Here is a 57,671-nt window from a genome sequence, read left to right on the forward strand (position 1 = left end):
CGGCGAGTTGTTCGATCCAGCCAAGGCTTTCGCGATTCCCGTCCGTTTCACGCCAGAACCGGTCGCCGCTTGACTCTTAGCGATATCGGAGGTCTCTTTGCTCGCACCGACGCACCATCGACCACGACGCGCGACCAGTCGAGCAACCCCTCACTGCCGAGCTCGTCGAGCACGGCGCACTGTAGGCGCCGCCATAAACCTGCCTCGGTCCACGCAGTGAACCGCCGATGCGCGGTCGGGACGGTCACCCCGAATCCCGGTGGCAACATCCGCCAAGCACATCCGCTGGTCAACACGTACACGACGGCGGTGAACACGGCCCGCTCATCGGTGGGAGCGGTCCCGCCGCCCTGGCGGCGCGGCGAGAACGCCGACAACAACGGCTCGACGAGCTCCCACAGCTCATCGGGCACCAAACGCAACGAAAGTTGGTCGGTCACGACCGAAGATCATGCACCACAACAGAACACGCTGGGCCAGCGGCCACGGCCTGCGACATGAGACATCCTCTTACCGCACTGACCGAACCGGCCAGTGCCGCGTGTGGTCGAGTGGCCGTCAGGCCCGCCTTCTCACAGACAAATCGCATAGTCTGCCGCGGTGCCCAAGCTAACGCTGTCGAACCTTTCGCAGAGAAAATACTCACGGTCTGGCTCGAACCGTGGGGCCGGGATTACTGGATGCGACCGGGAGATGTCTTCATCATCGAATCCGACGACCGCGCCTCCTTCGCGCAGGCGAATAATGATCCGCCATTCGAGGTCTCGTGGCTCAAGGGCGGCATCATGGTCGGTGTGATGGTGGACAGCACCATGCGGGATCGGGACGGAATTGAGCGTGAGTGCGGCCATCAACGGCCTGTTGACCTCGACGGGCGGTAGCCCCGTAGCTCGGGCTAGATCCGGTGCGTCGACACTGCCTCTAGACATCCTCTTCTGCCGCGACCCGCGCGATCCCGACGGCCGCGGTCCCAGCTGACGAACGCACTCAACTGCCGATTATGTGTTGTCGATGCGGTGTACCGACCTACGACGTACTTCCCGTACCAACGGGCTCACAAGGAACATCTCATCGGGAGCCGAGGCCTCCAGACACGCCCAGTACTCGAGCCTCTGCGCGATTCCTGGTGCTTGCGTGGCTTCCCAAACCGCAACCAGAGCCTCTACCAACAGTTCGGTTCGTTCCGACTGATCATCCTGTGCCGACGTGATGAGCAGATCGTCCTCGGCCGACTGGAGGACCAGATCCAGCAACCAGAAACTCAGCTCCCAGTCGGTCTTATTCGCGAGTAGCAGGCAAACGAATTGATCGAGCCGCACCGGATCGGACACCTCGATCGGCCAGTCCTGCATCCAGTTTTCGTGCGCGATGTCCGCCAGTTGCGCCACTCGCGAGGCCGAATCCCCGCCTGGATAGATCATGGAGCTGAAGGTAGCCAACGCTGCGAACTTTGGCGATGGAGTTACCACTCTGCGGGATCCCTCCAGCCGAAACTGCTCGGACGCAGCACATCAACCGGCATTGTCTGGCGTGCGGCGGTCACCACCGCTGAGTAGCGCCCTGTTTGCGGACCGTGTGTCGAGAGCACCGGTGAGGGTCACCGATTCAGCCTGCGAGGATTCGGGGTTCAGCGGGATTCCGAGCGGTTCTCGTTGGGCCGTGCGATGATTCAGCCACGCGTGCGTCGATACACGCGTCGATCTGTGGTTCTTGTCGAGGGTGGTGACGAGCCGATGTTCACGAACGCACGCCTTATCGTCTTCATTGTTGTTCTCGGTGTGTGCCTCGTGGCCGTGGTCGTCCTTGCCTGGATTTCGTGGGTCCGAACAGTCGGAGCACCGGTGGCGCTAGGCCACGTCCCGCTCTTCGGATGAGACAGGATGTGCGGCCACCAGGGTCACGCAGAACCTCTGAGGTCGAAGGACTTTCGGGAACGATAGCTACAGCACAGTCATCGGACATGCAAGCCGTGGGGAGGGATGTGCCCCGAGAGCAGGTCGCGGGGCGGCTGGTGGAGCTCGCGGGGCCTCACGATGATCTGACCAAAGATCAGAGGAGGCTGTGCCTGGACGGCGCCTACCTCGATATGTGCTTGTCCGCAGGGGATCCGATCGAGGATTGGATTCGTCCGTGGGCGGAGATCAGGGCTATCGGGCATCGGCTCGTTCGCGAGGGTGGCGGTGGCCTGCTGCGGACGGTGGGGGAGGAAATACGTCGCATCGACGAGGTGACAATCGCGACCGCGCAGCCGATCACGGTGCATCGTGTCGATGGTGACCACATAATTCGGGAGGACGCTTCCCTTTTGGGTTTCTCCCCTGCGCTCGGGTTGATCGACATCGTGTGGGAATTGCTGGGTCGGACGCCGGAGCAGGTCGCGAGCGAAGTCTTCGAATTGGCAACGGTCAGCGCATCAGAATTCTCCGAGGTACCGGATGACCGTAAGGCATTGCTGTGGAGCGGCGACTACCTCGATGAAGTCGTGTCGAGCGCCGAGCAGGTCGAGGAGGCGTTACGCGCCAGGGCTGGGATCAGAGCAGTCGGATATCGGCTCGACTGCGCGAATGGTATCGAGTTGATGCGGACAGTGCACAGCATGTTGAGCTCGAATCCGCAAAAGCAGCTGCTCGTCGGCATCTTGTGGGGAGGCGGCAGCTCCGGCAACGGCCGACCAATCGGCGGGTGGCGGAACTGAAGAAACGCCGCCGATAACAGCGAACCCACCTCTCCCTCGATCCGCGGAGAGGCACCGACTCACCCTGCGACGACGTGCTATTGCCCTATCGGCCGATGGTCAGGCCTCATCAGCGTTCGACGATCCACGGATCGCAGAATCCCAAGCAGCAACCCCGAGCGACGAGCCTGCGTCAGGCGATGCCGTAATAGTAGTTTGACGCTCCAGGTGCGCATAGCGGACCTGGAGCTCTATCGCGTTGTAGAGCTCTTGCTTGTGTTCAGGGGCGCCTCCCGCGAGGATCAAGCGAATGTCTCCCAGTGATCCGATGAGCTGGCGGAACTCGGTCTCGGTGAACTTTTCCTCCTTGGATAGATTGTTCAGTTCGACCTGTGCGGCGGCTTTGTCTGCTTGGGCCGAGTTCAGTGCGTCGACGACGGCTTGTGGGTCGACGCCGGCCTCGATAGCGGCGAGGCGGCGTCCGATACGGGTTTGAGCCTGCTCGATGCGCCTCCGCAGGGCGGCTCGGCGTGTATCGGTTCCGCGGTCTTCCTGCGCCTGGGTACGCGCATGGACGAAGCACAGCCGTTGCCAGGGCGGCGTCGGTCGTGTCGAACGGGGGATCGGCGAAGACCGAGCAGGAATCGTGTGGTGATGGCGCAGTCACGCTGAAGACAGGAGCAAGGTTCCAGAGGCGGTTGAGGGCTTTGACCCAAACCTGATTCGCTTGCTGAAATCGAAGGGACGTAGCGACAATGGCCGCATGTTGCTGGATGACGACTACGCGAGTTTGGTTCCGAATCCCCCGACCCGTTTCGGGTTGACCGAGCTGCGAGATTCGTATGTCGATGCGGTCGCCGATGAAGAAGTCCAGCGACCGATGGCCGAGGAGCGTCGCGCCTACTTCGAGGGACTCTGTGGGTTGTTCGAACTCGATCTGCCTACGTCTCGTAAAGCCCTCGGCTGGAGTCCGGCACGGTACGTGCATGGCCTGGTACTCAATTCCGCGAAGTCGTTGCTGCGCACCGGTTCCCCGTGGGACGGCTATCTCGAAGCGGGGGCGCTGATCGGGGCGCTCGATGATCTGGGTATCGGCGAAGCACATCGGTCGATGGTGCTGGAACTGCGCACGACCGTGGAAGCGTCGCGGTCCCAGCATCGGGCGTTGCTGGACCTGTTGCTGACCGGGTTGCTGGGCGAGCGCGCGCAAGTGGTGTTCACGCTGGTCGATCTCGAGGCCGCCGGTATCGAGCGTGCGGTGCCGATCCGCAATCTGCCTGACTGACCGCGATCGGATCGGGTTGCGGGGTCGACGTGGCACGAGGCGCCTCCGCTTCGCTGTGGCAACGTCGACCGGTCATCACTCGGTCGCTGCGCAGTCAACGACCGAGCATCAGTCATTCGCAGCCGGTGTCACGGTGGATCGGCGCTGTCGGACACTCACGGTCAGCCCCTTTGGGGCGATGAAAATCACTGAGCCGCAACATCTTCCACTGTCAGGTGTCAGAGCGAGTGGCGGCAAGCGCGGGTGTAGGAATGTCGCGACGGTAGATGGTGTCCCGGTCCAATCCCGTCGGACCGGGACACCATCTACCTGTTGCTCCACGGTTCGTTTCCGGTGTCAGGCCGCGAGGGGTTCGACCGATTCGTCATCGACCACTGCGACGGCCGGGCTGTCGAGATTGACGTTGTTGTCGTCGATCTCGCCGGTGATGGCACGTTCGACGTCGACGAGCGCGAAGTCTTTCGTCGCGCCGAGCTCTGCGAGAAAATTCAGGTACCGGGCGCCCTCGGAAGGGGCACTGCGCCAGGAGTTCTTTTCGATCTGGGATTCGTGCGCGCCGAGTACGAGCGCGAGCATGATCACCCGCGCGCCCCCGTCGCCGCCGCGGCGATCTTTCGGTGTCGTCGTCGACCGCGACATTGACCGCCCACTGGTGGGCATCAGCGTAGATCTCGGTCTAGGTATCCGGCTCACCCGCACCATCGGCAAGGTGCGTGGCAGGGATCGGGTTCGTCGTGTCGAGGTCGCCGGCGAGGATCCGGAACGCCGCGTAGGGAAGTGCTGCGGTCAGGCGGGCACGGGTAGCCACGCGTTGCTGCTCGATCAAAGCCGCCTGATGCCAGACGAAGGACGGGCGACCGTACGACAGCAGCTTGTCGATTTCTACAACGCGACCGTATCCACTCCATGGATTGCTGCCGAACGCGGATACGTCGATGCGGTCATCGAACCGGCCCAGACCCGGCTCGAAATTCGGAAAGCTCTGCGGATACTGAGAGACAAGGACGTCCGGCATGCCCCAAGAAAACACCATCGCATGCCGTTGTAGCACTGGCCCCATCGAAGCGGCGAACTGGCCCGCAGCGGCACCAATTGCCGTGGTGCGCATCGGCAAGGGGGACCGGGCAGATTCGGCCGGCCGACTTCTTCGTCATGCCGAACTGACGGAAGTGGGGTGATGTCGTCTCATACCCGGATCGCGTACACGCCGTACCCGCCGTACACATACGCCCTCTTGTTGGCGACCGAGATCGAACTGCGTGCTGCGGCGGGGTCGCGTTCCCACTGGCCTTCGTCTACAGCGGTACCGATTTTGCATTCCCATCGGAGTGTGCCGGTGGCCGCGTCGAATGCGTGGACTTCGGACTCCCACACCGCGAACACGGTTCCGTCGGCAACGCACGGCGCCCCCAAGTGCCCCTTGCCACCAACACGCGACCATCGCTTCCTGCCGGTTCTGCGGTCGAATGATTCCAGCGGTGTGCTCGGTGCTCCGCCGCCACCATATTCTTCCGGTTCGCCGCCCACGACGATCGCATCCCCATCAGGGACGGCGTATCGACCGCGGTTGGTGCGGAATTCACCGGGTGTGCCGAGAGTCCACAGCGGTTCGCCGGAGGCGAGGTCGAAGACCTGGATCTGCGGCTGCTTCAATTTGGCAACCACCACGGTGTCGGCGGTGATGGAGGGTCGGAAGAGCGGGTCGTAGTCGCTCAGTTCACCCACGGCGGCCCGCCACCGTATCGCGCCAGTGACGGAATCCAGGACGAAAAGCGAATCGCCTTGGACGGCTGCGATGACACCGTTCCCCGCAGTGATGTACAGGTTGCCGCGACTTCCACTGTCAGTTGGGGTCGACCAGCGTGCGGTACCGCTCTTGGCATCGAGTGCAACAACGTCGAAGACAGGCAGCGGCCCCTCTGCATAGACATATGGCGGGTCGTTTGTTGCGCACAGGTTGTAGGTGCCATTGACGGCTCCTGCCTCCCATGGCCGCCCTCCGGTCGCCCATCGCCGCGCTCCGGTGGTCGCGTCGAATCCGATCAGTGAGTTGTCGCCGTTGACGATCACGGTGCCATCCGCGACGACGAGGACCTGCACCTCGCCGTCGGCGAGCTTGCTGCCGATCTCGACGCTCCACAGCACCGCGCCGGTTGCTGCGTCGAGTGCGTGCAGTCGGTTGTCCTGGCCGCACACGAAGACGCGTCCGTTGGCGACTACCGGTGGCGATCCGTCTCTAGTGATGTGGGGACGGATCTTGGCTTGCCACAGGATTTGGCCGGGTTGTGGTTCGGGCTGGGTTTTCGGCGCTTCCTCTTCGCTCGCCACCAGCTTGACCGCGGCGTAGCCGCCGCCGACGAGGGCGCCGGTGCCGAGCAAGCCGAACCCGATCAGCCCTTTGCTGAGCATGGTTCTGCGGCCCAGCGAAGTGGGCCCCGAACTTGGGCCGGGGGAGTTCGGTAGGACGCCGACCCTCTCGGTGGGCCGTACGGCGGACACTTCGAACGACGGGGCCGGTGCTGGTCCGTCCGTCGATGGAGCTTCGAGCTGCCGGAGTATCTGTGTGGTCGTGAGCCGGGCGTCAGGATGTCGCGCGAGGCAGCCCGCGATGACGAAGCGGAGTCTGGTTTCGGGTATGCCGGTGAGGTCCGGTGGCTGGGTAGTCACGCGATGCAGGAGCGTCGCGGCGTCGGCGTCGCAGAATGGGGGACGCCCCGTCAGTGCGGAGGAGAGCAGGGCGCCCAGGGAGAACACATCCGAGGCGGGTCCGGCCGGTTCACCGGTGAGTTGTTCCGGCGACGTGAACGCCGACGGTGTGGAATGGGTCCTGGGAAGACTGAAATCGATGACCCGAAGGCCGGTTTCGGTGATGATCACCGACTCGGGGGTGATGGCGCCGTGCACCAGACCCGCACCGTGGATGGCGATCAAGGCGTGCGCGATACCGATGCCGATGCTCTCGACCGCCGGTAGTGGCAGCGGCCCGTATTCGGTCACCAGCTCGCGCAGCGAGGGGCCGGTGATGTATTCGGTTGCTGCCCACGGCTGCGGAGCCTCCGGGTCTGCGTCCAGGACCGTCGGTGTGAAGTCGCTGTGCACGGCTCGTGCGGCCGCGAAAATCTGTGCGAGCTCGCTTCGGCCGCTGATACCGGTTCCGCGGTCCGAGTGCATCGTGTGGACGACGACATTCTCCGCGCCGCGGGCACAAGCCAAATAGGTATCGCCGCGTGCGTCCGAACCGAGTCGGCCGATCAACGCGTACGGACCGATCGTCGACGGATCGGAAGCCCGCAATGGCAGCGTGCGCGGGCCGGACTGCGTGGCAGGCCCGATCAGGGATGCGCCAGCTGAGGCACCGGTCGGCAGCGAAGTCGGCGGCTGTGGTCTTTCCGTGTCGTGAATCGTTTGCCCTCGTTCGCCCCCCAGGGCATCCAGTTGCTGAGCCGCCCGAGCCTGCTGCCAGCGTTGCACCTGGATGATCACTGCTCCCAGGCAGAATGCCGCGACCGCGAGCACACCTGCCCGGATCAATTCCACTGCTATCAGCCCGAATCCGCCCACCGGTGCGTACCCGTAGATGAGGTAGTCACCGGCCCTTTCCGTCCGCACCGCGGGGAGGCTCAAAACCAATGCGACGAACCCGAGTACCCACCCGAGTAGCAAGAACAACCACCACGCGGTGACCCATCCGCCGGCGCGACGGCCGCGCAGATCCAGCGCGTCCGGCGGTGTACGCGGATCACTCGCTCGCCACACATCGGACATAATCGTGTGCGGGAACCAAACATTGACCACCGGGCAGAACCAGCCACCGATCACCCAGCCCATGGAACGCCGATGGCGCGCGGCGCACAGCGCTTCGGCATTGCGGCGCGCCCGCCACAACCACGTGATGACGGTGACTCCTGCGCCGAGTTGCAGGATGGCCGAGATGATTCCGGCCCAGGTGTAGGACTGCCACTGCGTGCGTGTCCCTGTCGGCTGTCTCCAGCTTCTCTCGAAGTCCGCCAGCAGTATCCAGTCGGCGATCGCACTGACGAACATCATCACCACAGCCCCGGCGACCAGGGTGATCGCCCATGCTCCCAGCATCCCGATCGGCCGTATCTGCTTACCGTCACGCACGATTGCCTGGTCCCACCCCATCGACATGTTCCGATCCCTTCAAGTCCAGCGTGCCACGCCGGGCCGGTGACGATATCGGATTACGTTGCCGCAGCGTCGCATCGAGTCAACCAGGCCCTCGACCATGCAACCAGATCGAGGGGGCATATGGGCAAGGTCGCACCGCCGATTCCTTCGTCGCAACGCTGGGCGAGCGCACGGATGTTGGTCGTGCCGGATCCGCAACAGGCAACTCTTAGCCGCATCCGCGATTTTCTGGCGTCAGGCCGGAAACCACCGACAGCGAATTTGATGCTGAACGGGGTACTTCGTGTGCGGCAGGTATGTAATCCTGCGGCAAGGAGTTGATCTGGGCCGTTGGTGGCGCGCTGTGCCGCCGCCTATGGCGCAGCATCGCATTCAGAGCCGCCGCCGCGCTGACCTGACTCAGCGGCATATCGTCCGTGTATCGGAAAACTCATACGTTATGGCAACACCACGCTGTCTTGACTGGACGCATGGCCTACCGCGAACTGAATTCGATCTACAGCGATGCGATCGCGGACCGTCGCGCCCGAGCAATGGCCGAGCGGTCCGCGTCGACCGTTCCAACGATAGGTGCCACGGTCTTCGGGTGCGGCGAGGAGGAAGCCGCCCTGTTCCGAAAGGTGGGAGCCTGCCTCGGAGTGCTGCTCACGATCACCGAGGCAGCCGTCTGTGAGACCAACGCTGAGCTGGCACGTGGCAGCCGATGCATCAGCGTGAGTCACAAGACCCAGATCACCGATTCCACGCTGCTGGCGCTGAGCCGAGCCGGTGTGGAGTACATCTCCACCAGGAGCATCGGCTACAACCACCTCGACCTGACGTACGCAGAGCGCGTCGGCATCTCGGTCGGCAACGTCGCGTACTCACCGGACAGTGTGGCCGACTACACGTTGATGTTGATGCTGATGGCCGTGCGCCACGCGAAATCCGGTTTCCGTCGCACCGACATGCATGACTACCGGCTCAGCGACATGCGTGGCAAGGAACTGCGCGACCTGACCGTCGGGGTGATCGGGACGGGACGCATCGGCACAGCGGTCATCGACCGGTTGCGGGGCTTCGGCTGCCGCGTCCTGGCACATGACAGCCGGCCGCACGCCGGCGCCGACTACGTTCCGCTCGATGAACTGCTGAGGCAGAGCGACATTGTCACTCTGCACACCCCACTCACCGCGGACACCCACCATCTCCTCGATCGCCACCGCATCGAGCAGATGAAGCGCGGCGCGTACGTCGTCAATACGGGGCGCGGACCGCTGCTCGATACGGCGGCTCTCCTGTCCGCACTGGAGAGCGGTCGGTTGGGCGGCGCGGCGCTGGATGTCCTCGAAGGCGAGGAAGGGATCTTCTACGCCGACTGCCGAAACACGGTGATCGAGAACGAAGCTCTGGTGCGGCTGCAGCGCCTGCCGAACGTACTGATCAGTCCGCACTCTGCGTACTACACAGACCACGCCCTGAACGACACCGTCGAAAACAGCCTTATCAACTGCCTGAACTTCGAAAGCGGGAAAACAGCATGAGCAGACCAAAGGTCGGGGTCATCTTCGGAGGGACTTCCGAAGAACATCTCGTCTCCATCAAGTCGGCGCGAGAGGTGGCAAGGAATCTCGACACCGAGAAGTACGAACCGTTCTGGATCGGCATCACCACCGGCGGCGAGTGGAAGCTCTGTGACGGCCCCGACGCGGATTGGGAGAATCGTAACGCCCGTCCGGCCATGCTTTCGCCCGATCGGAGTGTGCACGGCCTGCTGGTCAGGGAGCAGGGGAGCTACGACGCCATCCGCCTCGACCTCGTCTTCCCCGTACTTCACGGCACACTCGGCGAAGACGGCGCAATCCAAGGCCTGTTGGAGCTCTCTGGCATCCCCTACGTCGGCTGCGACATCCAGGGCTCCGCCGTGTGCATGGACAAGTCCTTGGCGTACGCCATCGCCCACAGCGCCGGGATCGCCACGCCGAGCTTCTGGGTCGTCGCGGAGAACGAGACGGTCGACGCCGCTCATCTTCCGTATCCCGTCTTCGTCAAGCCGGCCCGTTCGGGTTCATCGTTCGGCGTCAGCAAGGTCACCCGAGAAGGCGAGCTACCGAAGGCGCTGAGCGCAGCGCGCCAGTTCGACTCGAAAGTCCTTGTCGAGGAGGCCGTCACCGGCAGCGAGATCGGCTGCGCGGTCATGGGGGAGCGCTTCGGCCTGATCACGGGCGAGGTGGACCGCGTCGACCTCTCGCACGGATTCTTCCGGATCCACCAGGAGGACTCACCGGAGACGGGATCGGAGAATTCGACGTTCGTCGTTCCCGCCGACATCTCCGATGAAGCGCGCCTGCTCGTCCACGAGACCGCCAAGGCCATCTACCGCGCCCTGGGCTGCAAGGGACTTGCCCGCGTGGACATGTTCCTCACCGACGACGGACGAGTGGTGCTCAACGAGGTCAACACCATGCCCGGCATGACGTCGTACAGCCGCTACCCGCGGATGATGGCCGCCGCGGGACTGCCGCTCGCCGACGTGATCGACCGGCTCCTCTCGATGACGCTGCAGGGAAAGAAGCGATGAACGACGACTTCGCCTACGTCGACGCGCTCGTGCCCGGGATCCGCTGGGACGCCAAATACGCCACGTGGGACAACTTCACCGGCAAACCGGTCGACGGCTATCTCGCGAATCGCATCGTCGGCACCCGGTCCCTCTGCGCGGCTCTGGAGCAAGTAAGCGAGAAGGCAGCCTCCCTTGGATTCGGGCTGCTGCTCTGGGACGGGTATCGCCCCCAACGCGCCGTCGACTGCTTCCTCCGCTGGTCCGAGCAGCCAGAAGATGGCCGGACCAAACCGCGGCACTACCCGAACATCTCCCGGGTGGACATGGTCAAGCACGGATACGTGGCTGCGAAGTCGGGCCACAGCCGGGGCAGCACCGTGGACCTGACGCTCTATCACCTCGCCACCGGTGAGCTGGCTTCCATGGGTGGCGACCACGACCTCATGGATCCGATGTCGGGTCATCGAGCCCGAGGAATCACCCCAACCGAGGACAAAAGCCGCGAGCATCTCCGTTCCATCATGGAGGGCTGCGGATTCGATCGGTACGACTGCGAATGGTGGCACTACACGCTAAGAAACGAGCCCTATCCCGATGTCTACTTCGACTTTCCCATCACATGATCGGAGTCGCGTCCGGCGCCTGGACGATCTCGACACCCCCGACGGCCCCGACCTGCACGGCTGGCTCACCGACGCGCCCGTGATCGAGGGCGGCGACGGCCGGAGTGCTCACACAGCAGCTCAGGCGCGGGTCGTTGTCTTGCGAAACGACAAGCGGATCCTGCGCTCGGCCAACTGGCCGCGCAGGGCGCGGCCGTGCGCGCGCTGGCTGGTCCGGGCGGGCTGAACTCCGCGCCGCCGTTCACGCCGATCGCCGATGTCGATCCGCTGCCGGACGAATCCCTGTGGCGTCGCGAGGTCGTGCGGCGAGCCGGCGACCTGCAGGTGATCATCGGGGCAACGGCCGACGAGATGGGCGCGTTCTACGGTGGCCCGCATTCGGTGTTCTCCCGGATCCGCCGACTGCCGTTCGGTCCACGGATCGCGTCCGAAATCCAGCAATTGATCGGACGCAAGGCATTCGAGGACGGCACCGCCGAACTCGCGGATCTGCTCGCCACCCACGACGCCGACGTCTACCGCTATCGAGTTCATGACTTGCACCCGAGCAACCCGTTCGGTCCCTGTCACTGCCTCGAACTGCTGTTTCGAGTGGACGGCAACTGGCCCGAAGGCGGCGCGCAGGTGCTCGGCGGTCAGATGACGGCCTGCCGCCCACCAGGCTTCGGGGCTGTGCTCCCATCGATAAGCACGACGACCTGTTGGACATCACTCGACGCCTCGACTTCAGGCGCACTCGATCAGCTGATCCCGTCGAGAACTTCGTGCAGGACAATGGCGAAAGCCTCTGGCTGGCCGGGGTATCCGGACTCCGGGCCGGTGAAGCCGCCGTGATGGCTGGGGAAGAGAACCGGCTTGTGGCCGAGTCGTTCGGCGACCGCCAGCGAGGTGCGGGCGGTGACCGTGCCCGTCGACTCCTCGCCGTAGCCGATGACGATTCGGGTCGGGGCCGCGGTGAGAGCGGCGATGTCGGGTCGGTAGCCGACGACCGGCCGGGAACGCTGTGACAGCAGCGGGTCGTCGCGAGAGCCGTCGTCCTGGGCCGGCAGGCCGAACTGCGCGGGATCGGCGGCGGGTGCGGCGAAATAATCGTCGGTGAATTCGCCCTGCCAGGATGTCATCGCGATGAAGGCTGCCATTCCCGCGCCGAATCCATTCGCCGTGTAGCCGGCGCGATATCCGTCCGCCGCGCGGTCTGCGGCCGCGGCATCGGGGAGAACGGACAACAGCGGCGGTTCGTGGGCCACCAATGTGGTCACGTCATCGGGGTGAGCGGTCACGAGCGCGAGCGCGACGATGGCCCCGCCGCTGCTAGCGAAGATCTCGACCGGGCCGGAATCGATGGCCTCGATGACGGCGTGCACATCGTCGGCGTGGACCGCGGGGACGTTGTCGACCTGGCCGTCGGTGCGGACGCTGCGGCCGAGTCCGCGTGGGTCGTCGGTGATGACCGTGCGGTCGGGGAAATGCGCGGCGAGTGCGGTGAAACCGGTGGCATCCATCGGCAGACCGATCATGAGCAGCGGCGGCCGCCCGTCGGCGGTGGGGAGTGCTCCGTTGACGTCGTAGGTGAGTGTGGCGCCGGGGGTTTCGAGCTGGTGTGTCCTCATGCCCATATTGACGGCGCCGGTGGCGGGAACTCATCGGTGGACGTACGCATATGCGCGGCCACCACGACGCCTCATGCCGCTGCGGTTCCGCAATAGTGGGCTGTGCGAGTGGTCGCCGACGACTTCGTCCCGAACGTTCTTCCGGGGAGGAGCGCCGACCATATAGTGTCGAAAAAGCGGCCTCTGCCCGGCGATCACATGTCATCGTAGTGTTCACCGGCTCGCGACAGGGGTGGCGCCGAAGTGACTGCTGAATCGTTCTTCCGTGCGCCCGTTCTCGTCGACCGGATCGATGAACTGTCCTGGCTGGAGTCGTGTCTGGACGAGGCCGGTGCCGGTGCGGGGCACGTCGTGCTCCTCGAGGGACCGGCGGGTATCGGCAAGACGACCGTGCTCGACGAGCTGCGCAGGCGCGCGCAGGTCAAGGGGTGGGACGTGCGTTCGGCGCGCGGCGGCGAGCTCGAGCGCGGGTTCGGATTCGGTGTGGTCCGTCAGCTGCTCGAGGCCGGACTCTCCCGCGCCGAACCACGCGAACGTGCCCGGTTGCTCTCCGGTGCGGCGAGCCTGGCCGAGGCGGTGTTCACCTCGGTGGACCCCACCGCAGGCGGTGACATCGCCTTCGCCACCTTGCACGGCCTGTACTGGCTGGTGGCCAACATCGCCGAACGATCGCCGGTACTGATCACCATCGATGACCTCGGCTGGATCGATGAGCCTTCCCTGCGATTCCTGCGGCATCTGACATTGCGTCTGGACGGGTTGCCCGCGCTCATCGCGGTGACCGCGGGCACAGGTGGTGAGCGCCACCGCCGCGATGTCGAGGAGTTCCTGCTCGAAGCGCGGCCGTCGGTGCTGCGTCCGCGGCCGATGTCGCTGCCCGCTGTCGCGACGCTGCTGCGGGACCGGCTCGGCGCGCAGGATCAGCCACGCCTGGCGCGGGCGTGCCTCGCGGCATCCGGGGGCAATCCGTTCCTGCTCACCGAGTTGCTCGGCGCGCTGCATCGGCGCGACGACGCCGGTGCGGTCGATCCGTCGACGGTGGCGAGACTGGCGCCCCGACGTGTCGCTGCCGCGGTGCTGGCCCGGGTGAGCCGGATCGATGCGGCGGCACCGGGATTCGCGCGGGCCGTCGCCGTGCTCGGCGACAGCGCCCGTGTCGAGGACTGCGCGCGGCTCGTCGGGCTCGACCCGACCGCGGCAGGTGTGCTGGCCGACGCGCTGGCCGCTGTCGCAGTGCTCGAGCGCGGCGAACCGTTGCGGTTCGTGCATCCGGTCGTGCGCGCAGCCGTCTACGGTGATATCCCCGGTACCGAACGCGCTGCCCTGCATGCACGCGCGGCCGATGTGCTGGCCGCGCAGGGCGCCGACCCCACGGCCGTCGCCGCGCATCTACTGGTCAGTAGCCCGTCCGGTGATCAGCATGTGGTGACGCTCCTGAGGGAAGCCGCCCAGCGGGCCGCCGCGGCGGGCGCACCGGACACCGCCGCCACCCTGCTGCGCCGCGCGCTCGACGAACCACCCGCCGCCATGGACCACCCACAGTTGCTGTTCGAACTCGGCACCGCCGAACACGAGATCGGCGCGCGCGACGCCTCCCTGCACCTGCGTCTGGCAGGGGAGACCGCGGTCGACCCGGTCGACCGGGCCCGCGCCGTCATCGCGTTGGCCTGGACCACCCACGCCGATCCGGTGTGTCAGCGTGACCAGATCGCCCTCTACGAACGCGCGGCCGTCGATGTCGGTGACCACGATCGCGAGCTCGCTCTGCACCTGGAAGCCGCCAAACTCGGTGCCTTGCTGGCTAATCCGAGCCTGCCGACCAGCTTCGAGGCCGAAGCGGTCCGCTTCGGCACGCTACCGGCCCACTCGGCGGCCGAATGCCTGCTGTTGTCGTTCGTGGCGCGGCGCGCACTGGCCACGGGCGGGCCGGTGGCCGAGGCGGGTGACCTGGCCGAGCAATCGGCGGCGCATCCGGCGATGACCAGTCACGGCGGACATCCGTTGTGGCGCACCAACATCACGATCTGTCTGGTCGCGGCCGAGCGCTACGGCATCGCCGAGGATCTACTCACCCGGGCCGCTCGTCATGCCGCCCGCACCGGCTCACCGCAGTGGACAGCGCGGGTGCTGTGGTTGCGTGGGCTCACCCGTCATCGCAGCGGTGACCTGCGCGGTGCCGAAACCGATCTGCGGGCCGCCGTCGACGCGCAGGGCCTGACCCCCACACACTTTCAGCACACGGTCTTCCCCCTGATCGACGTCCTCATCGATCAGGGCCGGCTCGACGAGGCCGCCGCGCTGCTGACCGGCAACGGACTCGACGGCGAGTTCGGCCCGGAGCCGATGGCGATCAGCTCACGGATCGCGCGGGGCCGCCTACGCGCCGCGCGGGGCGAATTCGCTTCCGCGCACAACGATCTCGTCGACGCACTACACCGGCTGACCGCGACACGTGGACTGCTGCCCGGGGACCACGACACCCGCATCGCCCTCGTCCCGGTACTGGCCGCGCTCGGTGACGATCCCGGCGCACGGGAACTGGCCGACGCCGCACTCGCCGCGGCCACCGCCGCGCAGTCGCGGCGCGCGATCGGCGGCGCGCTACGGGTGTCCGGGCTCCTTCGCCACGGCGCCGAGGGCCTCGACCTGCTGCACCGCGCCGTCGAGATCCTCGCCGACTCACCCTCCCTGGTGTGGCGGGCCGAGGCCCTGCTCGACTACGGCAGCGCCCTGCGCCGATCCGGCCGGACAACGGTCGCCCGCCCGCCGCTGCGGCAGGCCATGGAGCTGGCGCACCGGTGCGGCGCCGCGGGGCTGGCGGAGCGGGCGAGCGGGGAACTCCGGGCCGCGGGTGGACGTCCGCGCCGCCGTGCTGGCACCGGTGTCGCGGCCCTGACCAGCCGCGAACACCGGGTCGCCGAACTCGCCGCACGCGGCAGTTCGAACAAGGAGATCGCTCAGTCGCTGTTCGTCACGTTGCGGACGGTGGAGATGCATCTGTCCAGCGCCTATCTCAAGCTCGGCATCCGGTCCAGGAACGAGCTCGCCGTGGCGCTGCGCGGATAGGTGTGTTCACTGCGCCCCCGACAGCTGGGTGACGATCACCAGGTTGTCGAAGGTGTCGGCACCTTCGGGCGTGGTGTCGCATGTCTCGAGGATCAGCCGGCCCGCCACGTTCACCAATAAGTCTGTGCGCTGGGGCATCTCACGCTTGGGCACCCGGAAGACCTCCTGGACCGTGTAGGAGAGGGTGCCGTTGGCGGTGCCCACCGTGACGGTGTGCCCGACCCGCACCCGCTCGAGTGCGGCGAAAGGCACCTCGGTGCCCGAACCGTCGTCGAAGTTGTGGCCGACGATGAAAGAGGTTCCCTTGGAATCGGTTCCAGGCCGGTTGCTGTCGGTGCGGAAGACCGGCCGGTTGTCGACCGGTTCCACCCGGCCGTTCACAGCTTTGATCCCGGCCGGGTTCAGCGTGGTCCGCCCCAGCAGACCCGGTTCGATCGCGATCCAGATCGGCGCCGACTGCCGGACCTGCCTGACCGACCGAGTACTGGGCGGCCCGACGGTCTCCGGCGTCGATGTCGTCTGGACCACGCCGGGCGTCAGCACGCTCTGCAGCAACCCGCTCGCCTGTGCGACGGAGACACCGATCAACAGTGCCCCGCCGAACAGAGCCACCTTCGCCAGGGCTGACATTATCGGGCGCGGCGAACCAGCAGCGATATACCAGCGGTGACCAGGAGGGCGGCACCGACACCACCGGTGATCCACCACCAGCCCGAGACACCGGTGCCGTCCGAACCCGGATCGCGGCCGGTCACGATCTCGGCCGGCGGGGTCTCCAGGATCACTTCGCCGGCCTCCTGAGCCACCTTCGCTTCCTGCACGGTCTTGACCTTCTCCGGGTAGTAGCCGGTGAAGACGATGTCATTGCCGTTCTGATAGCCGGTGCACAGGCGACCGGACGGTGCTCGATAGGTGAAGACCTGGCAACCGCACTTCTTGTCGTAGTACGACGGGATCTCGGGGACGATGACGAGGAGGTCGCCGGTGACGCAGATCAGGTATCCGCCTTCGGTGCGGCACTCCGGCTTCGGCTTCGGGGTCGTCGTCGGCGGTGTGGTTTCCGTCGTGGTCGTCGTGGTCGGGGTGACAGTCGGCCCCGATGTCGTGGTGGGCGGGACGCCGGAGGTGGTCGTCGGCGGAACCGTCGTCGTGGTCGGCGGGATGCCGGACGTGGTAATCGGCGGGAGGGTGAAAGTCGGTGGGAGGGTGAGTGTCGGTGGAAGGGTGAAGGTCGGCGGCAGTCTCAGCGAGGTGATCGGCGGCAGCTGCGTGATGGTCGGCTGGACCAACGTCCCCGGCGCCCGCGTCGACGTCGGCGGTGGCGGATCCGGCTGCTCCACACCGGTCGGCGGCGCCGCCGCACCGAATCCCGCCGTGAACGACAAGAACGCGGCCACCAGGAACATCACGGCAGACAGGACGAGAGTGGACCGAATTCTCATGGCTTCCCTCACACGCTAGGAATATCCGGCTGTGCCCACCGGTCCGGCCGCGACAAAGGCGCGGCGCACACTATGGGCACGCTGCCATGGTGTGCGCCGCGAGTGGTGCTGAGCTACGTGGTGCGACCGAAGCATCGACCGCAGCATTTGGGCGACCGGGTCGGGATGTCGAGCGGTGTGTGGTCAGCCGAGAGGGCCGCCGTGAGTTTGCCTGCCCATGAGGAAGGTCGCTTCGACACCGATGTCACGCAGCTGGTCGGGGGCGATGGTGCGTGGGTTGGCCGACAGGACGGTGAGGTCGGCGTACTTGCCGGCTTCCAGGCTGCCGACCTCGGTGTCGAGGTGTAGTTGCCAAGCGGCGTCCAGGGTTTGGGCCTTGATGGCCGCGTCGACATCGATGCGCTGTTCGGGTGCCAGAACTCGGCCGGTGCCGCGGGTGGCCCTGGTGACCGCGGTGGCGATGTTGCCGATCGGGTTCGGCGGGGTGACGGTGCCGTCGTTGTGGAACGAGATGCGCAGGCCCGCGTCCAGCGCCGACTTCGCCGACATCCACGGCGCGCCGTGCTCGGACCCGAACAATTCGTCGATGAGGACGTCGCCCCAGTAGTAGACGTGCTCGATGAACAGGCTGGGGGATACACCCAATTCGGCTGCTCGCGCGAACTGGTCCGGCCGCATGGCACCGACGTGTTCGAGCCTCGGCCGCCGATCGGCCGGCACTCCGGTCTTCGCGTAGGCGTCGAGGACCACGTCGACCGCGGCGTCACCGTGTACATGGCAAGACAACTGCCAGCCCTGATCGACGAACGCCGCCGCCAGCTCGCTGATCTGCGCAGGGGTGTAGTTCATCTCGCCGTGATGATCCGGACCGAGGCCCATTCTGGCCGTCGTCTCGTCGGTGAGATACGGGAATGTCGTGAAGATGTTGCCCTGCCACGGTGAGCCGTCGGCCCACAACTTCATCCCGATCTTGGCGAACAGCGCGTCCGCGGCTGCTGGTGCGCCCGCGGTGTTGGCGGGATCGTTGGCCAGCTGCGGGCTGCCGACCTCGTAGGCACGGACGCGCACCGCGCAGTCCGGTTCCCGCGCGAGCGCGGAGAACAACGCGGACTGCGACTTGGCGTCGTAAGCGTGTTCGCTGACGGTAGCGATGCCGACCTGCGCGAGCTGCGTGTACGCCCAGCGGACGTTGTCGCGGGCGCCGGTGCCTGCGGCTGCCGCGAAGGGCGAGTACAACATGATGATCGCCGCCGCCTCGCGCACCTCGCCGGTGAGCTCACCGTCGGCGCCATGGACGAACTGCGCGCCGACCGGGTCTGGAGTGTCTCTGGTGATGCCCGCCAGCGTGAACGCGGAACTGTTGGCATAGGCGGCGTGCCCACTATTGGCGACGATGATGACCGGGTGGTCGGGTGCGACTCGATCCAACTGTGTCCGGGTGGGGATCTGCAGGTCCGCCTGCAGCAGCAGGTCGACGCCGTTCACTATGATCGGCTTGCCCTTCGGCGTCGTCGCGACCGCGTCGGTGAGCTTCTTCCATACCGCACCGCCGGTCGGCACGGTGAAGGGACGCACGTCGATCGACGGTGGCGCCAGCGCGGTACCCATGCTGAACGGGTGGCCATGCGCTTCGACGAACGCGGGCAGCAACGCCCGGCCTCGCAGATCCACCACCCGGGTGGACGATCCCCGCAGTCGCGTCACCTGTGCCGCCGATCCGACGGCGGTGATCCGCCGGCCGGTCACAGCCAGTGCTTCGGCTTCCGGCGCGCCCGGCGCCACCGTCACCACCGGACCGCCGGTGAAGATGATGTCTGCGGTCTCGCGGGGGCGGTCGGAACCGCAGGCCGCCAACCCCGCCGCCATTGTTCCCGCCGCCGCCGCGGCACCGAGCATGAATCGTCGTCTATTCGCCGACACCACTATTCCTCTCTACAGGTGGAGGGTTGGCGGATCAATCAATCAACGAGACCCGGCGCCGACACGCTGATCGACTAGTGGTGAGCGGTCGGCCACCGCGGGCGTGCCGTGCGAGGAGTTGCTCGCGGTGCGCGTGCCACCGCGCCGCCGCCGTCCCTCCAGTTCGGGGTACAACGACAGCGATACCGCCCTGGCCGCGTCCACGACCAGCGGTGTGACCCGCTCGAGTCGGGTGGTGCGCAGATCGCCACACAGCGAGATGCCCGCCACCGGCCCGTCGGGTCCGCGGACCGCGGCGCCGGCGCAGGCGACTTCGCACGCTGATTCACCTTGGTCGAACGCGACGCCGTTGCGCTGCCTGATCCGGTTGAGCTCGTTGTGCAGGGCCGAGAGGGTGGTGATAGTGCGATCGGTGTACCCGCGCAGCGGGCGACGGTAGCGACATTCGACGGCTTCCGGCGCGAGCAATGCCAAGATCGATTTGCCACCCGCTGTGGTGTACGCGGGTCGTCGCCCGCCGACCCGAGAAGGGAATCGGGCGGCGAATTGTCCGCCGACCTTGTCGAGGTACACGCTGTCACCGCCCTCGAGCACCGTCAGGTGGACGACCAATCCGGTCTGCAGGTGCAGCTCGTGCAGCAGTGGCGCGGCCGCAGCCCGGATCTCGCCGCGCCCATCATCACCTCCGCCCAATCCGAGCGCTCGCACTCCGAGGCGATAGCCGAACTCCGTGTGTTCGACCCAGTTCAGCTGCACCAGCTGATGCAGGATGCGATGAACCGTCGAACGGGGTAGCCGCGCCCGGTCGGCAACCTCTTCCAGGGACAGTCGCGATGCGCGACCCTCGAAGGTATCGAGGATCAAGGTCATGCGTTCGACCATGGACGGAGGCACGTCCCGTTTCGGAACTGTTGCTACTTCGCGTGAATCAATGATGGTCATTGAGTTCTCCAACTGTGCTGTTCAGAGGCCTAACGCACCAAAAAACTGAAATGAATTCTTGCTTCAAGGTAGCATCGGGAAACGGGCTCGGCGAGGAGAATCGCGAGATTCGACAGATCGGAGACTCCGACATGCTGATCGCCGAGATGGCCGCAGCCCGCGCGTGTTACCTATCACCACATACCGGCGATCCTCGAGCAATCCGACGGGAGCCGACCCGACGATGCATATCGGAATCTCGACACGTCCAACCGATAGGAGTCAATTCATGACCGACACCGCAACCCTCATCGCGAGCCTTGCCGCACGCGATCTCCTCGCCGCCGGAGTGCGCGCATGAAACTGAGCGGCAAGGTCGCGATCGTCACCGGCGGGGCCGGTGGCATCGGTCGCGCCATCACTCGGGTCTTCGTGCGCGAAGGCGCGTCCGTGGTGTTCGTCGACATCGATCGGGCGTCGGGCATCGCGCTCGAGCGAGAGCTCGGCGAGGCCGCGACGTTCCTCGATGTCGACATCGCTCGCGCCGACGCCGCGACACAGATCCGCGACACCGCCGTCGCGAAGTACGGCGGCGTCGACATCCTGGTCAACAACGCGCACGCGTCGCGTCAGGCACCGCTCGTAGAGCAGACGCAGGAGATGTTCGACCTCTCCTTCGGCACCGGCTTCTATCCGACCGTGCATCTGATGCAGGCCTGCTATCCGCAGTTGAAGGCCGCGCAGGGGTCGGTGATCAACTTCGCCTCGGGTTCGGGGCTGGAGGGAATGCCGACCCAGGCCTCCTACGCTGCCGCGAAGGAGGCGATCCGGGGACTGAGCCGGGTGGCGGCCAACGAGTGGGCACCCGACGGTATCCGGGTCAACGTGGTGAGCCCGTTCGCAGCGACCGAGGGCGTGCTGAAGTGGCAGGAAGCGTTCCCGGAGCGGGCGGCGGCGTCGATCGCGAAGGTGCCGCTCGGGCGGATCGGTGATCCCGAGACCGATATTGCCCCGATTGTGGTGTTCCTGGCGAGCGAAAGTTCCCGCTACATGACGGGCCAGACCCTGATGGCCGACGGCGGAAGCATCAAACTGCGGTAGACGGAAAAGGTGTTGTGCCCCATCGATAATGGGGCACAACACCTTTCAGGACCAGCGCGCCTGGCCACCGTCGAGGGGAATCGTCGCGCCCGTCAGATAGCGGGCATCGGGGCCGACCAGGAACGCGACCGCACGGCCGATATCGCCTTCGCAGTCACCGATCCGTCCGAGCGGAATGGACGCGACGAATTCCGCGGCCTCCTCAGGATTGTGCTCGGTCCACCATTTCAGGCCCGGCGAGAGTGCGTGTGGCGCAACCGCGTTCACCCGGATGCCGTCGGGACCCCATTCGCTGGCCGCCGTTCGGGTCAGTGAGCGCATCGCTTCCTTGACTGCGGCGTACAACCCGTAACCGCTGGTGTCCCAGCGCACCGCCGCCGAGGTCACCATGTTGATGACGGCGCCACCGCCGCGGGCCTTCATGTGGGGATGGCAGGCCTGCATCAGCCGCAGCGTCGCGACTGGGCCGGTGGCCAGCGCCTGTTCCATGCGTTCGGGGGTGATCGCGAGGAGCGGGCCGAGAGTCGACTGGTTCGCGTTGTTGACCAGGATATCGACCCCGCCCAGCGTCTCGACGACCTGATCGACCAGGTACGCGAGCTGTGCGCCGTCGCCGATATCGCAGGTGAAGACCTCCGCACGACCACCGCGAGCGCGGATCTGCCGCGCGGTATCGAGGAGTTTGGCCTCGGTGCGGCCGACGACGGCGATGGCTGCGCCCTCGTTCGCCAGCGCGAACGCGATACCCTGCCCGACACCTTGGCCCGCTCCCGTGATCAGTGCTGTGCGGCCGTCCAACGTACCCATCGCGGTCACGCCACATTCAGCACGCAATGCGTGCCCCGGTAGATGGCGGTCATGCACTTGTTGCAGTGGTTGCACAGCGATCTCGTGCGCTCGTCGGCGCGGATCTTGTTCACCATCTCCGGATCGCGCAGCAGCGCGCGAGCGACAGCGACGAACTCGAAGCCCTCCGCCATGGCTGTGTCCATGACGGCTTTGCTCGTCACTCCGCCCAGCAGCACCAGCGGCATGCTGACCTGGGAGCGGATCTGCTTGGCATCCTCGAGCAAATAGGCGTCGCGGTAGGGGTATTCGCGCAGCAGGTGCTTGCCGAGCAGTTGGACACCGAGCTTGGTCGGCTGTGGCATCGTGGCGGCGAACTCCCGCAGCGGCGCGTCACCCTTGAACAGATACATCGGGTTGAGCAGGGAGCTGCCCGCGGTGAGTTCGAGTGCGTCGAGCGAGCCGTCGGCCTCGAGCCATTGCGCCACCCGGATCGCCTCGTCCAGCCAGAATCCGCCCGGTACACCGTCGTCCATATTGAGCTTGGCCAGAATGGCGATCTTGTCGCCGACGGCGTCGCGCACCGCGCGGGCCGCCTCGCGCGCGAACCTGGCCCGGTTCTTCAGACTGCCGCCGTACTCGTCCTCGCGTTTGTTGATGCGTGGACTGAGGAACGAGCTGATCAGGTAGTTGTGGCCGAAATGCAGCTCGACCGCGTCGAACCCGGCCTCCACCGCGCGCAGTGCGGCCTGCGCATGTGCGCGGGTGATGCGCTCGATGTCGGCCGTCGTCGCCGGCTTGGTGAAATTCTGCGAGATCAGCCGAAAGCTCCGGCTCGGCGCCAGGGCCGACATGCCGAGGTACTTCGCGGCAGCGACCGGTCCCGCGTGGCCGATCTGCGCGGACACCGCGGCGCCCTCGGCGTGGACGGCGTCGGTGAGCTTGCGCAACCCCGGCATCGCCTCGTCGCGCCAGTAGATCTGCCCTGGCGCGGTGCGCCCCTCCGGCGCGACGGCGCAATAGGCGACGGTGGTCATCCCGACACCGCCCGCGGCCGGACGGCGATGGAATTCGATCAGCTTGTCGGTGACCAGTCCCTTCGGCGTCAGCCCCTCGAAGGTGGCGGCCTTGATGACCCGGTTTCGCAACGTGATCGGGCCCAGCTTGGCCGGTGCCAGCGGGTCGACACGCGCTGTGGGCGTATCGGGGAAAGTCGTCATATCGCCTCCTTCGTGGTGGTGCCCGAACGCTAGAGACGGCCGACCGTTGGCAGGCCCGCAGTCTCGCTCAGTGGTAATGATCACGGGACGGGTGCTCGGCGCATGAGAGGTTGCTGTGGCTATGAGCACGGCGAAGGAGACAGCCACCATGTCGACACCAGCATCAACGGCACAGCCGAACGTCGAGAACGTTCTCGCGCGGCTGATCGGGCCCGGCGGACGATTCGAGATCGTCGGCGAAAAGGTCCTCGGCACCGAGATACCTGTGCTGCGGCACCGCAGCCGGACAGTGGGCGAACTGCTGGCCGCCTCGCGGGCCTGGGGCGATCGGGACTACCTGGTCACCACCGACCGGCGTATCTCGTTCACTCAGCATCTGGACGCGGTGGCCGCGCTGGCGACCGCGCTGCGCACGGAGTACGGCGTGGCACCGGGAGATCGGGTGGCCGTGCTGGCCGCCAACACCCCCGAATGGGTGATGTCGTTCTGGGCGGCGCAGAGCCTCGGCGCCATCAGTGTGGGACTCAACGGCTGGTGGGTGCCCCGCGAGATCGACTACGCACTGCGCCACAGCCGCCCCTCGATCCTGATCGTGGACGCCAAACGAGCCGAGGCACTCGCCGGCGTCGACACCTCGGGCATCACCGTGCTCACCATGGAATCGGATCTGCCCCGGCTGATCGCCGAGTACACGGGCGCCGACCTGCCGCAGGCCGAGGCCGACGAGGACGACCCGGCGGTCATTCTCTACACCAGCGGAACCAGCGGAAAGCCCAAGGGCGCCCTGCATTCCCAGCGCAATCTGCTCGCCGTCGTCGACTACCACCGGTTCGCGGACGCGTTCGTCACCGAGCTGATGGGACAGACCTACCGCGACTCGGACCCGAGCCCGCGCCGGTACCTGATGACCTCGCCGCTGTTCCATATCGCGAGCCTGCACAATCTGGCCGTCCCGCGCCTGGCCACCGGCAGTGCGGTGGTGATGAATCAGGGCGGCTTCGATGTCGACACCGTGCTCGGCCTGATCGAGCGCGAGCGGGTCACCCATTGGGGTCCGGTGCCGACCATGGCCGCCCGACTGCTCGACCACGAGGGCGCGGACAACTACGACCTCTCCTCGCTGACCGGATTCGCCCTGGCGTCCGCGCCGTCGTCGACGGCGTTCAAAGACCGTCTCCGCGAACGGTTCCCCTTCGCCCGCGACGCCCTGGTCGACAGCTACGGTCTGACCGAGTGCAGCACCGCGATCGCGGCCGCCACCGCCGCCGATCTCGAACAGACGCCGGGCACCCTGGGGCGGCCGATCCTCACGGTCGCCCTCGAGATCCGTGACCCGTTGGGCGAGCCGGTGGCCGACGGCACCGAGGGCGAGGTGTGCGTGCGCAGCCCGTTCGTCATGCTCGGGTACTGGGACGACGAGGCGGCGACCGCGGTGGCGATCACCCCCGACCGCTGGTTGCGCACCGGCGACTACGGAATCCTGGAAGCGGGCATGCTGCGGCTGACCGGTCGTCGCTCCGACCTGATTCTGCGCGGCGGTGAAAACGTCTATCCCACCGAGATCGAGCAGTGCCTGGACGAACATCCCGCGGTCGCGGAGTGCGCGGTCCTCGGTGTTGCACACCCGGATCTCGGACAGGAAGTGGCCGCCGTGGTCGTGGTCGCGCCGGACGCGTCGGTCACCGAACAGCAGTTGGCCGAGTTCGCTGCCGGACACCTGGCGTATTTCAAGGTGCCGACCAGGTGGCGGATCACCGAGGAAGCGTTGCCGCGCAACGCGACCGGTAAGCTGGCCCGCCGCTCGATCGAACTCTGAACAACCACGCCGGCCGGGTCGCTGCGCGCGCCAGGCCGGCGTGGTTGTTCGGCGATCCGGCCGCTAGGTGAAGGATGTCGGCCACTCGACCAGTAACAGGTCGCACATCACCCGCAGGTCGTGTTCTGCGTCGGGCACGGTGATCCGGCCGTTCAGACAGGACTGGATGACACCGAACGCCGCGTGGATCAGCACGCGCACCAGCGTGGCGTCGCGCTCGGTCGCCACTTCGATACCGGCTGCGTCGTAGAGTAATTGCCGGAAATGCTGCTCGACGCGGGCGGCATCGGGGACGACGGCCGCCTTGGCGGTGCTGTTGGACTGGATCATCGCGCCGGCCAGCAGCGGCTGGCGCAACAGCGCGCGCACGACGCGTACGAGAGTGTCGTGGACGGCGGCGGTGGCGCTCATCTGGGCCCGGGGACGGCGGGCGAACCCGGCGTTCATCCGATCGATCTGATCGACCATGACCGCGACGAACAGATGCGTCTTCGACGGGAAGTAGCGGTACAACGTGGCGACCGCGACCCCCGCTAGCTTGGCTACCTCGCTCATCTGGACGCGTTCGAGTTCGTTCTCGGTGGCGAGTGCGGCGGCGGCTTCGAGAATGCGCTGAACCCGGGCATGCTGCTCGGCAGAACTCGGTGCCGCAGCATCGCGCGACTCGGCGATTCTCGGCATCGCTTCCCCTTCCGTCCGGCCCTGCGCCGGCGAGTTCGATGCTGCCCGCCGCGCGCATCGCTCGGTAGGTTGCGCCCGCTCAGTGAGATCGAGTCGGCCGACCACACGTCATCATCGCAGACCCCGCCGCCCTACTCGGCCCATGCGCCTGTCTTTACCGCTGTGCGCCAGTCCCATCCACTGGGAGGGCCCGACCGTGACGTAGCCCACTCCCGTAGACAACGGCATCAAGCATCGAATTCAGGATTGGACCAACGCACATGAGCGTGATCAAAAAGTTCACCGCCGCAGCCGCATTGGCCGCTCTCACCGTCAGCGCAGTCGGCGGGCAGGCCCTGGCAGATCCCGCACCCGCACCGGAGCCCAACGGCCTCGAACAGATCGAGCTCCCTCTCGCGCCGGGCATCAACTACACCGCGAGCATCGTCGACAAGTCCGTGGTGATCGCCACCGATGTCGGATCGTTCACCGAGCGCGACGGCAAGGTCCAGATCCGCAACGGCGTCGGGACCGTTGTCGCCGAACTGCCGTTGACCTACCAGCTGGCGGGCCGTGCCTACCCGATCGCCGCCGAGTTCAACGGTACGACCGCTACCTTGACGCCTGACCGGAACACGGCCGCGGCAGTCACGGTCGCCGATGCCCCGACTACCGGTCCGCTCGTCTCGATCGCTGACGCTCGCCGTCAGGCGGACGCGTCGTATCCGACGGTCGAGGCGCGCAATGCCGCTGCCTTCGGTTCGCTGGTGCAGCAGGCGACCATCGCCTCGGTCAGCGGGGCGATGATCGGAACGGTCATCGGCGGTGTCGCGGGCTGCGTGCTCGGCGCGGCCGTGCTGACCGCTGCCACGTTGCCGCTCGCGGCGTTGCTGGGCGCGGGCCCCATTGCCGGCTGCGCCGCGGGCGCGTTGATGCTCGGTCCGGTGGGGACCATGGCGGGCACGATCTTCGTCGGGGCACCGATCCTGGCGTACTCGGCCTTCCAGTACTTCCAGACCGTCCACGCGCCGTTCGTGGCGTCCGTTCCCCACTGAGAGGCAAGCGCATGATCGACAAGAACCACTACGGCCCGTGGGCCGTGATCGCCGGCGGGTCCGAGGGCGTAGGCGCCGCGTTCGCCGAGCAATTGAGCACGGCGGGACTCGATCTGGTGCTCATCGCCCGCAAGCCGGGCCCGCTCGAGGAGACCGCGGCGAAGGTGCGCGCCACCGGCGTCGAGGTAAGGACACTGGCATTGGATCTGCTCGATGCCGACGCGGTGGACCGGATCCGCGAAGCCACCGCCGACCTCGAGGTCGGCCTGCTGATCTTCAACGCCGGGGCCAACAGCTACGGCCACGAGTTCGTCACCGGCGATCTGGCCGGGTTCCGCGGTGTCATCACGCTCAATATCGACCGCCAGCTCGAGCTCGCCCACCACTTCGGCGCGAAAATGGCCGCGCGCGGCCGCGGCGGAATCATGTTGCTCGGGTCGCTGGCCGGCTACCTGGGTGCGGAGCATCAGAGCATCTACGCGGCGGCCAAAGCGTTCAGCCGGGTGTTCGCCGAGGGGCTCTGGCTCGAGCTCCGGCCGCACGGTGTCCACGTCGTCGAGCTGGTCCTCGGCGTTACCCGAACCCCCGCGATGGAACGTGCCGGCCTGAATTTCGACATTCCGGGAATGCTCGTCGCCGAGCCAGGCGACGTGGCCGCAGAAGGGCTCGAACATCTCGCCGACGGTCCGGTCTGGGTAGCGGGCGGCAACTACGCGGCCGCCGAGCAGCGCAGCGGCTTTCCCCGTGCCCAGCTCGTCGAAGGCGCAGCACGGGCCATGCGAAAACTCCTCGGCCGCAAATGATTCGAGGCATCACCATGCAATCGCCACGCTCGGAGTGGTCGATCATCACCGTATTGGTCGTCGTCGAGGTCATCAGTGCGCTCGAGGCATCGATGGTGATCGCGGCCACGCCGACCTTCATGCGGATCTTCGACGCCGACACGGCCACCGTCAGCTGGACCTACACCGCCTTCCTGCTCGTCGCCGCGGCCTCGGCGGCTATCTGCGGCCGCCTGGGCGACATGTTCGGTCGTGAGCGGGTGCTGATCGTGCTGCTCGCAGTCTCGGTCGTCGGTTCTCTGGTGAGCATGCTGTCGAGTTCGCTGTGGGGGATCGTGGCGGGTCGCGCCATCCAGGGCGTCGCCGGCGCGATCCTGCCGCTGTGCATCGGCTTGGCGCGCCAGCACGTCGACCGGCGACGGGTACCCGTGGCGGTAGCGCTGGTGTCCGGAGCCGCGGTGGCGGCTGGGGCCGCGGCCCTCATCGTCGCCGGGTTGTTCCTCGACTACCTGTCCTGGCACGCCATGTTCGCCTTCACGGCGGTCTACAGCGTCGTGGCAGCCGTGCTGGTGGCGTTCGTCGTGCCGCGTAGCACGGTTGATCATCCGCGCACCGGCCTCGACTGGGTCGGCACCTGCACCTTCGCGCCTGCCATCGCGGCGACGTTGCTCGGTCTCACCCTCGCGAAGTCGCTCGGCTGGACCGACGCGCGCATCGTGGCACTCATCGTCGGCGGTGTTGTTGCGCTTGCCGCCTGGGCGGGCTGGGAGTTGCGGCATCCGGACCCCATCGTCAACCTGCGCTTGCTCACCGACCACAAAGTCGCGCTGACCATGGCCGCCACCTGCGCGCTGGCGATCGGACCACTCGGCATCACCAGCATGGTCTTCGCGATCGTTCTCCAATCGCCCACCGCTGCGCCCTTCGGACTCGGTCTCACGCCGACGGTCGCGGGTTTCGTCGTCTTCGTCACCTCGGCCGGCGCCTACCTCTGCGCCCCGCTGAGCGGTCGGGTCGCGCAGTCGTTCGGTGCCCGTCGCTCGCTGCTCATCGGCACTGCCCTGTTCGCGGTCTCCGCGGTGCTGATGGTCGCGATGCACGATTCCGTGCTCGGCATGCTGTTCGTGGTGGCATCGGCCGCCATCGGCACCGCGTTCGCGTACACCGCTCTGCCGATACTGCTGGTCGAGGCGGTCCCCGAAGCGAACACCAGTGAGGTGGTCGGCACCAACGCGGTCGTGCGCACCGCGTCGATGGCGATCGGGGTCGCCATCGGAATGCTCGTGCTCTCGGTGTCGACCGTGCCGGAAACGGGGGCACCGACGGTCGTTTCGCTGGATCTCGTCGCGGGCTACATCGTGCTGGCCTGCCTCGCCACCGCGGCGGTGGCCCTGCGGATACCGAAAGGCGCCGTCCACAGCCCGAGCGTGCGGTGATGCCAGTACGGCCGGCTGCGACGAAATCTACTGTCCCGATGAATTTTCCGGAGTATCGAGGAGGAACATGCCCACCGAGTTCGATGGCAAGGTCGTGCTGGTCACCGGCGCGGCGCGAGGTCAAGGGCGTTCGCACGCGGTCGCGTTCGCCGAACGCGGCGCTGATGTCGTCATCTGCGATCGTTGCGAGGACAGCGGTGCGCTCGACTATCCGTTGGCGTCCGAAGCTGATCTGGCCCAGACCGAGAAGATGATCACCGCGCTCGGGCGCCGCTGTCTGCGCGCAACCGTGAACACCGCTGACCGGGCCGCGATGGAGGCGCTGGTGCGGCGAGCCGACAGCGAGTTCGGGGGTGTCGATATCGCCGTCGCGAATGCGGGCGTGGTGGGTATGTCACCGATCGACTCGCATTCGGCAGAGCTCTGGGACGAGGTCATCGCCAGCAATCTCACCGGCGTATTCAACACCCTGGCCGCAGTCACCCCGGGCATGATCGCCCGGAAGTATGGGCGCATCATCACCACCTCGTCGATGCTCGGCCGGACCGGCGGAGCGACAATGACCGCCTACTCCGCATCGAAATGGGGGGTCATCGGGATGACGAAATCCGTTGCGCTGGAGTTGGCTCCACACAACATCACCGTCAACGCGATCGCCCCGGGCAACGTCGCGACGCCGATGGTGATGAACGACGCGATGTATCGCAAGTTCCGGCCTGACCTCGACCAGCCTTCCTGGGACGATGTCGCCCCCGTGCTCGCCGCGAAGATCCATGTCCTGCCCATCGCCGCGATCGAATCGGAACAGGTGTCGCGAATCGTGCTGTTCCTGGCCGCGGACGCCAGCGCGCACATGACCGGCATGGTCATTCCGATCGATGCGGGAGCCACTGCCAAGAATTCTGCGTGATCTGTTCTGGATATAACACAAGCCGCTGACCCGGTCGATATATTCCGCCGGGTCAGCGGCCTGTGGTTGTCGAATGGATCAGTGCTGCAGATCCGGGTCCCAGCGATTCGCGATCAGCTTAAAGCTCGGGAGGTCCCGAAGCGACGTCGACGCTTCATAGATTCGCTCGTACTCGGTGGCCGCGATTCGCCATTTTCCGTCGGAATCCCGACGGTATTCGTCGCGATAGTAGCCGGAGCCCCGGATCTGTACGTTATATTTGGACACGATTACCGTATCCTCGAAAGCCCAAGAACCCCTTGCGGTATCGCCGTCGACATCGATTTCCGGATGGTTGGCGATATGCGTGGTGATGATCCCTGGTCCCACCTTCTCGGACATGAATCCGACGACGCCCTCGCGCGTGTCATAGTGCAGCGGCGCTTTCATAGCCTGGGTGCCGTAGCGAGCCTTGATGTCTGCGGTCAGGCAATCGCTGAATTCGTCCCATCGCTTGAGGTCCAGTGTGCGGAAGTATCGGTATTTGAGGCGTTTTATCTCTTCGATCGCGATGAGGTCCATATCAACATATTAGAACGTGTTCTAATCCTCATCAAGGTTTCGCGGATTCGTTTTCTGCCCGAGCCACCGACAGCAGATTTGGAACGGGTTATCGCTGCACTCAGTGCCCGAGTCTGCCATCCCTGCGTGACCCGTTTCCCGCCATCATCGAGTCACACTCCGCAGGATCAGCGAGGACGAGCCGTGAGGTGGCCTCGATGAGTGCGTCCAGTCTGTCGCGTGCGGTCAGGATGTCGGCTGCGGCACTGCTCAGCCGTTGCCGTTCGCGGTGCAGGTCGGGCAGCATCGCGGAGCAGGACGGCGTGAGTTCGCCGCCGGCGTCGGACATGCACGGCAGCAATCCGCGGATCGTCGCGGTGCTGAGCCCCGCCGCGAGCATCAAGCGGATGCCGTGCACTGTGGCGATATCCTCCGCCTGGTATTCGCGGTAGCCGCTCGGGCGTCGCAGTGGCCGAAGCAGATCCTGTTCCTCGTAGTAACGCAACGAGCGCACGCTCGCTCCCGTGAGCCGGGACAGCTCGCCGATGGTCTTGGACTCAGGTGACGACGCGTTCCGGGGTCACCTGCTGGTGAACCTCAATTCGGGGACCCCGGCGCAGGCCCGGGCAGCAGCGGATTGGGCGGACGAGCGCGACCTCGACTACCTCGATGGCGCGGTCATGGTGCCGCCGCCGCTCGTCGGTGACCCCGCATCAGTCTTTTTGTACAGCGGCTCTCGGGACGTATTCGACCGCCACCGTAGAACTCTCGCGCTCCTGGGTGACCCGCGATACCTCGGCACCGATCCAGGGCTCGCCGTCCTCTACAACACGGCGCTGCTGGGCATGATGTACGCGACGCTGAACGGATTCCTGCACGGCGCTGCCCTGGTCGGCTCCGCGGGCGTGCCCGCGGTCGAGTTCGCCGAACTCGCGCTGGGCTGGTTCATGCCACTGATGCTGGCCCCGGCGAGCCTCGCCGAACAGGCACCGAACCTGGACAAAGCCGCCTACCCCGGTGATCTCGGCACCATGCACATGAACCTCAACGCCCTGGCCCACATCACTCGCACCAGCATCGAGCAGCGCGTCAACGCCGATCAGCCGCAGTTGATGAAGGATTTCGCCGAACTCGCGCTCGCTCAGGGGTACGGCTCCCAGAACTACTTCGCCATGTTCGAGATCTTCAAGAATCCGCAGGACCTCCCTCACCACCGATGAGCTAGCGACAAAACGGCAGCGTTGGGCGCTGATGGTCGGCTGGCTGGGGACGCCACAATTCACGAACACCACAATCGCGCGGTGCTGGTATTCGCGACCGAGATGGTTACGAGATTCGCGATCAGAACAAGGGCGAGCCGTCCGTCTCGGTCGAGAGCACCACGTCCGCGACCGTCGTCAACTGTGGACGGCCGCCGTCGGTGCTCACCTGCTCCAGCACGAGGCGGCTGGTCCGACCGCGCAGATGCAGCGTCGCTATCTGGTTGCCGAAGAAGGGGCCGGTGACCCGACTCCACTCGACCGACACCGGGGGAACGGTGGACACCCGGTCCAGGAGGAAACGCGTCACCCGTTCGGCGGTCCGACTCCACGAGACCCGGAAAATCACCTTCATGGCTGTCGGAATGCGATTGTGCATCGGCGAACAGGTCAGCTGGTAGACCCGGGACCTCACGTCGTCGGGGAACTGCGCTTGCGCGGCATAAGCGTGGTGAACGTCGCCGGACAGCACGCAGATCGTGGCGGGCGCCCGTCCTCCCGGGCCACTGCACTGTCCGCGCCCGACGTGGGCGACGAGCCGGGCGAGCCGGTCGAATGAATCTCGCAAGGCGGCCCAATGTTCCAGATCGGCTGAGCGTCGCAATCTTTCGGCCCATTCGGTCACACGTCGGCCCCGCACCCCTGAGGCCATGCGCTCATTCCACGACTCCACGTCGTGGAGGGCGCGCGGCAGCAGCCACGGGAGCGAGCTCCCCACCAGCAGGTGGTCGTAGTCGCCCTCGGTCTGTCGTTCGATCCACGAGAACTCGGGCTCGGAGACCATCGACCGCGTGCCGCCGCCGAGTATGCGTCCGCACCGTGAATCGATGACGAGCAGCCGAGTGGTGCCGAGATCACGGCGATACGACCATTGCGTTCCCTTGGCGCCGTCGGCTTCTTCGTCCGCTGCGGATGCGAAATCGCGGAGCAACTCCGCGCAGTCGCCGTCCTCGGATCGGATCCGCTGGTAGAGCTCGTCGTCGGCCAGGGCTGCGGGCGAGAGGTTGCCCAGGTGCTGGTAGATCCAGTACGACGACAACGCGCCAACGATGCGTTCCTCCCACCAATCGGTGGCCTCGATCTCGTCCCGCCACGATTTCGAGATGTTCCAGTCGTCGATGACGTCGTGGTCGTCGAAGATCATCGACGACGGAACCGTGGACAGCAGCCAGCGCACCTGCGGGTCGGACCATGACTCGCGATAGAGCCACGTGTACTCCTCGAAGTTGCGGATCTGGGCGCCCGGCGGTTGGTCGAGGTCGTGCAACTCGTCGATGCGACGGAGGATCTCCGGGGACAGCAGCTCATCGGCGTAAACCTGGTCGCCGAGCAGTAACAGCGCGTCGGGCAGATCTTCGGGTGAGCGTTCCATGACTCGCCGCGCATAGGCGTCGAGAGCGTCGGCGTCGAAGTGGTCGTTGTCCTGGGTCGCCGTCGGTGTGGCGAATCGGCACGAGCCGAAGGCGAGGGTCAGATCGGCGTCGCCGCTGAGCGTGCGGATGACGGACGGGTACGGGGCGTCGGGCAGTGGCCAGACGCGCTCCCCATCGAGACTGACCTCGTACCGCGTGACGGAACCGGCCGCCAGTCCCGCGATCAGGACGAGAGCGTAGTGGTGTCCGGCGATGGTCCAGGTGTGTTCGTGGTGGCCGAGGACCTCGACAGTGCACGGTGCGGACGTCTCGACCCAGACGGTGGCGTCGCCTTCGCCGACGTGACGCAGCAACGGACCCAGAACCAGCTCGGTCCTACTTTCCGGCAGCCGTGCCATCAGTCCAGACTATGCCGCGGACCGGCTGTCGAGCGGGGGCATTCTGCCCCTCACCGAACTGAATCCGGTTCGTGATGATATCCCGGGCTGATCTGCGACTGCGGATCCCGCTCAGTGAGCGAACTGCTGACCGGGTCGCTCAGCGGGCAGGGCCGGCGACGAGCTGGAAAAATCGCGCGGTGTAGCTGTAAGGCGCGCGCGTGGACATCGCCAGTTCGAGCCGTTCGAGCTGGGCGAAGAACATCGGGTCGTCCTTGCGGGTGTCGTCGACGAGCAGGTCGCAGACACTGCGGATTCCGCAGCGTGCCCGCAGATGAAGGCCTGCCTCGGCGAGGTCGTCGATGACGGAATCGGCGTAGCAGGCACGGGTTTCGGTGTCGTAGGTGACCGTGTGGCGAGTCGAGCTGTCGAGCTGTCGTAGCGCTTCCTCGAGGTCGAGGTCGCGCACCGCGGTGAGTAGGGGATCGGCGTCGGCGTTCGGCGCGATCACAGACACCACGCCGTTCGGTGCCACCATCGCGGCCAGCACGGCGATCAGCGTTCTCGGGTCGGGCACGTACTGGATCAGGTTGTGGCAGAGCACCACATCGAACTGGTCGTGTGCGAAACGCCGCGCCAGCTCGTCGACGCCGAGGCGCTGCGTGCTGATCCGGTCGCCGACGCCCTGCTTCGCGGCGAGGGCGCGCGCGTCAGCCAGCGCCGGTTCGGAGATGTCGACGATGGTGACGTGGTGCCCGCGTGCCGCGAGCTCGATGGCGTCGAGGCCGTTGCCGCCGGCGACGTCGAGCACCCGGCCGGCGTGGTGGAGGTGGGGCATCAGGTTCGCGGCGGCGATGCTGTAGCGGAGCCTGCCCCACGGGGTCGTCTGCCACTGTTGGAAGGTCGTCAGTTTCGCATCGAACACGGTTTCCGAATCAGCCATCGCACCATCACTTTCGGTCCACGAGATCGCTCGATCTGCGCATAGGCTGCACCAGCTCGACGATAGCCAGTCTCGGCGTTCGCGGCACCGACTGCGGTAGGCGAAAGATCGGGAAGCAGATGGTGGGACCTTTTCTTCGACAGGCCATGTGGCCTCAGCGTTGATCTGCCGGCCTGCGGCGTCAATGCCCAGGATGTGCTCGGTTGACCAGCCCGGTCTGGTGGGCGATGACGACGAGTTGTGCACGATCGCGAGCCTGCAGTTTGTTCATGGCGCGTTGCACATGGGCACGGACGGTGAACGGACTCACGAACAGTTGCTCGGCGATCTCGTTGTTGGACAGTCCTGTTGCGACCAGCATGGTCATTTCGCGTTCTCGCGGTGTGAGGGCGTCGAGTAGCTCGGACGTGTGGTCGGCCGCCTGGTCGGTTGGTGTTGCCAGAAAGCGAGCGATCAAGCTGCGCGTTGCCGCGGGGGACAGGAGGGTTTCTCCGTGGGCGATGGTGCGGACGGCGTCGAGTAGTTCCGCTGCGCCGATGCCCTTGCCGATGAAGCCGCTCGCGCCCGCGCGCAGCGCCTGTGCGACGTAGTCGTCGGTCTCGTAGGTGGTGAGGATCAGGACGCGGCTGTCGTGTAGTTGTGGGTCCGCGCAGATCTGTGCGGTGGCGGTGAGGCCGTCGGCATCGGGCATCCGGATGTCCATGATGACTACATCGGGGTGCAGTTCACGGGTGAGGCTCACCGCTTGTCGGCCATCGGCGGCCTCACCGACCACGCTGATGTCCTCGGCGGTGTCGAGGAGTGTTCGAAACGCTTGGCGCAACAGGGCCTGGTCGTCGGCGAGTAACACTCGAATCGTCACGGGGGACCACCGTTCTCTGCGTCACTGACACGCCCAGCGTCTGAATTGGCGTCGGTTACCGGTTTGTCGACAGTCGCCGCATACTCGGGCGTGAGTGGCAGGTGGGCGGAGACGATGAAGCCACCCGCCGGGCTGTCAGTGGTGAAGAGTTGCCCCCCGATCGCTGTGGCGCGTTCTCGCATACCGATCAGCCCGTAGCCCGATAGCCCGTCCGATCGTGTGAACGCACTCGGCTCGAGCAGTGGTTTCGGTGCGGCCTGCGCGTCCGGCCCGTCGTCGGTGACAGTGATAGAGAGCCGGTTGTGCCTCCAGGACAAGCGGATTCGAGCGCTGCTGGTCCCAGCGTGTTTGTTCACGTTGGTCAGGGCTTCCTGGATGATCCGGTAGGCAGTGAGATCCACGCCAGGAGGTAGCGGTGTTGGCGCGCCTTCGTGGTCCATCGTCACTCGCAGTCCCGCACGGCCGAATGACTCGAGGAGCAGGGGAAGCTGGGACAGGCCGGGCGACGGTTCGGCGGCAGCGTTCGCGTCCCCGGCCTGGCGTAGCAGCCCGACCGTGGCCCTCAGGTCGTCGAGGGCGTTTCTCGTGGTCTCGATAATGCTGTGCAGGTTCGAGCGAGTCTGTTCCGGGTGAGAGTCGAACACGTGCGCGGCAACCACTGCTTGGGCGTTGGCGAGCGTGATCTGGTGGGCGACGACATCGTGCAGCTCGCGCGCGATGCGTACCCGTTCCTCGGCAACGCTATGGCGCGCCTCACTCTCCCGGCTCTCCTCGGCGCGCAGGGCTCGCTCTTCCATGGCAGCCAGGTAAGCCCGTCGGCTCTGCGTCGCGTTACCGAGCGCTGCGGCGATCAGCGGCAGCGCTGCCACGGACAGCAGCCTGCTGCTGTCCTGCCAGGACAGGCCATCGAGAAATGGGGTCACCGCGACCAGCAATGCCACGGCGGGGACCAGGACCGCGATCGCCACCCTGGGTTCGTAATGCACTGCCAGCGCATAGGCGGCGATCGCGACCGGCACCACGATCAGCGGGGTCAGCAGCAGTCCCGCGGGCGCGGCCAGCATCCCGCACGCCGTGGTTACCGCGACCGCGGCCACAGGCGCCCGGTGCCGCACGAACAGCGCCGCACACGAGACCCCCGCGACAACATAGGTGGCGATCGGTGGCCATCCCAAGGTGTCGTCGAGGTGAAAGATCCCGCCGGATAGGCACAGCAGGAACGCTGTCGCGAGGACCAGCGCCTCGCGCCACGACGTCGGTCGTCGCGCCACCTGGCGAGTGGCCATCACCTGATCGGGGAACGCTGCGGGGTCGCCCAACACCTCGCCCAAGATACGCGTCCGAAGCCTGCCTCAACCGCGAGGCGCTCGACCCAGTACGAACGCACCAGGCGTATGCGGCCGTCTGGTGCAGCAGCACTAGAGGCGATCGGTGACGAGAGACGATGCCCGCCAGAAGGTCCGCTGGAACTGTTGTAGCCAGAACGTCGCCACGGCGCTACCCGGGGCGGATCAGGTCTGGTGAGGAGCCGATTTCGATGCAGCAGAACATAACCGACGGTGCGAACGTCGGCCTTCATTCCAGGTGGAGCTGGCGCCTACTCGGTCTCGTGGCGGTCCTGGCTCTGGTGAACTTCGTGGTGGACTCGGCAATCGGCGCACCGCTGATCGTCCTGCCCGAGATGCTCGACCACTTCGGCACCGACCAGGCGGCATGGCTCAATGCCACCGCGATGCTGGCGGGAGTGATGTGGGCGCCACTGCTCGGGAAGAGCGCCGACATCTACGGCAAACGTCGAGTGCTCGTGTTGGCATTGCTGATCAGTTGCGTGGGTGCGCTGATCTGTGCGGTGGCCCCGACGATGTGGGTCTTCGTTGTGGGACGCATGCTGCAGGGAGCCGCGTTGGCCGCCATGTTCTTGTCGGTCGCGATCGTGCGAACCGTGTGCACGCCACGCCTGGCCATGATCATTGTCGGCATCGTGACCACCGGCACCGCGGTGCTCAATGTCGCCTCCCGGTTTCTCATCGAGAAGCTGGCGACGGAGTTCGGCTTCCAGATCCTGTTCCTCCTCTCCGCGGTGATCGCGGTCGCGATGGCGATCTGCGTGCGTTTCCTGGTTCCCGAATCACTGGTGAAGACACCGGGCCGGCTCGATATCGCGGGTGCTCTCCTGCTCGGGGGTGGCCTGCTCGGTGTGCTCGGCTACATCAGCATGGGTCCCGACCTCGGCTGGTCCGGCGTCGGCCCGCTCGCCCTTCTCTTCGGTGGGTTCGTGGCGTCGGCCAGTTGGTTCAGGGCCTCGAGCCGAAAGCCTGACCCGCTGGTCGACGTCGGAAACCTCGGCAGGCCACTGATTCTCACGCTACTGGTCGTCTTCCTCGGTGCGGGTTCTTACCAGAGCATGCTGCAGCTCATTCCCCTCATCGGTGATATCTCGGCGGACCAGCACTTGGGCTACGGCCTCGCAGATCACGGGTCAGTGGCGCTGCTACTCGCGGCACCGGCCGTCGGAGTCATGCTCGGCGGTCCGGTGGCCGGATGGTTGGGTACGCGGATCGGGCCGGCCCGGACCTTGGCCGGGGCGGTCATGCTCGGAACGGTAGCCACGATCGGGATGTTTCTCGGTACTTCGCAGCTACTCGCAGCGCTGTGCTTCGCGTTCTTGCTCGGTGTCACGGTCGCCGCATTGGGCGCGTCAGGCTTCAACATGGCAGGCAACTTGGCGTCGGCACAACGGCAGGGCATCGTGTCCAGCCTGGTCATGGTGATGGTGTCGACCGGGGCTGTGGTGTTCAACTTCGTCGGCGCGGCTGTCCTCGCATCGACCACGGTCGTCTCAGATGGCGAGACAGTGAACTCAGCTACCGGGGTGTTCAGCTACATCGCGATCGCCACCGCGGCATTCGCGATCGCCGCGATAGTCGTCGCCGTTCTCGTACGAACCATGCGCCCGGAGCGTCAGACGCCCGCGCCGAGACTCGAGCCCGAGATTGTCGGCTGAACCGCGCAACCCGCGAATGAGCCCTTCCCTGGCCAATCCCCTGAGAAGTACAGGAGTTGACATGAATACCGGATCGAGAGGAACCGTCCTGGTTTCCGGCGCGAGCATCGCGGGTCCCGCGTTGGCGTTCTGGCTGCACCAATATGGCTTCACGGTGACAGTGGTCGAGAAGTCCACCGGTGTGCGCGACGGCGGATACCCGATCGACGTGCGTGGCACCGCCGTAGCTGTCGCTCACCGGATGGGCATCCTGCCGCAACTACAGCAAGCCCATATCGACACGCGGCGGGTGACCTTCCTCGATGCCGACGGCAGTCGAGCCGCGGTCGTTCATCCGCAAGCAGTGGTCGGGGGTGTCGACGGACATGACCTCGAGATTCCGCGAGGGGCCCTGACGAACGTGCTCTACGCAGCAGTCCGCAACAACGTGGAGTTCGTCTTCGACGATTCCATCGACGCACTCTCCGAACACGATCACGGTGTCGATGTCACCTTCCGCAGCGGCGCCCAACGCAGTTTCGACCTCGTAGTCGGCGCTGACGGACTGCACTCACGAACCAGGGCACTCGCCTTCGGCCCCGAACAGCACTACCTGCGCTACCTCGGCTACTGCTTCTCGATCTGCGCCATGCCCAATACCTTGGGGCTCTCGCACGAAGCACTCATCTGGAACACCCCCGGACGGGCCGCTGCGCTCTACGCCGTCGGAGACGGTAGCGACGTACACGCTCTGCTGGCCTTCGCCCACTCCGAACCGTCGCACGAAGTCCTTCGCGCCGCCGATACTCACCGTGATCTGATCTCCACCGTCTACGGCGATGACGGATGGGAGATACCGGCCATGGTCGAGGCCATGCACCACACCCCAGATCCCTTCTTCGACACGGTAAGTCAGATCCATATGCCGCAATGGTCCAGAGGGCGTGTGGCACTCGTCGGCGATGCCGCCTACGCGCCGTCGTTCCTGACCGGGCAAGGGTCTGGCCTCGCACTCGTCGGCGCCTACATGCTCGCCGACGCCCTGGCCGCACACGACGATCACACCACCGCCTTCACCGCCTACGAGCGCGCCAGCCGCGGATTCGTCGACCTCAACCAAGCGCAGATCTCCACCGGCGAGGCGGCACTGTTTCCCACCACGGCCGACGCCCTGGAAGCTCGCAACCACAGACTCCGCGGCCTCACCACGTCGCCGCCGACCACAGGGCGGCCGGCCCATACGGCACTCACGTTGCCCGATCCCAGACCGAGGGCCTAGTGCCGCAGTGCCCAGTGCTCGAGGAGGCCGTGAACGTCGACCGGGCACGGAGTTGGCACGGTGGCAGCACCCAAAAGCGACCGCTCGGTTGTAAATCATTGGGGTGGAACGGATTCAGATCGCAATCCATCCGCGCAGCCACCCCGAATACCGTGTGATCGCTTCCACCCCCGGCAGGAACGGAGTCGCGGAATGCTAGGAATTCTGTTGCAGCTGGCGGTATTGGCGCTGTTCGTAGGCGTCGCGATGGGGATCCTCGTGCTGGGGGATCGGGTGCGGCCCGAATCGTGGCGGCACGAAGACGATTCAGGTGCTGGTTCGATGATGCTGGACATGGTCAACATGTTCTTCGCCGCCATCGTGGCGTTCGTGGTGGTGATCCTGTGGCAGCAGTACGACACCTCGCATGCGCACACGGTGGCGGAGGGCAAGGCCCTGGTGAGCGTGTATGAGTCCGCGAACAGCATGCCCGAGCCGGATCGGGAGCAGATCCAAACCCTGGTGACCGCCTACACCCGACAGGTGCTCGACGAGGAGTGGCACGTCATGGACAAACAGCGCCGACTGAGCCCGTCCACGCAGGCGACGCTGGATGATCTGCGGGAGGCGGTGAGTTCCGTGCCTGCCGCCACCGCGGACGCGAAGGCGGCCCAGGACGAGACCGCCACTGCCGTTGCGGCGATCGCCGATGCCCGCTTCGACCGTGGCCTGGACGCCGGTTATCGGTTGCCCTGGTTTCTTTACATCGCCTTGTGGTTCGCCACTGCCATGCTGTTGTTCGGCACCGTCTTCTCCGGTGTTGTGGTCACCAAGCGCAGCATCCTCATGACCGGGTTGTTCGGTCTGGTGATCGGTGCGGTCATTGTGGCTGTCTATCAACTGGATCGGCCGTTCGCCGGCGGGAACCACGTCGCCAAAGACGCCTACGAACTCGCGCTCGCACGCTTCCAGCACCTTGCCGCGGAACCGTCCTCCAGTGGCGATATTCCTCGTTGACCGGGTCGAACAGCGATCAGTACTTGGCTTTCGGAGGCATGATGGGCGGAAAACGAAGAGCAGTACGAGGATTCGCGACGGTGCCGGCGGTTGCAGCGTTGCTCGCCGTCCACTCTCCGCTCGCCGCGGCTGAGTCGGGAATACCGACGATCGACCAGATCATCAGCGGCAGTGCGGCTCCGGGCACCGTGGCCGCCCCGAGCGACGGACCATCCGACGGGCTGGAGCTGGGGCTCGGCACCGGCAGCAGCGCCGCGAATGAACCGGGCTGGTCGTCGGCGCCGACCGGCAGCTCGGCGGGGGTGGTCCCGAACCCGGCGGCCGGGCAAGCTCTCGGCCTCGGCCAGAGTAGACCCAGCGGCATCGATGCCGCCCACGCGATGATCGATGCAACCGCCGTGGATCCCGATCGCGCGCCGGGTACGGCACCGCCGACTACGATCGCCGACCCGGGCACGCTCGGCGGCCTGCTGCTCCTCAACCCCGACCATGTGCTCCCCGCCTGTGTCGGCAGCGCGGCAATCGGCAGCGCCGCGCTGGGGTCTGGCATCGTCACCGGTAGCGGCATGGGCTCGAGCCTGATCGGCCTCGGCTCCAGCGGAAGCGTCGGCTCGGGCTCGGCCGGTGCGGGCAGTGCGGCGGTCGGCAGCGCCGCGACCGGCAGCGCCCTGCTGACCTGCATGCTGTTGCTACCGGTCCCCGGCCTGCCGGAACCCGGTATCCCCCTGATCATTCCACCGACAGCGGTGGCACCGGCCGTGATGCCTATCCCAGTGCGACCGCCCGAGGTGATCCCATCGATCCCCGCAGCGATCCCGCCACAGCCGCCCCTACCGCCCCGGGTCGAGTACGCCGCACCTGTTCAGTCACCACCTTCACCTCCGCTCACCGCGCTGCAGATTATGACGGTCATGATCATCACGATCATCGCAGGCGCGCGTGCTCGCCTGCATGGCCGGAAGTAGCCGCTGAGGAGCGGTCCTTGCACTCAGCCGAGAAACCACAGTTGTCTCCTGTGGTTGTCTCGGTGGATCTTCGGCCTGACCTGTATTCACCGATAGATCGCAGGTCAACAGTATGAATTCTCGAGGGGCCCCGCGAGCGATGTCGTCTGAGTAGCGAGGTTAGGGTCGTGCGACCTCATCGTTGCAGGGCTGGAGGATCGTCATGAACACACCGCAATCGCGCAGAATTCGCGATCTCGTCTACGAGATCTTCGCCGCGCAGGGCCGTGCGCCGTCGGTTGCCGAGCTGGCTCGTCTGACGCAGAGCACCGTCGAATCGGTTCAAGACAATCTCGAGATCCTGGCCGACGCGCATGCACTGGTCTTGGCACCTGACCGCGACGCGGTGCGCATGGCACACCCGTTCACCGCGGCACCGATGGCGTTCGTCGTGACCCCCGCCGACGGGCATGATGATCGGCGCTGGTGGGGTGGATGCGCGTGGGACTCCTTCGGCATCAGCGCGGCTCTGCATCTCGATGTCCGCATCGACACCAATTGCCCCCACTGTGGTGCGGCGATCGCTGTCGTTTCGGGCCCGGAGACCGCACCTCCGGCTGAGCTCGCGGTCCGGTTTCCACGTCCGGCGGCACAATGGTGGGACGACGTCGTCGGCACGTGCACGATGATCCGCATGTTCTGCGACCGTGAACATGCGGATCGCTGGACCGCTGAAAATGCCCCCGGCAGTGGTTATATCGCCGATGCGACGGCGGTGTGGCGACTGGCCGGCCCGTGGTACGGCGACCGCCTACACCCTCAGTTTCAGCCACACAGCCGCGAGCACAATCAGCGTTTGCTCGATGTGTGCGGGCTAACCGGCCAGTTCTGGCAGCTGCCGTAGGGATCTGAACCCAGCGCGCTGTCCACGAGCGGCCCGGGGTGGGATGACATCGGTCCGGTTGAGGTGCGACGATTGCTGTCATGGTTGCGGTGGAGCTGGTTGGGGTTCCCTTCGACGGATACGGCCGGTCGGGCCATCAGGCAGTCGCTGCCGCGGCGTTGCGTGGGTCCGGTCTCGGCGCCGCCTTGGCGGCGTATGAGGTCACCGAGCGTGACGCAATGGTGCTGCCCACGGGGAGCCGCGAGCGGGGAACGCAGACTTCGTTGATCAACGAACCTGCGCTGCTGGCCATGACCGAGGAGGTCGGCTCCCGGGTTACGACAGCGGTGACTGGTGGACGCTTCCCGCTCGTGTACGGCGCAGACTGCTCCACATTGCTCGGCACAATCCCAGCACTTCGTGCTGACGGACCGGTGAGCCTGCTGTTCGTCGACGGGCACGAAGACACGATGCCGTTGGATGTCTCCGAAGACGGTGAGGCCGCAAATACCGAGCTCGGCCTGCTGCTCGGGCTCTCCGGGCAGCTGATGCAAGGTCCCTTGTCCGAGCGACTACCCGCGCTCGGACGCGACGAGCTCGCCGTCCTCGGCCCGCGTGACCGTGGCTGGCGTCAGCAGTTCAACGTCGGCTCGCTACGGGATAGCGGCGTCTGGATGCGCGACTGGCAGGAAGTCGCCGCCGTACCGGAGGACCTCGCGCGCTCGGCGGTGGACCACCTGAAACAGAATGCCCGACGCTGGTGGCTGCACGTCGATCTCGACGTCCTCGACCCCGAACAGTTCCCAGCCCAAGGCTTACCTGACGTCGCCGACGAACCGCACGGCTTGACCTGGGACCAGCTCACCCGCGCACTGACCGCCGCCGTGGCACGCGGCGGATGTATCGGCTGGAGTCTGGCTATCTACGACCCGGACCAGGACCCTGACCGCTCGGACGCTCAGCGGATCGTCCGTCTCGTCGCCGACATAATGACGGCGCTGCCGGCGACCGCACTCTGAGTGCCTGTGGTGGTGGCGCATCGACGGTGAGGCGCACGTCGGTAGCGCGAAGCCCTGAGCGTGATCAGGTAGTTGTGCCGGTGCTGCCGGAAGTCAGGTCTATGACCGCCTGGCAGAGGGGATTGTGGGTCGGGCTGTCCCCGTCGGCGAAGCAGGCGGCGAAGTACAGGAAGCCGAGCGGCCAGGCCAGTAGCATCTCGGCCGATTCCGTCGCGGACCCGGAATCCGCGATCGGTGCGAGGGGGGCAGGCGCGGACGGGGCGGCGAGCGCCGGTCCGAGGGTCGCGCCGACCAGTGCGCCCGAAAGAGCAATGGTGGCAAAGGTTTTGGCGAGCAGATGATTCATGGCTATCTCCTGTGAGATGTGTTCGCCGACTCTAGCTCGAGGATCAACAATTTGAAACACCCGAATTTTACTGCCTGTCGCGCCGGGGCCGAGCTATGAACGCGGCACCGATGACCCCCGCGCGCCTCGGGGATGGGCCCGGCCCCGGGCCTACTGGGGCATGAGAACTATTGCGGTGTGAATTGCGGGTCCGGCTGCGATCGCCTCGAGACAATTGCGGAGTAACAACGATCCATGGGTTTCCCTGCCGGCAAGGCTCGAGGTGGGAAGCTGGAGCTTCGAAGCTGTGTACCTGTCAAGAAAGGTGGTTCTCGATGTCTGATGACTCTGCTCTGCCTCAGGTCGCTTCCTGGCCGCTCACGACGGCAATCGGCGAGCATCGAATGTGTATGCAAGGGGCATGCGCGCTCGGATGACACCGAGTTTCGCCGTCGAAACCACCGGCGGGTAGTCGCGGGTCACCACGACAGCGGAATGGATGCCCGCAAGCGCGTCCCGGCGGGTCACGACCGCCGAACCACCGCAGCTGACCTGGTCCAGGACGACACGCGCCTGGTCCAGCGGATGTCGGCGACGTAGATGGCACAAGCCATGAGTTCCTGTGACCGATAGCCGGCATCGACGTGGGCACCGAAGTCTCGACCGTGATCCCCGTAGAGCTGATTCACGATGTCCCCGCAGTCCGCGCTTTGTCATGAGCATCTCGACCGAAGGGCAATTGATGAATGCATCGGCAACTCCGCTCGGCAACGGCGGCGCTACTAGTCCTCGTGGCACGCGTCCTTTCCCGTTGTCGTCCGGGCAGGCCGATATCTGGGCCGCGCAACGTCTGGCTCCCGACGTGCCATTGGCAGTGGCGCATTATGTCGAAATCCGCGGCGAATTGGATATCGAGTTACTCGACCGGGCGGCTCGCCGGTGCGCGGTCGAGATGGGAAGCCCGCGGCTGCGGATCCTCAGCAGTGCGGATCAGCCAGGACAGGTCGTCGATCCGGATGCGCCGTTCGAGCTCGAGCAGCTGGATTTGCGCGATGTCGACGATCCCCCCACGGCCGCGCACGCGTGGATGCGTGCGGACTCGTGCGCGCCCATCGATATCGGGCGTGATCGGCTCATTCGACTTGTTCTGCTGCGTACCGGCGATGCGGAGATCTTCTGGTACTGCCGCATGCACCACATCGCCATCGACGGCTACGGCGCGACGATGTTGATCGCGCGCACGGCGGAGTTGTACAACGCGGCGCTGGCCGGTATCGAACCTGGTTCCTCGCAGGCGGCCGACCTGTACGACATCTACGAGGCGGAGCTGGCATACCGCCGATCCGAGCACTTCACCGAGGACCAGCGCTACTGGCGAGCCCAATTCCCGGTGCCGCCCATACCTTTCAGCCTCAGTACGCGCACAGCCTCCGCGAGCGCGCATCGCATCGTCGAGTCGGCGGGGCTCGATGAGCCGACACGTGATCTGTGCGACGCGGCCAAGCGGAGTCACGCCGCGTCGCGGCCCGCACTGCTGGTGGCGGCGCTGGCGGGGTATCTGGCCGGGGTCACCGGACGCGGCGAGGTGCTGTTCAGCCTGCCGGTGACGGCGCGCACCACCGGACCGCTGCGCACGTCGGCGGGTTTCGTATCCAACGTGGTGCCGCTGCGGGTGCTCGTCGATGCGGAGGAGTCGGTGCTCGAGCTGGTGGGTCAGGTGCGCGAACAGCTGAGCGACGCCCTGGCCCATCAGCGATACCGGCACGAGGATATTCGGCGCGATCGGGGGGCGATGGCCGGTCGGCGCGGCTTCTACGGCCCGATGATCAACATGATGCTGTTTCCCAACGAGCTCCGGCTCGGTTCGGCGGTCGCAGCGGTGCACGTCCTGTCCACCGGTCCGGTGGAAGACCTGTCCATCAATGTCTACAACGGCCCCGACGGCGGGTTGAAGCTGGACTTCGAGGCCAATCCGAACCGCTACGCAGCCGCTGACGTCGCAATGCACCACCGGCGCTTCCTCGGTTACTTCGCTCGGTTCCTCGCCGCTGGAATAGGCGACGCGGTCGCGACAGTGGCCGTATCCGATGAGGCCGAGCGGCGACAATTGCTGGCAGGCTGGAATGCGACTGCCGTGGACCTGGTGGCGAGCACGCTGCCAGAGCTGTTCGCCGCGCAGGTCGCCCGCACGCCCGACGCGGTAGCGCTGTCATTCGACGGCCTGCGCGTGACGTATGCCGAGCTGGACGTCCAGTCCAATCGCCTCGCGCGGGTGCTCATCGACGCGGGTGCCGGACCGGAGTCGATTGTCGCGCTGGCGATACCGCGCTGCCTGGAACTCGTCGTCGGCATGTACGCGATCGTGAAGACCGGCGCCGCGTACGTCCCCGTGGATCCAGATCATCCGGCCGAACGCACCGAATACGTGTTGGCGGCCGCGAACCCGGTCTGTGCGCTGACAGTGAGCCGACATCCGGTGGAGCTACCGGCGCACTTGCGGCAGCTGGAGATCGACCGGATCGAGCGCGGTGCCGCCGATAGCCCTGCGAGCTCGGCACCCATCACCGACGCTGATCGGCGTCACCGGCTGCGGCCGGATCACCCCGCCTATCTGATCTTCACCTCCGGCTCGACCGGAAAGCCCAACGGCGTCGCCGTCACCCACGCCGCGATCGACAACCGGCTGCGGTGGATGCAGCATCGCTATCGGCTCAGCGCCGACGATGTGGTGGTGCAGAAGTCCCCGACGGGGTTCGACGTGTCGGTATGGGAGTTCTTCTGGCCGTTGCAGGTCGGCGCGCGCCTGGTGCTGGCCGCACCGGGCGGGCATCGCGATCCGGCCTATCTGCGGACATTGTTCGCGCACGAGGGCGTCACCACGGCCCATTTCGTGCCATCGATGCTGGCGGTGTTCGTCGCCGACTGTCCGATCCGTGCGAGTGCGCTGCGGCGTGTGCTGTGCAGCGGTGAGGCGCTGCCCGCGGAGACGGTTCGGCTGGTCCGGGCGGCTTATCCGGGCGTGGAGTTGCACAATCTGTACGGCCCGACCGAGGCAGCGGTGGACGTCACGTCGTGGGAATGCGACAGCGATGCCACAGTGGTGCCGATCGGCGCGCCGGTGTGGAACACCTCGGTGTACGTGCTCGATGCCGAGCTGCGGCCGGTCCCGGTCGGAGCGGCGGGGGAACTCTACTCGGCCGGTGTGCAGTTGGCGCGCGGCTACCTCGGCCGTCCGGCGCTGACGGCGGGCCGGTTCGTGGCCAACCCCTACGGCCCGGGCACGCGGCTCTACCGCACCGGAGACCTGGCTCGGTGGCGCGGCGACGGGAACCTGGAGTACCTGGGCCGCACCGACTTCCAGGTGAAGGTGCGCGGCCTGCGGATCGAACTCGGCGAGATCGAGTCCGCACTGGTGGCGCACGAGCCGATCACTCAGGCGGTCTGCCTCGCCAGGCCGACCGCGCACGGCGGTGACGAATTGGTCGGCTATGTCGTCGCGGCTACGGGACAGACGGTCGATGTCCGTGCGGTGCGGGTGGCGCTGGGACGGACACTTCCGGAGTACATGGTTCCGCGCACTGTCGTGGTGCTCGACGCGATGCCGTTGGGACCCAACGGAAAGATCGACCGTGATGCGCTGCCCGCGCCGCGGTACGAAACGCAAGGCAGCGCCCGAGCTCCGCGCACCGAGGTGGAACACCTGCTGCTGGCGGTGTTCGTCGACGTGCTCGGCCGCGCCGAGGCGAAGCTCGGTATCGATGACGGCTTCTTCGACATGGGTGGCGATTCGCTCCTCGCGGCACGGGCGGTAGCGCGGATCAATGCCGCGCTGCCCCACGCGGGAATCGCGCTGGGTGACCTGTTCGAGGCGGCGACTGTTGCCGACCTGGCCGCCCGGTTGGCCATGAAGTCCACCAACGGCGATGGCCCCGGGGCGCCGCCGTCGTTGCTCTCGTACGCCCGGGCACAGGCGCGGCCGGAGATGTTGCCGCTGTCGTACGCGCAACAGCGGCTGTGGTTTCTGAACCGATTCGATCGTTTCTCGGCGATGTACAACATGCCGCTGGCGATCCGGCTGACCGGTGCGCTCGACCCGACCGTGCTGCACGCGGCGCTCGCCGATGTGGTGCGCAGGCACGAGAGTCTGCGCACCACATTCATCTACTCCGGGGACGCGAACCCTAGCCAGGTCATCGGATCGGCCGAGGACGCGGCGGCGCGGCTGTCGGATGAACTGACGGCGGTCGAGGTAGCGCCGGAGGATATCGACGCACAGCTGGTGGCCGACGCGTCCACCGGCTTCGACCTGGCCGTGGAACCACCGATCCGGGTGGCCCTCTACCGGACGCGACCGAGCGAACACGTCCTGACGGTGGTGTTGCACCACATCGCCTGCGACGGTTGGTCGTTCGAGCCGCTGGCCCGGGATCTGGTAACCGCCTTCGACGCTCGCCGGCGCGGGGTCGCGCCCGATTGGTCGCCACTTCCGGTGCATTACGCGGATTACGCGCTGTGGCAGCGGGACACGCTCGGCAGTGCGGACGAACCCGACAGCGCGATGCGCCGACAACTCGACTACTGGTGCGCCACCCTCGCCGACATACCGGAACAACTCGATCTCCCCACCGACCGTGCACGCCCGAGGGTGCCCTCGCATCGCGGCGGCACGTACGCGTTCGGCATCGATGCCGACACTCGCCGCGGGATGGCTGAGCTGGCCGCCGACAGCGGTGCGAGTGTGTTCATGGTGGCGCACACCGCGCTGGCGATCCTGTTGGCGCGGCTGAGCGCGACCACCGATGTGGTGATCGGTACACCGATCGCGGGCCGCGGCGAGGCAGCACTCGACGAGCTGGTCGGCATGTTCGTGAACACGGTGGTGCTGCGCACCGAGATCGATCCGAGCGCCGGTTTCGATACCGTGCTCGGCCGGATCCGCGACCGTGATCTGGACTCCTTCGCCAATGCGGACATCCCGTTCGAGCGCTTGGTCGAGGAGCTCGATCCGGCGCGCTCCCCGGCACGTCATCCGCTGTTCCAGGTCATGCTGTCGTATCAGCGGACCCCCGATCTCGGCACGGTCGAGCTGCCGGGTCTGCGCGCGACGATCGCGGCGATCAGCACCGGCATCACGAAATACGATCTGCAGCTGACCATCACCGAGACGTCCGGCGCGATGCGAGCGGAATTCGGCTACGCGACTGACCTTTTCGATGACGAGACGGTCGCCGGCTTCGCCCGCCGGTTCACCGCGATCCTGACCGCGGTGATCACGACCCCCGGTCGTGCGGTCGGCGATCTGCCCTTGCTCGACGCGGTCGAGTGGGCTGACCTGTGCCCGGTGGTGTCCGGTCCGGCCGAATCGCCCGCGATATCGGCCGCGCTGTTGACCGCGGCGGTCGAGCGTGACCGAGCTGCGACGGCCGTGCGGTGCCGGGGTATCGATCTGTCCTACGGCGAACTCGACGAGCGATCCAACCGCCTGGCACGGGTGCTGATCGCCGAGGGTGTCGGTGCCGAGCAGGTGGTCGCGGTGGCGCTGCCGCGGTCCATCGAGGCCATCATCTCGATCTGGGCCGTCGCCAAGACCGGCGCGGCCTACCTGCCGATCGACCCGAAGTACCCGGCTGCCCGGATCGAAGCAATGATCGCCGACGCGGGAGTCCGGATCGGTCTGACCGATACCAGCCATCGGGCGGCGCTTCCCGCCGAGGTGCACTGGCTGCCGATCGGCTCATCGCACCTCGAAAAACAGTGCGCCGCAGTGTCGGCCGCAGCGGTCGGAGTCGCGGAACTGACGGCTACCCCCCAGCTGGACCACCCGGCGTATCTGATCTACACATCGGGATCTACGGGACGCCCGAAGGCGGTGGTGGTGACGCATCGCGGATTGGCCTGTCTGGGAGCCGAACTCGCGCAGCGGTTCCGGCTGGGCACCGGTACTCGATCGCTGCACTTCTCCTCGCCCAGCTTCGACGCGTCGGTCTTGGAGTTGTTGCCTGCCTTCCTGTCGGGCGCGACGACGATCATCGTGCCCGGCGACGTGTACGGCGGCGACGAGCTTGCCCGGCTGCTGCGCATGGAACGAGTGGACTGCGCCTTTATCACCCCGGCGGCGCTGGCGACACTCGACCCGGCCGGGCTCGACAATCTCGGCGTGATAGCCGTCGGCGGCGACGAGTGCGGTCCGGAACTCGTTGCCGCATGGGCGAGTTCGAGCCGTGCCGTGTTCAACGCCTACGGACCGACCGAAACCACCGTCGCGGCCACGGTGAGCGCGCCGATGCGCGCGGGTGAGCAGGTGAGTATCGGCAGCGTGGTACGCGGCATGCAGATGCTGGTGCTCGATGGCAGGCTGCACCCGGTTCCGGTCGGGGTACCCGGCGAGCTGTATCTGGCCGGGCCCGGGGTGGCCCGCGGGTACCACGGCCGCCCGTCGCTGAGCGCGAGCCGGTTCGTCGCCGATCCCTATGCCCTTCCCGGTGCGCAGGGCCTGCGGATGTATCGCACCGGTGACCTGGTACGCCTGGATGTACACCGTACGCTGCGGTTCCTCGGCCGGATCGACGATCAGGTGCAGGTTCGCGGCTACCGCGTCGAAGTACGCGAGATCGACACGACGCTGCTCACCCACCCATCGGTCACCTTCGCTCGCACCGTGGTCCATCGCGATGACACGGTCGGGCCGAGGCTCGTGTCCTACGTCTCGGTGACATCACCCGTAGCGTCCGGGGAACTGGTTGCGCTGGTGCGCGACTCGTTGCCCGCCTATATGGTGCCGGCCGCGGTGGTTGTCCTCGACCACATTCCACTCACCCCGGTGGGCAAGTTGGATCGTGCGGCGTTGCCGGATCCGGTGTTCACCGACAACACGGTATTCCGGGCGCCCGCAACGCCGTTCGAGCACATGATCGCCGACTTGTTCGCCGAGATACTGGGTGCGGAACACGTCGGTGCCGACGATTCGTTCTTCGCTCTCGGTGGCAACAGCCTGGTCGCGACCCGGAGCGCCGCTCGCCTCGGCGCGATGCTCGGCACAGAGGTTCCGGTACGACTGCTGTTCGAAGCACCAACGGTCGCGGCACTGGCAGCGCGACTCGCGGAGCACACCGGAACAGGACGACTCCGTCCACCGTTGGTCGCCGGACCACGCCCGGAGTTCGTCCCCCTGGCACCCGCGCAACAGCGAATGTGGTTTCTCAACCAGTACGACAAGGACTCGGCGGCTTACAACGTGCCGATCGCGATCCGCCTACACGGCGAGTTGAACGTCGAGGCCCTGCGATCGGCCATCGTCGACGTGCTGTGCCGGCACGAGTCCCTGCGAACCCGATACCCCGAACGTGACGGGGCAATCGTCCAACTGATCGAGCCCGCCGACAAGGTTGACCTCGAGCTGACCCCGACACCAGTTCACGCGAACAAGGTCACCACGGCGGTCACCGAGTTCAGCGCTCAGCATGTCGATGTGACAACTCGGGTGCCGGTACGCATTCGATTATTCCGCGTCGACACCAGCGAGGCACCGGACCACGTGCTGGCCGTCATAGTGCATCACATTGCCGCAGACGGATTTTCGATGACACCACTGGTCCGCGACATGGCCACCGCCTACACCGCCCGCATCCACGGAAAAGCCCCGTCGTGGACACCACTACCGATCCAATACGCGGACTACGCACTGTGGCAACGAACCATTCTCGGCTCACCCGAGGATCCGGAATCACTATCCACCGAACAGATCCGATACTGGACCGAAACCCTGCACGGCATGGCCGAAGAACTGTGCCTGCCGACCGACCGACCGCGCCCCGCAGCGGCATCCCATCGAGGCGCCACCACGAGCCATGCGCTGGATCCGGAGCTGATTCAGGCGCTGGAACGGGTTGCGTACCAGGGTAGTTCGTCGTTGTTCATGGTCGTCCACAGCACGCTCGCGGTGCTGTTCGCTCGATTGAGCCGCACCGGCGATATCGCGATCGGCACGCCCATCGCCGGACGTGGCGCGGCCGCACTCGACGATGCGGTCGGCATGTTCGTCAATACGCTGGTGCTGCGGACCGACATCGACCTCGGCGAGTCGTTCACCGACCTGCTCGATCGTGTCAGGCAGATCGACCTCGATGCCTTCGCCAACGCGGATGTCCCGTTCGAACAATTGGTGACGGCACTGGCCCCCGAACGATCCCGCTCTCGCCACCCATTGTTCCAAGTGATGTTGGTATTCCAGAACCTGGACCAGGCGAAACTCGAACTACCGGATCTCGACGCGTCCACCGTCGACTTTCCCGACGAAGTATCCCGTTTCGACCTGCAGATCGTGCTGTCGGACAACCATGAGAACACCGGCATGACAGCAGCTTTCACCTACGCCACCGACCTGTTCGATGCCGCGACGATCGAATCGTTCATACGCCGATGGATCCGGATACTCGAATCGGTCGGCGCCGACCCGACAACACCGGTCGGCGCCATCGAAATACTGGAACCAGCCGAACGAACCGCCCTGCTGTTCCACCCGGAAACACTCGCGACACCACCAGTCGTCCTGGCTGATCTGCTGAGTGCCGCGGCCGCCCGGAACCCCGATGCCACCGCCGTCGTATTCGCCGACCAACACCTGACCTACCGAGAACTCGATCAGCGATCCAACCAGCTCGCCCGCGTCCTGATCCACCTCGGCGCAGGACCGGAATCATTGGTGGCCATCGCTTTACAGCGCTCCATCGACTTCGTGCTCGCGATCTGGGCGACCGCAAAATCCGGAGCAGCCTTCCTTCCTCTCGACCCGACCCACCCCACCGAACGCATCATCCACCTGCTCACCGACTCCGGCGCCACCATCGGATTGACACTCGAGGCACACTGCTGCAGGCTTCCGGGCACAACCAGGTGGCTGGTCCTCGACGACCCCGCCCACATCGCTACGGCAGCGTCGGCATCCTCTACGTCGATCACCGACCCCGAACGCATGGCCCCACTGCGCCCGCAACACCCGGCCTACCTCATTTACACCTCCGGCACTACCGGCGTGCCAAAAGGCGTTACCGTGACGCATTCCGGACTTGCCAACCTCGCCGCCGCGCACCAGGATGCGTTTCACATCGAATCCGGCGCGCGCGCTGTGCATTTGGCATCGCCCAACTTCGACGTTTCGGTGGCGGAGTTGTTGTCGGCGCTGGGTGCGACCATGGTGATCGCACCCAGCGATGTCTACGGCGGTGACGAACTCGGCGAACTGCTCGACCGCGAGCGCATCAGCCATCTCCTCATCACGCCTTCGGCGTTGTCCACCATCGACCACACTCGATGGCCGCTGACGGATTTGCGATACCTCGTGGTCGGTGGCGAGGTCAATGGCCCCGAGTTGGTCGAGCGCTGGTGCGGCGGCCGCCGGATGTTCAACGAGTACGGGGCGACCGAGGCCACCGTCGTCGCGACGTTGACCGCCCCATTGGTGGCGGGGGAGCCGGTGACGATCGGCGGCCCGATTCGCGGTGTCTCGGCGTGGGTGTTGGATCAGCGGCTCAACCCTGTCCCAGTGGGTGTGGCGGGGGAGTTGTATATCGCGGGTGCTGTGCTGGCCCGCGGTTACCATCGTCGGGCCAGCCTGACAGCAGGGCGTTTCGTCGCGTGCCCCTGGATGCCCGCCGAGCGGATGTACCGGACCGGGGATGTGGTCCGGTACACACCCGACGCAGCGATGCAGCATCTCGGACGGTCCGATTGCCAAGTGAAGATTCGTGGTCTGCGTATCGAACTCGGCGAGATCGATGCCACGCTCGCCGCGCACGAGACCGTCGGTTTCGCCACCACCATCGGCCACCGCAGCGGTTCCGGGACCGATTCGCTGGTTTCGTATGTCGTTGCCGCGCCTGGTCATTCGATCGATACCGCGGCGCTGACCGAGCACGTCGCCGGTCGGTTGCCCTCCTATGTGGTTCCGTCCGCGATCATGGTTCTCGATCATGTCCCGTTGACACCGGTGGGCAAGCTGGATCGTGCGGCCTTGCCGGATCCGGTGTTCGCTGACAAGGTCGTGTTCCGAGCACCCGGAACCTCGCTCGAGCACACAATCGCTGACGTGTTCGCCGAAGTACTGGGTGTGGAACGCGTCGGCGTCGAGGATTCATTGTTCGCGCTCGGCGGCAACAGTCTGATCGCGACCAGGATCGCCGCCCGACTCGCAGCGATGGTGGATACCGAGGTCCCGGTGCGACTGCTGTTCGACGCATCAACGGTCGCAGCACTAGCAGCGCGACTCGAGGGGCATAGCGGTACGGGACGGCACCATCGCGCATTGGTCGCCGGACCACGACCGAACCTTGTGCCCCTTGCACCCGCGCAACAGCGCATGTGGTTCCTCAACCAATACGACACGGACTCAGGCGCCTACAACGTGCCGATCGCGATCCGGATACGCGGCGAGTTGAACATCGAGGCGCTCCGGTCGGCCATGGCCGACGTGCTGGACAGGCACGAGTCCCTGCGAACCCGATATCCCGAACACGACGGGATGCTGATCCAGTTGATCGAACCCGTCGACGAGGTCGATCTCGAGCTCACCCCGATGCCCGTTCCTCGAAGCCGGTTGGCCTCGACGATAATCGAGCTGGTCACTCAGGGTTTCGATGTGAGCGCTCAGGTGCCGGTGCGTGCTCGATTGTTCCGCGCCGACACCGGCGAGACGCCCGAGTACGTCCTGGTCGTCGTGGTGCACCACATTGCCGCGGATGGCTTTTCGATGACACCACTGGCCCGCGACATCACCACCGCCTACACCGCACGCAGCCACGGACAAGCCCCATCGTGGACATCACTACCGATCCAATACGCGGACTACGCACTGTGGCAACGAAGCACCCTCGGCTCGCCCGAGGATCCGGAGTCACTCTCCGCCGAACAGATTCGATACTGGACCGAAACCCTGGACGGCATGGACGAGGAACTGCGCCTGCCGACCGACAGGCCCCGGCCGGCAGCGGCATCACATCGAGGCGCCACCATCAACCACACTCTGCATCCCGAGCTGGTGCGGGATCTGGAAATGATGGCGCGCCAATGCAACTCGTCGTTGTTCATGGTCTTCCACAGCGCGTTGGCGGTGCTGTTGGCTCGGTTGTGTGGCGTCGGCGATATCGCGATCGGCACGCCCATCGCCGGACGCGGAGAGGCCGCGTTCGACGATGTCGTCGGCATGTTCGTCAATACGCTGGTGCTGCGGACCGAGATCGACCTCGGCGAGTCGTTCACCGACCTGCTCGACCGTGTCGAACGAGTCGACCTGGATGCCTTCGCCAACGCCGATGTGCCATTCGAGCAACTGGTCGACGTACTGGCTCCGCAACGATGCCCGTCCCGACACCCGCTGTTCCAGGTGATGTTGGTATTCCAGAACCTCGATCAGGTGGACCTGGAGCTGCCGGGTCTCGACGTGTCGGTCGTGGCGGATCTTCCCGACGAGGTATCGCGTTTCGATCTTCAGCTCGTGTTGTCGGGCAACAACGAGCACACCGGTGTGACAGCGTCTTTCACCTACGCCACGGAACTGTTCGACGCCACGACGATCGAGTCGTTCATACACCGATGGACCCGGATACTCGAAGCGGTCACCAGCGACCCGGCACCGCCGGTCGGCGCCATCGAAATACTGGAACCAGCCGAACGAACCGAGCTGATGACTTACCAGGGAGCACCCGCGACAACGCCTGTCGTACTGGCCGATCTGCTGACCGCGGCGGCCGCCCGGAACCCGGATGCCATCGCAGTCGTGTTCGAGAGCCGACACCTGACCTACCGGGAACTCGATGAGCGATCCAACCGGCTGGCCAGGGTCCTGATCGACCTGGGAGCCGGGCCGGAAACCGTTGTCGCGGTCGGCATTCCACGGTCTGTCGACTTCGTGATCGCGATATGGGCGACAGCCAAGACCGGGGCAGCCTTCCTCGCGCTCGACCCGACCCACCCCGCCGAACGCATCAGCCAGACGCTCACCGACTCCGGCGCCACCATCGGACTCGCCGCGACAGTCGCGCGCGCGACAGTGCCCGATCACATCAACTGGTGGACAGTGGACGATCTCGACGACACCACACGCAACGCCGAACCGATCACCGACGACGAACGCACAACCCCACTACAACCACAACACCCGGCTTATCTCATCTACACCTCGGGCTCCACCGGAACTCCGAAAGGCGTCGTCGTCACCCACACCGGGTTAGCCGACCTGGCCACCGAGACCAGGGGCCGATTCGGACTCACTCCGACATCGCGGGTGCTGGCCGCCGCCTCACCGACGTTCGACGTTTCGATCCTCGAATGGCTCAGCGCGGCCGCGACCGGAGCCACCCTTGTTCTCGCCCCGCCATCGGTAGTCGCCGGCACCGAACTGGCGGAACTGATCGCCACCGAATACGTCACCCACATCGCGCTCACTCCCACAGTGCTCGCGTCGATGCGCCCTGATGGCCTCGACACCGTCGAGACCGTCGTCCTCGGCGGCGAGACCTGCCCACCGGACCTGGCGGCGCACTGGGCACCGGGTCGGACGGTGGTCAATACCTACGGGGCCACCGAGACCACGATCATGGCCTGCGCCGAGGCCCGCTCGACCACGCCCGGCCGAGAAATCACGATCGGTGGACCGATTCGCGGATTTCGCGCCGTCGTGCTCGACCGCCGACTGCGCCCGGTCCCGCCCGGGGTGGTCGGGGAGCTCTACCTGTCCGGACCCGGCCTGGCCCGCGGCTACCACAAGCAGCCCGTCACCACCGCCGCCCGATTCGTCCCCGATCTATACGGCCAGGCAGGTACCCGGATGTACCGCACCGGCGACCTGGTCACCTGGACCGCTGAACGGACACTGCGGTACAAAGGCCGCAACGACCTTCAGCTCGCGATCCGCGGTCACCGCGTCGAACCCGGCGATATCGAAACCGCGCTCCGTAGCCATCGCGATATCGCCAATGCCGCCGTCCTCGTCGACACCCGATCCAACGACGCCGACCTACTCGTCGGCTACGTCGTTGCCAATCCCGGCACCACTGTCGACACGACCGCGCTCACCGCCCACCTCACGGCCCACCTGCCCACCCACATGATCCCCACCGTCATCCATATCCTCGAACGGATACCGGTCACTCCGAGCGGCAAACTCGACTACAAAGCCCTACCGGCGCCCGACCCGCAACCCGCCCGGTTCCGGCCGCCGTCCACCGCGCTCGAGGCCACCGTCTGCGCCGCCTTCACCCAGACCCTCGACATCGAACGAGCCGGCGTCGACGACAGCTTCTTCACCCTCGGCGGAAACTCGCTGGCCGCTATCGGATTGGTGGAGCGGCTGCGGGCGTCAACTGGTTCCGACGTCGCGGTCCAGTGGATATTCACCGACTCGACACCGCAATTGCTGGCCCGGCGGATCGACGCCGGCCGCCGGGGCCTCGGCGAGCAGGACCCCGGCGAGGCGCTCTCGATCCTGCTCACGCTGCGTGCGACGGGCACCGGACCCCCACTGTTCTGCGTCCACCCCGCCATCGGATTGGCCTGGGGTTTCAGCGGGTTGGTGCAGCATCTCGACCCCGAACGTCCCGTATACGGGTTGCAATCCCCGACACTGACCGACCCGGCCGCGCGATTCGAGACGCTCGACCAACTCGCCGCCCGCTATGTGCGGGAGATCCGGTCCGTTCAGCCGCGCGGTCCCTACCACCTGCTCGGTTACTCGCTCGGCGGCACCATTGCCCACGCGATCGCCGTCCAACTCCGGCGCGCCGGCGCCCACGTCGCGACCCTGGCGATGATGGACACCCATGTCGTCACCGCCGGCAGTGTCCGCCCGCCCACGCCCGCCATCATGGACATGCTCATCGAGTTCGGCGGCCTCGA

General features: G+C 66.1%; 41 protein-coding genes and 2 pseudogenes (1 of these 43 running past the window's edge). 24 read left to right on the forward strand and 19 right to left on the reverse strand.

Annotated elements, in window-relative coordinates; translation table 11 throughout:
- Positions 1–92: 92 nt before the first annotated feature.
- Positions 93–440 (reverse strand): annotated as a pseudogene (locus ACFXKN_RS00005) (transposase); the annotation flags it as partial.
- A gap of 240 nt (positions 441–680) precedes the next feature.
- Between ACFXKN_RS00005 and ACFXKN_RS00010 the strand changes: the two are divergent.
- Entirely contained in the window at positions 681–881 is a 201-nt protein-coding gene (locus tag ACFXKN_RS00010) for a hypothetical protein (protein ID WP_378973154.1), read from the forward strand.
- Positions 882–998: 117 nt separating this feature from the next.
- Here ACFXKN_RS00010 and ACFXKN_RS00015 read toward each other — a convergent pair whose 3' ends face one another.
- Positions 999–1,421, reverse strand: a complete 423-nt coding sequence (locus ACFXKN_RS00015; protein ID WP_378973157.1) for a hypothetical protein — start codon at positions 1,419–1,421, stop codon at positions 999–1,001.
- Positions 1,422–1,960: 539 nt separating this feature from the next.
- On the opposite strand from ACFXKN_RS00015, the gene ACFXKN_RS00020 reads away from it, so the two are divergent.
- On the forward strand, positions 1,961–2,695 hold the full coding sequence (locus tag ACFXKN_RS00020; protein ID WP_378973165.1) for a hypothetical protein: 735 nt from the start codon (positions 1,961–1,963) through the stop codon (positions 2,693–2,695).
- A 742-nt stretch (positions 2,696–3,437) separates the two neighbouring features.
- Positions 3,438–3,959, forward strand: a complete 522-nt coding sequence (locus ACFXKN_RS00025) for a hypothetical protein (RefSeq protein ID WP_378973170.1) — start codon at positions 3,438–3,440, stop codon at positions 3,957–3,959.
- A 336-nt stretch (positions 3,960–4,295) separates the two neighbouring features.
- Here ACFXKN_RS00025 and ACFXKN_RS00030 read toward each other — a convergent pair whose 3' ends face one another.
- On the reverse strand, positions 4,296–4,598 hold the full coding sequence (locus ACFXKN_RS00030; RefSeq protein ID WP_378973452.1) for a hypothetical protein: 303 nt from the start codon (positions 4,596–4,598) through the stop codon (positions 4,296–4,298).
- 205 nt (positions 4,599–4,803) lie between these two features.
- On the opposite strand from ACFXKN_RS00030, the pseudogene ACFXKN_RS00035 reads away from it, so the two are divergent.
- Positions 4,804–5,007: pseudogene (locus ACFXKN_RS00035) on the forward strand (carboxyl transferase domain-containing protein); the annotation flags it as partial.
- Positions 5,008–5,144: 137 nt separating this feature from the next.
- Here ACFXKN_RS00035 and ACFXKN_RS00040 read toward each other — a convergent pair.
- Positions 5,145–8,111, reverse strand: coding sequence for a PQQ-binding-like beta-propeller repeat protein (locus ACFXKN_RS00040; RefSeq protein ID WP_379432041.1), 2,967 nt, complete (start codon positions 8,109–8,111; stop codon positions 5,145–5,147).
- A 533-nt stretch (positions 8,112–8,644) separates the two neighbouring features.
- Here ACFXKN_RS00040 and vanH point away from each other — a divergent pair.
- Genes vanH through ACFXKN_RS00065 form a run of 5 tightly spaced genes read left to right on the forward strand, consistent with a single transcriptional unit; the run spans position 8,645 to position 12,110 of the window.
- The gene (vanH, locus tag ACFXKN_RS00045; RefSeq protein ID WP_378973433.1) at positions 8,645–9,634 is read left to right on the forward strand and encodes a D-lactate dehydrogenase VanH; all 990 of its coding nucleotides are present in this window, start codon (positions 8,645–8,647) and stop codon (positions 9,632–9,634) included.
- Positions 9,631–10,671 (forward strand): D-alanine--(R)-lactate ligase, encoded by a 1,041-nt coding sequence (gene vanA / locus ACFXKN_RS00050; RefSeq protein ID WP_378973183.1) that lies wholly within the window; start codon positions 9,631–9,633, stop codon positions 10,669–10,671. The genes vanH and vanA overlap by 4 nt, the downstream gene beginning before the upstream one ends.
- Entirely contained in the window at positions 10,668–11,276 is a 609-nt protein-coding gene (gene vanX / locus ACFXKN_RS00055; RefSeq protein ID WP_378973190.1) for a D-Ala-D-Ala dipeptidase VanX, read from the forward strand. Before vanA ends, vanX begins: the two co-directional genes overlap by 4 nt.
- The gene (locus tag ACFXKN_RS00060; protein ID WP_378973197.1) at positions 11,248–11,502 is read left to right on the forward strand and encodes a hypothetical protein; all 255 of its coding nucleotides are present in this window, start codon (positions 11,248–11,250) and stop codon (positions 11,500–11,502) included. Before vanX ends, ACFXKN_RS00060 begins: the two co-directional genes overlap by 29 nt.
- Positions 11,472–12,110, forward strand: coding sequence for a hypothetical protein (locus tag ACFXKN_RS00065; RefSeq protein WP_379432042.1), 639 nt, complete (start codon positions 11,472–11,474; stop codon positions 12,108–12,110). The genes ACFXKN_RS00060 and ACFXKN_RS00065 overlap by 31 nt, the downstream gene beginning before the upstream one ends.
- Here the strand turns inward: ACFXKN_RS00065 and ACFXKN_RS00070 are convergent.
- Positions 12,017–12,886 (reverse strand): alpha/beta fold hydrolase, encoded by an 870-nt coding sequence (locus tag ACFXKN_RS00070; RefSeq protein ID WP_379432043.1) that lies wholly within the window; start codon positions 12,884–12,886, stop codon positions 12,017–12,019. The genes ACFXKN_RS00065 and ACFXKN_RS00070 overlap by 94 nt on opposite strands.
- Positions 12,887–13,129: 243 nt before the next feature.
- Here ACFXKN_RS00070 and ACFXKN_RS00075 point away from each other — a divergent pair, with 243 nt between their 5' ends.
- Complete coding sequence (locus ACFXKN_RS00075; protein ID WP_379432044.1) at positions 13,130–15,952, forward strand: AAA family ATPase; 2,823 nt, start codon at positions 13,130–13,132, stop codon at positions 15,950–15,952.
- A 6-nt stretch (positions 15,953–15,958) separates the two neighbouring features.
- Here the strand turns inward: ACFXKN_RS00075 and ACFXKN_RS00080 are convergent, their stop codons facing one another.
- The 4 genes from ACFXKN_RS00080 to ACFXKN_RS00095 all read right to left on the reverse strand — a co-directional run bounded on the left by ACFXKN_RS00080 (position 15,959) and on the right by ACFXKN_RS00095 (position 20,256).
- A complete protein-coding gene (locus tag ACFXKN_RS00080; RefSeq protein ID WP_378973227.1) occupies positions 15,959–16,564 on the reverse strand; it encodes a class F sortase in 606 nt (201 codons plus the stop codon).
- A 17-nt stretch (positions 16,565–16,581) separates the two neighbouring features.
- Positions 16,582–17,394 (reverse strand): hypothetical protein, encoded by an 813-nt coding sequence (locus tag ACFXKN_RS00085; protein WP_378973232.1) that lies wholly within the window; start codon positions 17,392–17,394, stop codon positions 16,582–16,584.
- Positions 17,395–17,577: 183 nt separating this feature from the next.
- Positions 17,578–19,314 (reverse strand): amidohydrolase, encoded by a 1,737-nt coding sequence (locus tag ACFXKN_RS00090; RefSeq protein ID WP_378973237.1) that lies wholly within the window; start codon positions 19,312–19,314, stop codon positions 17,578–17,580.
- A gap of 42 nt (positions 19,315–19,356) precedes the next feature.
- Positions 19,357–20,256 carry an IclR family transcriptional regulator gene (locus ACFXKN_RS00095; protein ID WP_378973247.1) on the reverse strand — a complete coding sequence of 300 codons (900 nt, stop codon included), beginning with the start codon at positions 20,254–20,256 and terminating at the stop codon, positions 19,357–19,359.
- A gap of 336 nt (positions 20,257–20,592) precedes the next feature.
- Between ACFXKN_RS00095 and ACFXKN_RS00100 the strand changes: the two genes are divergently transcribed.
- The gene (locus ACFXKN_RS00100) at positions 20,593–21,336 is read left to right on the forward strand and encodes an SDR family NAD(P)-dependent oxidoreductase (protein WP_378973255.1); all 744 of its coding nucleotides are present in this window, start codon (positions 20,593–20,595) and stop codon (positions 21,334–21,336) included.
- 45 nt (positions 21,337–21,381) lie between these two features.
- Here the strand turns inward: ACFXKN_RS00100 and ACFXKN_RS00105 are convergent, their stop codons facing one another.
- Both ACFXKN_RS00105 and ACFXKN_RS00110 read right to left on the reverse strand, forming a co-directional pair.
- Positions 21,382–22,143, reverse strand: a complete 762-nt coding sequence (locus ACFXKN_RS00105; protein WP_378973277.1) for an SDR family NAD(P)-dependent oxidoreductase — start codon at positions 22,141–22,143, stop codon at positions 21,382–21,384.
- A gap of 5 nt (positions 22,144–22,148) precedes the next feature.
- Positions 22,149–23,342 (reverse strand): NADH:flavin oxidoreductase, encoded by a 1,194-nt coding sequence (locus ACFXKN_RS00110; protein ID WP_378973284.1) that lies wholly within the window; start codon positions 23,340–23,342, stop codon positions 22,149–22,151.
- 148 nt (positions 23,343–23,490) lie between these two features.
- Between ACFXKN_RS00110 and ACFXKN_RS00115 the strand changes: the two genes are divergently transcribed.
- The gene (locus ACFXKN_RS00115) at positions 23,491–25,158 is read left to right on the forward strand and encodes a class I adenylate-forming enzyme family protein (RefSeq protein ID WP_378973438.1); all 1,668 of its coding nucleotides are present in this window, start codon (positions 23,491–23,493) and stop codon (positions 25,156–25,158) included.
- Between the two features lie 63 nt (positions 25,159–25,221).
- Here the strand turns inward: ACFXKN_RS00115 and ACFXKN_RS00120 are convergent, their stop codons facing one another.
- A complete protein-coding gene (locus tag ACFXKN_RS00120) occupies positions 25,222–25,839 on the reverse strand; it encodes a TetR family transcriptional regulator (RefSeq protein ID WP_378973291.1) in 618 nt (205 codons plus the stop codon).
- Between the two features lie 260 nt (positions 25,840–26,099).
- Here ACFXKN_RS00120 and ACFXKN_RS00125 point away from each other — a divergent pair, with 260 nt between their 5' ends.
- From ACFXKN_RS00125 to ACFXKN_RS00140, 4 genes are all read left to right on the forward strand, one after another.
- Positions 26,100–26,873, forward strand: coding sequence for a hypothetical protein (locus tag ACFXKN_RS00125; RefSeq protein ID WP_378973295.1), 774 nt, complete (start codon positions 26,100–26,102; stop codon positions 26,871–26,873).
- An 11-nt stretch (positions 26,874–26,884) separates the two neighbouring features.
- Positions 26,885–27,676 carry an SDR family NAD(P)-dependent oxidoreductase gene (locus ACFXKN_RS00130; protein WP_378973303.1) on the forward strand — a complete coding sequence of 264 codons (792 nt, stop codon included), beginning with the start codon at positions 26,885–26,887 and terminating at the stop codon, positions 27,674–27,676.
- Between the two features lie 14 nt (positions 27,677–27,690).
- The gene (locus tag ACFXKN_RS00135) at positions 27,691–29,091 is read left to right on the forward strand and encodes an MFS transporter (RefSeq protein WP_379432045.1); all 1,401 of its coding nucleotides are present in this window, start codon (positions 27,691–27,693) and stop codon (positions 29,089–29,091) included.
- Between the two features lie 67 nt (positions 29,092–29,158).
- Complete coding sequence (locus tag ACFXKN_RS00140; protein WP_379432046.1) at positions 29,159–30,001, forward strand: mycofactocin-coupled SDR family oxidoreductase; 843 nt, start codon at positions 29,159–29,161, stop codon at positions 29,999–30,001.
- A gap of 78 nt (positions 30,002–30,079) precedes the next feature.
- Here the strand turns inward: ACFXKN_RS00140 and ACFXKN_RS00145 are convergent, their stop codons facing one another.
- Together ACFXKN_RS00145 and ACFXKN_RS00150 are read right to left on the reverse strand one after the other, a co-directional pair.
- Entirely contained in the window at positions 30,080–30,562 is a 483-nt protein-coding gene (locus ACFXKN_RS00145; protein WP_378973319.1) for a nuclear transport factor 2 family protein, read from the reverse strand.
- 100 nt (positions 30,563–30,662) lie between these two features.
- Entirely contained in the window at positions 30,663–31,055 is a 393-nt protein-coding gene (locus tag ACFXKN_RS00150; protein ID WP_379432047.1) for a MerR family transcriptional regulator, read from the reverse strand.
- Between the two features lie 10 nt (positions 31,056–31,065).
- On the opposite strand from ACFXKN_RS00150, the gene ACFXKN_RS00155 reads away from it, so the two are divergent.
- Positions 31,066–31,761: an NAD(P)-dependent oxidoreductase gene (locus ACFXKN_RS00155; RefSeq protein WP_379432048.1), complete on the forward strand. Its 696-nt coding sequence runs from the start codon at positions 31,066–31,068 to the stop codon at positions 31,759–31,761.
- 121 nt (positions 31,762–31,882) lie between these two features.
- Here the strand turns inward: ACFXKN_RS00155 and ACFXKN_RS00160 are convergent, their stop codons facing one another.
- The 4 genes from ACFXKN_RS00160 to ACFXKN_RS00175 all read right to left on the reverse strand — a co-directional run bounded on the left by ACFXKN_RS00160 (position 31,883) and on the right by ACFXKN_RS00175 (position 36,677).
- On the reverse strand, positions 31,883–33,571 hold the full coding sequence (locus ACFXKN_RS00160) for an alkaline phosphatase D family protein (protein WP_379432049.1): 1,689 nt from the start codon (positions 33,569–33,571) through the stop codon (positions 31,883–31,885).
- Between the two features lie 139 nt (positions 33,572–33,710).
- Positions 33,711–34,493: a class I SAM-dependent methyltransferase gene (locus ACFXKN_RS00165; RefSeq protein ID WP_379432050.1), complete on the reverse strand. Its 783-nt coding sequence runs from the start codon at positions 34,491–34,493 to the stop codon at positions 33,711–33,713.
- A gap of 181 nt (positions 34,494–34,674) precedes the next feature.
- Positions 34,675–35,355, reverse strand: coding sequence for a response regulator (locus ACFXKN_RS00170; RefSeq protein ID WP_379432051.1), 681 nt, complete (start codon positions 35,353–35,355; stop codon positions 34,675–34,677).
- Complete coding sequence (locus ACFXKN_RS00175) at positions 35,352–36,677, reverse strand: sensor histidine kinase (protein WP_379432052.1); 1,326 nt, start codon at positions 36,675–36,677, stop codon at positions 35,352–35,354. Before ACFXKN_RS00175 ends, ACFXKN_RS00170 begins: the two co-directional genes overlap by 4 nt.
- Before the next feature lie 215 nt (positions 36,678–36,892).
- On the opposite strand from ACFXKN_RS00175, the gene ACFXKN_RS00180 reads away from it, so the two are divergent.
- The 6 genes from ACFXKN_RS00180 (at position 36,893) to ACFXKN_RS00205 (ending at position 43,459) form a co-directional block, all read left to right on the forward strand.
- A complete protein-coding gene (locus ACFXKN_RS00180; RefSeq protein ID WP_378973359.1) occupies positions 36,893–38,359 on the forward strand; it encodes an MFS transporter in 1,467 nt (488 codons plus the stop codon).
- Positions 38,360–38,420: 61 nt separating this feature from the next.
- Positions 38,421–39,617, forward strand: coding sequence for an FAD-dependent monooxygenase (locus ACFXKN_RS00185; protein ID WP_378973364.1), 1,197 nt, complete (start codon positions 38,421–38,423; stop codon positions 39,615–39,617).
- Between the two features lie 192 nt (positions 39,618–39,809).
- Positions 39,810–40,613 (forward strand): DUF4239 domain-containing protein, encoded by an 804-nt coding sequence (locus ACFXKN_RS00190; RefSeq protein ID WP_378973368.1) that lies wholly within the window; start codon positions 39,810–39,812, stop codon positions 40,611–40,613.
- An 80-nt stretch (positions 40,614–40,693) separates the two neighbouring features.
- Positions 40,694–41,578: a hypothetical protein gene (locus ACFXKN_RS00195; RefSeq protein ID WP_378973372.1), complete on the forward strand. Its 885-nt coding sequence runs from the start codon at positions 40,694–40,696 to the stop codon at positions 41,576–41,578.
- A 202-nt stretch (positions 41,579–41,780) separates the two neighbouring features.
- A complete protein-coding gene (locus ACFXKN_RS00200) occupies positions 41,781–42,461 on the forward strand; it encodes an alkylmercury lyase family protein (RefSeq protein ID WP_378973378.1) in 681 nt (226 codons plus the stop codon).
- 80 nt (positions 42,462–42,541) lie between these two features.
- Positions 42,542–43,459 (forward strand): arginase family protein, encoded by a 918-nt coding sequence (locus tag ACFXKN_RS00205; RefSeq protein ID WP_378973382.1) that lies wholly within the window; start codon positions 42,542–42,544, stop codon positions 43,457–43,459.
- 64 nt (positions 43,460–43,523) lie between these two features.
- Here ACFXKN_RS00205 and ACFXKN_RS00210 read toward each other — a convergent pair whose 3' ends face one another.
- Positions 43,524–43,805 (reverse strand): hypothetical protein, encoded by a 282-nt coding sequence (locus ACFXKN_RS00210; RefSeq protein ID WP_378973385.1) that lies wholly within the window; start codon positions 43,803–43,805, stop codon positions 43,524–43,526.
- A 721-nt stretch (positions 43,806–44,526) separates the two neighbouring features.
- On the opposite strand from ACFXKN_RS00210, the gene ACFXKN_RS00215 reads away from it, so the two are divergent.
- Positions 44,527–57,671: the 5' portion of an amino acid adenylation domain-containing protein gene (locus tag ACFXKN_RS00215; protein ID WP_379432053.1), read on the forward strand. Its footprint extends 403 nt past the window's final position; only the first 13,145 of its 13,548 coding nucleotides appear in the window; the start codon lies at positions 44,527–44,529; the stop codon falls past the right edge of the window.

Source organism: Nocardia sp. NPDC059195 (assembly GCF_042754695.1).
Lineage (GTDB): Bacteria > Actinomycetota > Actinomycetes > Mycobacteriales > Mycobacteriaceae > Nocardia.

What these genes read in the sequence shown, in the direction of transcription:
- vanX (WP_378973190.1), top strand. Translation starts at nt 10,668, where the DNA reads ATGAACGACGACTTCGCCTACGTCGACGCGCTCGTGCCCGGGATCCGC.
- ACFXKN_RS00025 (WP_378973170.1), top strand. Translation starts at nt 3,438, where the DNA reads ATGTTGCTGGATGACGACTACGCGAGTTTGGTTCCGAATCCCCCGACC.
- ACFXKN_RS00040 (WP_379432041.1), bottom strand. Translation starts at nt 8,111, where the DNA reads ATGTCGATGGGGTGGGACCAGGCAATCGTGCGTGACGGTAAGCAGATA.
- ACFXKN_RS00125 (WP_378973295.1), top strand. Translation starts at nt 26,100, where the DNA reads ATGAGCGTGATCAAAAAGTTCACCGCCGCAGCCGCATTGGCCGCTCTC.
- ACFXKN_RS00010 (WP_378973154.1), top strand. Translation starts at nt 681, where the DNA reads ATGCGACCGGGAGATGTCTTCATCATCGAATCCGACGACCGCGCCTCC.
- ACFXKN_RS00085 (WP_378973232.1), bottom strand. Translation starts at nt 17,394, where the DNA reads ATGAGAATTCGGTCCACTCTCGTCCTGTCTGCCGTGATGTTCCTGGTG.
- ACFXKN_RS00115 (WP_378973438.1), top strand. Translation starts at nt 23,491, where the DNA reads ATGTCGACACCAGCATCAACGGCACAGCCGAACGTCGAGAACGTTCTC.
- ACFXKN_RS00180 (WP_378973359.1), top strand. Translation starts at nt 36,893, where the DNA reads ATGCAGCAGAACATAACCGACGGTGCGAACGTCGGCCTTCATTCCAGG.
- ACFXKN_RS00130 (WP_378973303.1), top strand. Translation starts at nt 26,885, where the DNA reads ATGATCGACAAGAACCACTACGGCCCGTGGGCCGTGATCGCCGGCGGG.
- ACFXKN_RS00015 (WP_378973157.1), bottom strand. Translation starts at nt 1,421, where the DNA reads ATGATCTATCCAGGCGGGGATTCGGCCTCGCGAGTGGCGCAACTGGCG.
- vanA (WP_378973183.1), top strand. Translation starts at nt 9,631, where the DNA reads ATGAGCAGACCAAAGGTCGGGGTCATCTTCGGAGGGACTTCCGAAGAA.
- ACFXKN_RS00165 (WP_379432050.1), bottom strand. Translation starts at nt 34,493, where the DNA reads ATGGCTGATTCGGAAACCGTGTTCGATGCGAAACTGACGACCTTCCAA.
- ACFXKN_RS00120 (WP_378973291.1), bottom strand. Translation starts at nt 25,839, where the DNA reads ATGCCGAGAATCGCCGAGTCGCGCGATGCTGCGGCACCGAGTTCTGCC.
- ACFXKN_RS00020 (WP_378973165.1), top strand. Translation starts at nt 1,961, where the DNA reads ATGCAAGCCGTGGGGAGGGATGTGCCCCGAGAGCAGGTCGCGGGGCGG.
- ACFXKN_RS00110 (WP_378973284.1), bottom strand. Translation starts at nt 23,342, where the DNA reads ATGACGACTTTCCCCGATACGCCCACAGCGCGTGTCGACCCGCTGGCA.
- ACFXKN_RS00145 (WP_378973319.1), bottom strand. Translation starts at nt 30,562, where the DNA reads ATGGACCTCATCGCGATCGAAGAGATAAAACGCCTCAAATACCGATAC.
- ACFXKN_RS00070 (WP_379432043.1), bottom strand. Translation starts at nt 12,886, where the DNA reads ATGAGGACACACCAGCTCGAAACCCCCGGCGCCACACTCACCTACGAC.
- ACFXKN_RS00200 (WP_378973378.1), top strand. Translation starts at nt 41,781, where the DNA reads ATGAACACACCGCAATCGCGCAGAATTCGCGATCTCGTCTACGAGATC.
- ACFXKN_RS00185 (WP_378973364.1), top strand. Translation starts at nt 38,421, where the DNA reads ATGAATACCGGATCGAGAGGAACCGTCCTGGTTTCCGGCGCGAGCATC.
- ACFXKN_RS00100 (WP_378973255.1), top strand. Translation starts at nt 20,593, where the DNA reads ATGAAACTGAGCGGCAAGGTCGCGATCGTCACCGGCGGGGCCGGTGGC.
- ACFXKN_RS00095 (WP_378973247.1), bottom strand. Translation starts at nt 20,256, where the DNA reads ATGACCATCATTGATTCACGCGAAGTAGCAACAGTTCCGAAACGGGAC.
- ACFXKN_RS00060 (WP_378973197.1), top strand. Translation starts at nt 11,248, where the DNA reads ATGTCTACTTCGACTTTCCCATCACATGATCGGAGTCGCGTCCGGCGC.
- vanH (WP_378973433.1), top strand. Translation starts at nt 8,645, where the DNA reads ATGGCCGAGCGGTCCGCGTCGACCGTTCCAACGATAGGTGCCACGGTC.
- ACFXKN_RS00205 (WP_378973382.1), top strand. Translation starts at nt 42,542, where the DNA reads ATGGTTGCGGTGGAGCTGGTTGGGGTTCCCTTCGACGGATACGGCCGG.
- ACFXKN_RS00160 (WP_379432049.1), bottom strand. Translation starts at nt 33,571, where the DNA reads ATGGCACGGCTGCCGGAAAGTAGGACCGAGCTGGTTCTGGGTCCGTTG.
- ACFXKN_RS00140 (WP_379432046.1), top strand. Translation starts at nt 29,159, where the DNA reads ATGCCCACCGAGTTCGATGGCAAGGTCGTGCTGGTCACCGGCGCGGCG.
- ACFXKN_RS00030 (WP_378973452.1), bottom strand. Translation starts at nt 4,598, where the DNA reads ATGTCGCGGTCGACGACGACACCGAAAGATCGCCGCGGCGGCGACGGG.
- ACFXKN_RS00190 (WP_378973368.1), top strand. Translation starts at nt 39,810, where the DNA reads ATGCTAGGAATTCTGTTGCAGCTGGCGGTATTGGCGCTGTTCGTAGGC.
- ACFXKN_RS00105 (WP_378973277.1), bottom strand. Translation starts at nt 22,143, where the DNA reads ATGGGTACGTTGGACGGCCGCACAGCACTGATCACGGGAGCGGGCCAA.
- ACFXKN_RS00210 (WP_378973385.1), bottom strand. Translation starts at nt 43,805, where the DNA reads ATGAATCATCTGCTCGCCAAAACCTTTGCCACCATTGCTCTTTCGGGC.
- ACFXKN_RS00135 (WP_379432045.1), top strand. Translation starts at nt 27,691, where the DNA reads ATGCAATCGCCACGCTCGGAGTGGTCGATCATCACCGTATTGGTCGTC.